Raw genomic sequence first — 54,662 nt, 5'->3', positions numbered from 1 at the left:
GCGCAACCCGGCCAACGCGCATGTGCCGGGCGCGCCCGATGCAATGCAGTCGGTGACCATCCTGCACTCCGGCCAGACCTGCGTTCCGCGCAGCCGCTTTCGCTGGTCGTGGTGGTCGCAGGCGCTGTCGGGCGAGGCGCTGGTGCGCTTCGTGCGCGACGAGGTCTTTCCCTTCTTCGCCGAGATCGGCGAGGCCTCCGCCCATGACTTCATGCGCGGCGCGCGCCTGGGCATCGACGAGCCGACGGTGCTGACGCAAGTCGTGCGCCTGGTCAGCGACCTGCGCCTGGACCAGGCCGATGCGGACACCAAGGGCGACTTGTTCGAGCACGTGCTGCGCCAGATGAAGCAGGCCGGCGAGCTGGGCCAGTTCCGCACGCCGCGCCACGTGATCCGCGCCATCGTCGAGATGATCGATCCGAAGGTGGGCGAGACCGTCTACGACCCGGCCGCGGGCACCGCCGGCTTCCTGGTGGCGGCCTACAACCACATGCGGCTGGCCAACTCTTCTCCAGACAGCATCGTGGAAGCCGAGCTCGAGGGCAAGACTCACCGTCGGGGCATGGGCGACCTGCTCTCGGATGCACAGCTTGCCACGCTGCAGCGCGGCAGCTTTTTCGGCAACGACGTCGACCCGAAGATGGTGCGGCTGGCGACCATGAACCTCACGCTGCGCGGCCTGGCCCATGTACGCATCCTGCAGCGCAATGTGCTGACGACACTGCTCGATGAAAAGGTCAAGACGCGGCTGGGCATGCCCGGCGAAGGCTTCCACGTCGTGCTCGCGAATCCGCCCTTCTCCGGCCGCATCGACAAGGACCGCATCGTCGACGAGGTGAAGCTCGGCAGCAGCAGCGCGACCGAGTTGCTGTTCCTCAAGTACATGCTCGACAGCCTGCGCCCCGACGGCCGGGCCGCGGTGGTGGTGCCCGAGGGCGTGCTCTTCGGTTCCACGATCGCGCACCGCGAGCTGCGCAGCCAATTGATCGAGCAGCATTGCGTCGAGGCGGTGATGAGCCTGCCGGGAGGCGTGTTCCAGCCCTATTCGGGCGTGAAGACCTCGGTGCTCTTCTTCCGCCGGGGCGGCCGCACGCAACGCGTGATGTTCCTGCATGCCGAGGACGACGGCTACCGGCTCGACGCCAACCACGACACGCCCATCGAGTCCGACGACCTGCCCGCGCTCGCGCAGGCCTTCATCGGACGCGAGGCGGCATGGGCGCGCTGGCAGGCGCGCGACCCCGCCGCCGAATGGCACGAGAAATGGTGGTTCGCCGATGCAGAGGCGCTGCGCGCGAACGACTTCGGCCTCTCGGCCAGCCGCTACCGGCCGATGAGCCCCTCGCAGATCGAACACCAGGACCCGCGCGAGCTCCTCGACGAACTCGCCGCCATCGAAGCCGAGATCGAGAAAGAGATCGAGATGCTGCGCGCGTTGCTCTCGGAGCTGGATCCGTGAAATGACAAGATCAGAAACAAGACCAGGGAAGTTATTCGATGAGCATTGCAGGGCTGGCCAAAGGCCAACGTGATTCGACCAGACCACCCGCCCGCCTCGCCACGCTGGGCGAGGTCTGCGAGATCAATCCCAGGCTGCCGAAGGACCACGGCCTGCAGGAGCACAGCGAGGTCGCTTTCGTGCCGATGGCCGCGGTGGACGAGTTCAGCGCCACCATCGCCCAGCGCTTGGTGCGGCCCTTCGGCGAGGTGAGGAGGGGCTATACCCCTTTTGCCGACGGCGACGTTCTCTTCGCGAAGATCACGCCGTGCATGGAAAACGGCAAGGTCGCCCTTGCTCGCGACCTGGCCGGTGGCCGCGGTTTCGGCTCGACCGAGTTTCACGTGCTGCGCGCCCGCGAGGCGGTGCTGCCCGAATGGATCTACTTCTTCCTGCGCCAGCAGCGCTTCCGCAACGCGGCGAGGCGCAGCCTCACCGGAACCGCCGGCCAGCAGCGCGTGCCGACCGCGTACATGGCAGCCGCTGCCATCCGGGTGCCCGAACTGGCCTGGCAGCGCCGCCTGGTCGACCTGCTCGGCTGCGCCGACAGCATGGTGCGCCTGCGGCGCCGGGCGCGCGCGCTGACCGAGCTGATGGTGCCGGCCCTCCTGGCCGACATGTTCGGCGACCCGCAGAGCAATCCGAAGGCATGGCCGCTGGTGAAGCTGGGCGAGCTGCTCGAGGGCATCGACAGCGGCAAGAGCCCGCGCTGCCATGATCGGCACAAGACCGGCAACGAATGGGGCGTGCTGCGGCTGAGCGCGCTGAAGAACGCGCTCTACGACGAGTCCGACCACAAGACGCTGCCCGAGACCGAGCAGCCGGACCCGCGCAACGAGGTGCGCACCGGCGACCTGCTGATCAGCCGCAAGAACACGCTGGACCTGGTGGGCACGCCGGCCTATGTGTGGGAGACCCGGGGCCGGATCCTGCTGCCTGATCTGATCTTCCGGCTGCGCCTGCGTCCGGACGCCGGCATGCATCCGCTCTATTTGTGGGCGCTGCTGCGGGCGCCGGCCATGCGAAGGGGGCTGAAGCTGCTGGCGAGCGGGACCGCCGCCTCGATGCCCAACATTTCCAAGGAGCGGCTGCGCACGCTGCGTGTGATGGTGCCGGCGGCGCACCTGCAGGAGGCCTTCGCACAGCGAATCGCGGCGCTGCATGCCATCGCGCTCCAGCAGGACGCCGCGCTGGCTCATGCGAAAAACACCTTCGCGGCGATTCTGGCGCGCGCCTTCGAGGACTAGCAGGCGGCTGAATGCCCTCGAGCGGGTGGGGCTCGAGCGCGCAGGAGTTCGGAGTCCGATGATTTGCCGGCCCGGGCTCAAGGCGGACTGGACGCAGGCCGCGTCCGCGAAGCCCCCCGACGCGTCGCGCCGGGCGCGGCGGGCAAGGCCCAGTCGGGTGGATCGCGCGACCACTCCTTGAGGAATTCCAGCAGATGCCGCACGCGCGTCGGCATGTTGCGCCGGGTCGAGAACACGACGTAGATGTCGAGTTCCTCGGGGACCGAGCCGGGCAGCAGCGCCTCGAGCGTGCCGGCGCGCAGTTCCTCGGACACCATGTAGTAGGGATGGAGCGAGATGCCGGTACCGAGCAGCGCGGCCTGCTTGATGGCATCGCCCAGGTTGGAGCGCACCGTACCGCGAACGCGCACCTCCTGCGGCGGGTCGCCGGCGAACTTCCAGACGCCGGCGCTTGACTTCACGATGTGCACCAGGCAGTTGTGGCGCGCCAGGTCAGCGGGCGTCGCGGGCCGGCCATGCCGCTTCAGATACGCCTGCGAGGCCACCACCACCTGCGGCGACTTCATGAGCGACTGGGCGACGTAGCTCGCGTCCTCGAGCGAGGGCGCGATCCGGATCGAGAGATCGAGCGCCTCGGTGACGAGGTCGGAGCGCCCGTCATCGTGGACCACCGTGACCTCGATGTCCGGATACCGATGCAGGTTCAAGTCGCTGGGCGCCGAACTGAAACACCTCGGCCCCGCCGAGTACCGGGAGTGGCTGGGGCAGGATCGCGCGCGCTGGGCGCAATTGATCCGCAGCGCCAACATCAAGGCCGAATAGACCGGGAGCGACGAATGAAGTGGGTCAATTTCTCTGTCCCTGGCGCGGACAGCGCCTATGGGATCCTCGAGTCCGACGACTGCATCCGCGCAGTCCGCGGAAATCCTTTCGGCGCCCACGAGCCGACCGGTGCGGTGCACGCGCTGGCCGATGTGAAGCTCGAAGTCCCGCTGATCCCGAGGACCTTCTATGCGGCCGGGCTCAACTACGTCAAGCACATCCGCGAGTACGCCGAGCAGACCGGCGAACGAATCGCGGAGCCCAAGCAGGCCGACATCGGCTACCGTGCAGTCAACGCGCTCGTCGCACATGGCGAGGCCGTCGTCATTCCGTCGGACGCGCAGCAGGTCGAGTACGAAGGCGAACTGGTCGTGGTCATCGGCAAGCAGGCCAGGCACCTGAGCGAAGCCGATGCACTCTCGTGCGTGCTGGGCTACACCATCGGCAACGACGTCAGCGAGCGGCTGTGGCAGGCATCGGACCGCACCTTCTGGCGCTCCAAGAACACGGACACCTTCAAGCCGATGGGGCCGTGGATCGAGACCGAGTTCGACCTCGATGCGGCCGAGACCACCGTACGGCTCAACGGCGAGGTACGGACCCATTTCCGGACGGCCGACATGCTGTTCGGCATCCGCGCCTTCATCAGCCGCATGTCGCGCTACCTCACGCTCTACCCGGGCGACGTGATCTGGATGGGCACCGACGGCAAGTCGCCCAAGTTGAAGGCCGGCGACGTGGTCGAGGTCGGGATCAGCGGTCTGGGTTGCCTGCGCAACCACTTCGTGGCAGCGCAGGACATGCCTCGATAGCTCACCAGCACCACAAGGCCTTGCCGTCGTGCGCGGAGGCGCCGCGCATGAGCCGCACGGCCGCTCCGAAGGCGAATAGCACCGAAGCCGAAGGCGAAGGTACTCCAGTGAGCCGCACGGCCGCTCCGAAGTCGAACAGCACCGAAGCCGAAGGCGAAGGTACTCCAGTGAGCCGCTAGGCGAGCCGGCTGTACGCGACGATCTCGGGCACGCCCGCGAGCAGCGGGCCCGCCGCGGCGAGCGCAGCGCCGACATGCAGCGTCTTCATGTGCGCCTCGGCATCGGCCCTGTCCTTCCATTGCTCGATGGTCTGGAACACGTGGGGCGCCTGGGTCTGCTGGAAAAGCTCGTAGGCCATGCAGCCCGCGTCCTGCCGCGACTTGGCGACTAGGTCGAGAAGGAGGCATTTCGCGAGCTCCGTGACCTCGGGTTTGACGGTAATGCGTGCGAGGACGTAGTGCATGGCGGCTCCACCCAAAAATTGTTCTTGGTGCGCATCTTGACCCGGCGGGATGACCTCGTGGCCCGGAGTTTCCCGGTACCGCCTCAGATGCGGCTTGTGTCTCGCGGCACGAGCGCATCAGGCGCGCGACGTCCCTCTCCGCTTCGCTCCAGCAGGCTGGCGTCGGAAAGCTGCGTGAGCTCCCGATAAGCGGTCGCACGGGAACGCCCGTGATTGCCCTGTACTTCTCGGTGCTCATGCCGCCCGCGAAACCCTCGGGCTGGGCATCGAAGATGCTTGTTCAGCACCTTGCGCTGACTGGGTGTCAGATCAGGATGAGCGACCTGGAGCCCAAGCCAGAAGGCGTTTTTGCCCGCTGCCGTTTCCATCTGGTCCAGAGTGGCGAGGCAGACGCGCGGCCGACGCGCGCACGGAGTTGATCTGCAGCATCTCGCCCTCGATCTGGGCTGTGGCGACGGCTTCCAATGCCCATCCCGTGAGTTGCAGTTCGCCAAGATCGACCAATTGCAGTCCACTTGCCATGCCCAGCATGCGCCCTTGGGCCACGCGCGCGGCGGTTAGTGCGGGCTGCAGTTCCCGCGCATCAAACTCAAGGTGAGGGCCAATCGGCGGCTTGCCAGATCCACATGAGGCGCCGGCCCAGCGCGGCTGCGTGATCCTGAAGGACGTGCTGGACCATTCGCTGGAAGAGATCGCGAGCGAGCTCGAGCTCAGCCTGCCGGCGGTGAAGGCGGCACTGCACCGAGGCCGCACGTTGCTGCGCCAGCTCTCCGAAACCAGCGCGCCGCCCGCGCCGGCACGCGCTGTTCAGCCGGCGCTGCTGCGCTATGCGCAGCTGTTCAATGCCCCTGACTGGGACGGCGTGCGCGCCATGCTGGCAGACGATGTGCGGCTGGACCTGGTCTCGCGGCGCAAGGCGGCCGGGCGGCGCGATGTGGCGCTCTACTTCACCAACTACGCAGGCATTGTGGGCTGGCACCTGGTGCCGGGCTGGCTCGATGGGCGCGAGGTGCTGGGGGTGTATCAGGCACCTGGGGCCGAGCAACCCGGCTACTTCGTCGAGCTGGTCTGGCGGGAGGATCGCGTGGTCGGAATCCGGGACTTCCGCTATGTGCCCTACATCGCGCAGGAAGCCCGGTTCACGCCGGCTTAGGCATCGCCGGGCGGCGCGTCTTCGCGGCTCGGCAGCGCGTTCTTCTTTCGCCCCCGTGCCTCCTTCTTCGCCTGCCGCTGCGCATCCAGCAACTGCCCCGCGGCCAGCCATTGCACGAACTCCCCGGGCGTCTCCAGCGTGATGCGCCCCAGGCTGCCGCTGCGAAACTCGTTCATCACGATCTCGGCCGCCTTCTGGAGGTTGACACGGCCACCGCCCAGCAGTGCGCCGCGCTGGCGGCCGATGGCCTCGAGCAGTTCGTCGTCGCCAAGCCCGGCGACCGCATCCAGCCTGAAGCGCGCCTCGAGCAGCCCGGCGTAGTGCCGTTTGAGGTAGCCCAGCAGCTCCAATGCCACCAGCTCCTCGTCGAAGGCATTGCGGCCGATCGCGCCGCTGGCGGCGAGGTTGTAGCCGCTCTGCGCCACGATGATGCGCGGCCACAGCATGCCGGGCGTGTCCCAGAGGTAGAAACCGTCGGCCAGCACGATGCGCTGCTCCAGCTTGGTGACACCGGCCTCGTCGCCGGTCTTGGCCTTGCGGGTGCCGACGAGCGTGTTGATCAGCGTGGACTTGCCCACGTTGGGAATGCCGCAGATCAGCACCCGCATCGGCTTGGCCATGCCGCCGCGCTGTGGCGCCAGTTCGCGGCAGGCGTCGACGAGACGGCGCGCGGGTGCCGTCTGGCTGGCATCGAGGCCGATGGCGCGCGTGGCCGGCTGCGCGTTGTAGTGGGCCAGCCATGATGCGGTGCGCTCGGGATCGGCCAGGTCCTGCTTGTTGAGCACCTTGAGACCCGGCTTGTGGCCGGTCAGCTCGGCAAGCATCGGGTTGGCGCTGGAACCGGGCAGTCGCGCATCGAGCAGTTCGATGACGACGTCGATCTCGGCAATGCGTTCGGCAATGGCCTTCCGGGTCAGGTGCATGTGGCCGGGGAACCACTGGATGGCCATCGGGACTTCTTTCTTGCTCGGGCGTCGGGGAAGGCAGGATTGTCACCGGTGCCTGGCCGTGCGGCTCAGGCGCGCAGCGCGTCGCGATACCGACGGCTGCAGGGGATGCGCGTGCCATCCTGCATCAGCAGGCGTGCATCGCCGCCTTCCAGCGGCTCGATCTCGGCCACGCGGTCCAGGTTGGCGGCGTAGCTGCGGTGCACGCGCGCATAGCGCGAGGGGTCGAGCTGGGCCAGGAAGTCGGTCAGCGTGGCGCGCAGCAGGTAGTCGTGCCCTTTGACGCGCAGGCCGACGTAGTTGCCCTGGGCCTGCAGCCAGTCGATGTCGCTGGCCGCGATCAGGAATTCGCGCCGCAGCTTGCGCACCAGGAAGCGCTCCGGCCGCGCCGCAGTCGGCTGCTCCGGCGCAGGCGGCGCCGTGCCGGCGGGTTCCTCCGGCGGATCGAGCACGCGCGCTTCGCCCTGCAGCCGCAGCATGAACAGGCGGTAGCTCAGGATCGCGATCAGGAACAGCGCGTAGACGCGCACGTCCTTCAGGTATTCGTACACCCACTGCTCGGCCCCGCCGAAGTCGTAACGCCCACCGGACGAGGCATAGGCGACCTTGCGCAAGGCCACCATGCCTGCCACGTGCAGCAGGCTGAAGACCACGCTGCCCGCCAGGTGCCACGGCAGATTGCGGGCGAAGCCGGCGAAGCCGAGCGGAAAGCGGCGCTCGAAGGCGACGACGGCCGGCACCAGCGCCAGCAGCACCAGGTGGCTGGACAACTCCCAGGTCACCGGCTGCCAGGTCGGAAGCGCCCGTCCGGCGCGATCGGCGTCGATCACCGCGACCACGCAGTTGAAGGCGGCTTGCAATGCCATCAACAGCACCCAGAAGGCGACTTCGGCTCGCCGGCGGTAGGGCTGGTAGCGCTCGAACAGGTTCTTCGGGGTCTGGCCGGGGATCTCGGGCATGGCGGCATTCTCCTGAATCCGGGCCGGATTCGTCCCTGCGGGCCGCCGTTCGTCCCAAGAGCCCGGCGGATCGTCACTTCGGCGCCCCATCAGGCACGAGCCGCGCCGAGCATGGCTCTCTTCGAACACCTGGAGCCGCCGTGACCCCCGAAACCCGCCGCCACGACATCGACGCGCTGCGCGCACTGGCCTTCGGCCTGCTGATCCTCTACCACGTGGGCATGTACTACGTCGCCGACTGGCCCTGGCACCTGAAGAGTCCGCACGCCGCGGCGTGGCTGCAGACGCCGATGCAGGTGGTCAACATCTGGCGCATGGACCTGGTGTTCCTGGTCTCCGGCGTGGCGCTGGGTTTCCTGCTCCGCGGCAGGGGCCCGCTGGCCCTGATCCGCCAACGTGCCTTGCGCCTCCTGCTGCCGCTGGTCTTCGGCATGACGGTGGTGGTCCCGTACCAGGCCTACGCCGAGGCGCTGGCGCGCGGCTTGGTCGCGCCGGGGTTCAGCGACTTCATGCTGCGATACCTGAAGATGGGGCCGTGGCCGAAGGGCGCCTTCGCGGGCTCGGATTTCGGCATGACCTGGAACCACCTGTGGTACCTGCCCTACCTCTTCGTCTACACCGCCGCGGTCGCGCTGCTGCAGCCGCTGCTGGACTCGGACGCCGGGCACCGGTTGCGCGCCGTCTTCACCGGGCTGCGGCGCTGGCGCCTGCTGGTGCTGCCCGCGCTGCCGCTGCTGCTCTACGCGCTGGTACTGGCGCCGCGCTTCCCGGCCACCCACGACCTGATCCACGACGGCTACCTGCACCCGCTCTACTTCACGGTCTTCCTGTACGGCTACTGGATGGGCATCGATGACGGCCTGTGGCGGGAACTCGAACGCCTGCGCGCTTGGGCGCTGGCGCTGGCGCTGGGCTTCGTCACTGCCTACCTGGCGCTCCGTGCAGCCGGCGGAGAGGCCTGGCTGCTGCGCGGGCTCCGGGCCTTCTACCTGTGGACCGCGATCGCCGCCATCCTGGGCTTCGCCCGCCGTCATCTCGACCGCCCCTGGCCCTGGCTGTACAGGGCCAACGAGTCGGTCTATCCCTGGTACATGCTGCACCAGACCTTGATCGTGGCGGGCGCCGTGCTGCTGGCGCCCTGGCGGCTGGGGCCGGTGCTCGAACCGCTGCTGCTGCTCGCTTTCACCATCGGAGGCTGCTGGCTCCTGACCGATGGCCTGATCCGCCGAATCAGCTGGCTGCGGCCCCTGTTCGGGAAAAGTCGATGGGCTGGCTGTAGGCCGGATCGCGATGCAAGTCCCAGTAGACGGCAAGCAGGCGCTGGGTAAGCGGCCCCGGCCGGCCCGTGCCGAGCACCCGGTCGTCCACGCGCGTGACCGGCAGCAGGCCGCCGCCCGAGCTCGTGAGAAAGGCCTCGTCGGCGCCGCGAAGTTCCTCGGCCGGCAAGGCGCGCAGTTCGAGCGGCAGATCGAGTCCGCGGGCAATCTCGATCACGGTGCGGCGCGAGATGCCTTCGAGCACACCTTCCTTCGGCGTGACGAGCGCCCCGTTCTTCACGCAGAAGATGTTGAAACCCGGCCCTTCGACCACGTTGCCCTGGGCATCGCTCAGCACCACCGTGTCGGCACCGGCGTCGAGCGCGCCGAGCAGGCCCATGGTGAGGTCGTTCCAGTGGTAGTTCTTGGCGGTCGGGTCGACTGAGCCGGCGGGGATGCGTTGGACTGCGCTCACCTTCAGATGCAGGCCGCGCTCGCGCTGCGCCTCGTTGGCGATCCAGACAAAGGGCACCGCGAAGGCATAGAAGCGGTTCACCGCCTGGCGCGGGTCGCGCGAGCCCCAGGGCGGCTGTCCGCGCGTGACGATCATTTCCACATAGGAATCGCCCAGGCCGCTGCGCCGCACGCACTCGGACAGCACTTCGGTGATCTGCGCCGGCGTGAGGCCCGGGTCGAGGCGAAAGCGCTCGCAACTGCGCATGAACCGCTCCAGGTGCGCGTCGAGACGGAAGAAGGCGCCATCCCACACGGTGACCACGTCGTAGGTGGCATCGGAGCGCAGGAAGCCCCAATCGGTGATGGGGATCGCGGCCTCGGCGATCGGGACATAGGCGCCGCGCACGAAGGCGACACCATCGGAGAGCGGATTGGGGGCGGCAGACACGGATGGGGGCTCCTTGGTTTTCCCCCGATTCAAGGGGTGAAGCACCCCCGAGGTCAAGCCCGTCTGCAGCGACCGGTGCCGCGGCGCTGCCGCTCAGTTCCGGTGGCTCAGCTTCTCGCAGTAGTCGAGCAGCAGTTCGATCTCGGCCGACTTGTCGAAGAAGGCATCGGCGCCGAGCGCCTTCGACCGGGCGCGCATGTCCGGCGTGGCGTAGTTGCTCAGCACCACCACTTTCTGGTGCGCGCCACGCCGGCGAACGGCATCGACCACGCCCAGCCCGTTGCCTTCCTGCAGGAACAGGTCGACGATGGCCATGTCCCAGCCGTCGCGATGGTGGTCCAGCCAGTCGACTGCCTCTCGTTCTCCCGCGGCATGGGCCACGACGGTGGCATCCGCGATGTCCTCCAGGAAGCCTACGAGGTTCTCCCGGATCACGGGGTTGTCTTCGACCAGGTAGGTTTTGAACGTCATGGTGGCTTCGGGAAACGAAACGGTTGTTGGGATCTTTGTCTTTGTCCATGATCGGGCGCGACAACGACAGCTTGGTGAGTCATCGGGTTCAACGCGGGTAGGTGAGCGCCTACCCCACTAATACTCAAGTTTCTTTCAAACATGGCAACCACACGCTTCGTCGACATCCACGCCTTGTCAGCCCTCGTCAGGGCGATGGGAGCGCCTCGCTTCCTCGCGACACTGGCGCAGACCCTGCGCGAGGATTTCCTGCGCTGGCCCGAGTTCGACAAGTCGGCCCGCCTCGCCAGCCATTCGGCGCTGGGCGTGATCGAGCTGATGCCGGTATCCGACGCGCGGCACTATGCCTTCAAGTACGTCAACGGCCATCCTGCCAATACGGGCCGTGGCCTGCCCACGGTGATGGCGTTCGGCGTACTTGCCGAGGTGGAGACCGGCTTTCCGCTGCTGCTCGCCGAGCTCACGCTCACCACCGCGCTGCGCACCGCGGCCATGTCGGCGCTCGCGGCGCAGGCGGTCGCCCGGCCGGGCGTACGCAGCATGGCGCTGATCGGCAACGGCGCCCAGGCCGAGTTCCAGGCCCTGGCCTTCCATGCGCTGCTCGGTGTAGACGAGGTGAGGGTCTACGACCTCGATCCGGCCGCGACCGACAAGCTGGTACGCAACCTGGCGGCGTATCCGGACCTGCGCGTGCAGCGCGCGGCCGGCATCGCCGAGGCGGTCCGCGGCGCGCACGTCGTGAGCACGCTGACGGCACGCAAGGCGCGCGCGACCCTCCTCACGGCCGGCATGATCGAGCCGGGCATGCACATCAACGCGGTCGGCGGCGACTGCCCCGGCAAGACCGAGTTGCACGTCGATGTGCTGAAGGCCGCGCGGGTCTTCGTCGAATACGCGCCGCAGACGCGCATCGAAGGCGAGATTCAGCAGTTGCCGGCCGACTTTCCGGTGGTCGAGCTCTGGCGGGTGCTCGCAGGCGCCGAGCCTGGACGGCAGCACGACGGGCAGGTGACGGTCTTCGACTCGGTAGGCTTCGCGCTGGAAGACTACTCCGCGCTGCGCCTGGTCCACCGGCTTGCGCTGGAGCATGGCGTGGGACAGGACATCGCCCTTGCGCCGCCGGACGGCGACCCCAAGGACCTGTTCCGCCTCATCGCCTCATAGCGCAGCCGGCTGGGTGACGATCTGGGGCGAGTCGATCCAGTGCTTCTTGAAGCCGAGGCGCGCGGGCGAGACGTACTGCTCGCGGTAGATCTCGAAGGGCATGGTGTCGGCCGCCTCGATCTGCTTCTGTGCCTCGATGGATTCCTGCGTCGCGCGCTCGAAGCGCGCCTGCTGCTCGGGGCTGAAAGGCAGTGCCAGCAGCGCGGCGCGCGTCTCTTCGGAACGGGCGCGCACGAAGTCGATGAAGGAATTGCCGTGCGAGCGCGCCATCGCCTCGAGCACGCGCGCCGAAGGCAGCAAGGCCGGCTCGGCCAGCGCCTTCTGGGCGGCGCGCACCGCCTCGGCATGGTGGCCGCCGCCATGGGCCGCGTCCAGCGCGGCGGCAATGGGGACGCAGCCCTCCAGCAGTTCGGCGCCCCAGTCGGTCAGCGCCACCTCGCGGCCCCCGCGCAGCAGCTGCAGCCCCGGCTCGCGTCCGCACGCGGCCGTGAGATGCTGGTTCTGCGCCAGTTCGGCGATCTCCTCGCGCGTATCGGGCGGGCTGTCGGCCAGGAGGCAGTGCAGCAGGAAGACGTCCAGGAAGCGCATGGTCGAGGCATTGATGCCCAGGGGCTCGAAGGGATCGAGGTCCATCAGCCGCACCTCGACGTATTCGACGCCGCGCTCGCGCAGCGCATGCAGCGGCCGCTCGCCGGGGAAGATCACGCGCTTGGGGCGGATCGTGCCGTAGAACTCGTTCTCGATCTGCAGCAGGCTGGTGGCGAGCTGGTTGTACTCGCCGCCCAGGTTCTGGATGCCGATCGCCTCGTAGGCCGGCCAGGGCCGGGTCAGCGCGTCCTGCAGCGAGGCGGCATAGCCATCGAGGCTGTTGTAGCTCACCGCCAGCGAAGCCTGGGCCTCGCTCTGGTAGCCGAGCCGCCCCATGCGCAGCGAAGTGCCGTAAGGCATGTGCACGGCGCCCTCGCCCAGCGGCTTCAGCTCGTGCGCGCGCCCTGCCACGAAGCTCGAGCACAGGGCCGGCGAGGCACCGAACAGGTACAGCAGCAGGAAGGCATGGCGGCGGAAGTTGCGGATCAGCGCGAAGTACTCCGCGCTCGAGACGTCGGGCATCGACCAGTTGTAGTGGATGCCGGAGATGGTCTGCATGCGCCGCCCGTAGCGGTGGCTCAGGCCCATGCGATAGACGCTCTTGGCGCGGCCCACGTTCGAGGACCCGTAGCGCCCGATCGGGATGGTCTCGTCCGGCGGCAGGCCGCAGGGCATGCTCGACACCCACAGCCGCTCGTCGCCGGCCTCCGCGAGCGCGCGATAGGTGAACTGGTGGACCTCCGCGAGTTCGGCCAGGCAGGTCTCGACGTCGGCGTGCACGCCAGTGATCAACTCCAGCTGCGACTCGCTGAAATCGGTCGTGATGTGCGGGTGGGTCAGCGCCGACCCGAGGGCGGCGGGATGTGGCGTCGCCGCCAGCTTGCCGTCGGGCTGCGCGCGCAGGCTCTCCTTCTCGATCCCTCGGCGGACTCCCTTCAGGCGCGCTGGTGCGAGCGCTCCCAGGCGCTCCGGTAGTTTGCTCATGTCGTCATGACCGGTGAATCGTTGTGGGCCGGAAGGTAGCACGGCCGCGGACAGCCTGCTGACACCCGTATTTAAAGCGCCAACGCCCTTTCTGCTATAGCGCCGATCCCGATGTCAGGTCGTGGCGAGGACGCGCAGCAAGAAGCGATTGAGGTCGGCAACCTCCTCCATGCACACCGAGTGCTCCATCGGGTACTCGTGCCATTCGACGGCATGGCCCAGCGCCGCGAGCGCATCGCGCGATGCGCGGGCACGCTCGATCTGCACCACGCCGTCGCGGGTGCCGTGGCCGAGGAAGATCGGTACGTCATGGTTGGCCGCGTGGCGCTCGGCAGCGGTGGTCGCGGCCAGCGGCAGGTAACCCGAGAGCCCGACGATGCCGGCCAGCCGCTCGGCATGCCGCAGTCCGGTCATCAGCGCCATCGCGCAGCCCTGGGAGAAGCCGGCGACCACGATGCGCCCGGCCGGGATCCCGCGCTGCTTCTCGTTGGCGATCAGCGCCTCGATCGCAGCCTGCGACCGGCGCAGGCCGGCCTCGTCCTCCCGCTTGACCAGGTCGGGCGCGGCGATGTCGTACCAGGCCGGCATGCGGTAGCCGCCGTTGATGGTGACCGGGATCACCGGCGCGTTGGGGAACACGAAACGCACCGGGCCGACAGCCGAGAGGTCGAGCTCGCTGGCGATGGGCACGAAATCATTGCCGTCGGCGCCCAGCCCATGCATCAGGAGCACGGTGGCATTCGGGTTGGGAGCGGTTTCGATCTCGATGGGGGCGAGGGACATGGGCGGAAGAGTTTGTTGCGTGGATGGCGGAAGTGTGCCGCATCGACAGCCTGGAGGCGGCTCGGCTTCGTGAATGTCAACAGTTGCCGATATCCTCGAGGTGTCGGCACCGCCGCCATCACAACAAGAGGAGCCCAGATGACCCAGCAACATTCGCCCACGAGCCTCACGGCCGCTCCGAAGGCTCATCGCACCGGAGCGACAGGCGAAGCGACGCCAATGAGCCGGCGCAAGACCATCGTCGCCACCACCATCGGCAACGGCCTCGAGTTCTTCGACTTCACCATCTACGGCTTCCTGGCCCTGGTAATCGGCAAGCTCTTCTTCCCCACCTTCAACAGCTACGGCCAGCTCCTGCTCACGGTGGGCAGCTTCGGTGTCGGCTTCATCATGAGGCCACTGGGCGGCATCGTGATCGGCGCCTACGCCGACCGCGCGGGCCGCAAGAAGGCCATGACGCTCACCATCTTCCTGATGGCACTGGGCTGCGCCATGATCGCCTTCGCACCCACCTATGCGCAGATCGGCGTCGCGGCGCCGATCCTGATCGTGCTGGCGCGGCTGCTCCAGGGGTTCTCCGCGGGCGGCGAGGTCGGCGCTTCCACCACGCTGCTGGTCGAGCATGCGACGCCCGCCAATCGCGGCTACATGGCAAGCTGGCAGTTCGCGAGCCAGGGACTGGGCATCCTGCTCGGCGCGGCAGTGGCCGGCGGCCTGACCGCGTCGCTGGGCCCTCAGGGGATGGAAGCGTGGGGCTGGCGCGTACCTTTCTTCATCGGGATGCTGATCGCACCGGTGGGCATGTACATCCGCCGCCATCTCGACGAATCGCTGGAGACCGCGGGAACGCCGGCCGCAACCGAACGGCGCAGCAGCATCGCCGAGGTGTGCAGCGAACACGGGCGCACCGTGCTGGCCGCCATCCTCAGCGTGCTCGGGGGCACTGCCGCGGCCTATGTGGTGACCTTCTACATGCCGACCTATGCGGTGCGCGAGCTGGGCCTGCCGCCCACGGTGGCGCTGCTCGGCGCGGTGCTCACGGGCCTGCTGTCCTTCGTGCTGGCGCCGCTGGTGGGCGTCGCTTCCGATCGCGTCGGGCGCAAGCCGCTGATCGTCTGGGGCCGCGTCGCCATGGCGCTCATGATCTACCCCGCTTTCTGGTGGCTCAATGCCTCGCCCACGCCGGCCGTGCTGTTCATCGTGGTCGGGCTGCTGAGCACCGCGCTGGTGGTGCAGACCGTGCCCACCATCACGATGCTCCCGGAGATGTTCCCCAAGCATGTGCGCGCCAGCGGCATGTCGCTGGTCTACAGCGTGGGCGTGGCACTCTTCGGCGGCTTCTCGCCCTTTGTCAGCACCTGGCTGGTGGGCGCGAGCGGCAACAAGCTGGCACCGGCGTGGTACCTGCTCGGCATGACGCTGGTGTCGCTGCTGGGCTTGCTGTGGCTCAAGGACTTCACGGGGCGCGACATCGACGACGCTGATGCCCACCGGCCCGATCCCGAAACCGCTTCGAGGACCGCACGCGCATAGCAGCGCCACCCAGCCACGTCTGCGCCTCCTGCACCGGACTGGCCTTCCAGGTGGACTGCGGAGCCTGATCAATTGTGACAACGAGGCCGCGTCGCCTCGATGGTTCCGCACCATTGCGGACTTTTGGTTGTCAAACAAATGGTTAATAGTGCTTGGACGCAACAGAAGGGCCTGGCGCGGCCCGGACAGCTTCGATCTCTGGCAATGCTGCTTGGCTTGACTGCCTGTCTGGGCCTCGGCACGGCGCACGCACAAACGCAGATTTCCGCGGGGCCGAAGGCGGGGCCCCCAACGCCTCCCGATGTCACGACAAGCACGACCCAAGTGGGCCTCGGCCAAGCCAGCTGCGCACAGCAGCTGGATGACCGGGCCATCCAGGTCCAGCGAACGGTCAATGATCTGAATGCAGGTCTGTTGGCCACCCAATCGGCGGCGGCGATCGCCGATATCGCCGGTCTGGCTGTGGAAGCCGCCGGGGCAATCATCATCGCTGCTGAAATCCCGGGCATCGTGGCCCAGGCCGCCGCGGCGGGCGCCAATCTCGCAGGCCTCGGCGTCGCCATCGCGGGCCAGGTCAGCAACAAGGAGCTGACCGATCTCGACGAAGAGGCCCGCGGGCTCCCCAACTGCGAACAGGCCTTCACGGGTACGTCACGGTCCAGGCGGGCGGCGCCAACGTGTCTGGCGACTCCATCTTCAACAACAACCTTGCCGTGGCCGGTCGGGTCGATGTGACGGGAGCCGCGTCAGTCAATTCGCTCGAGGCCTCGCAAGGCGTCTCGGCCATGGGCGGCGCGCTTCGCCTCGGCAACGCCGATGGGCAGACCTATGCGCCCGGCATCACGCTGGGCGGCGGCGCGGTCTCCGGCCTTGGCGACAGCAATGGCCGGGCGGCGCAGACGGCTGACCCGGACGCAATTGCCATCGGCAATGGCAGCATCGCCAGCACGGGGACTTCCACGGTCCTGGGGACCGATGCGCAGGCAACCGGAAGCGACACGACCGCGGTCGGAGCGGGAAGCCAGGCAACCGCTGCCCGCGCAACAGCCGTTGGCGCCGGCGCCAGCGCGACCCAGGCCGATGCCACCGCACTGGGCCAGGATGCGCAGGCCACAGGCACCCGCTCGACCACCGTAGGCCAAGGCAGCCGCGCGACCGCTGACGACACCACCGCCACGGGCCAGGACGCACGCGCCACGGCCACCGGTGCAACGGCCGTCGGCCAGGCCAGCCGCGCGACTGCGCAGGGCGCGACCGCTACGGGTCAGGGAGCCCAAGCCATCGCCACCGGCACCACCGCAATCGGCGGGGGCAGCCGTGCCGCCGGGGAGAACGCCACGGCCGGGGGCCAGGATGCACAAGCCACCGCGGTTCGTGCCACTGCCTTGGGCCAAGGCAGCCGCGCGACTGCGCAGGACGCCTCGGCCAGCGGACAGGGGGCCTCTGCAACGGGGACCGCTGCGACCGCCGCGGGCCAAGCCAGCCAGGCAACCGCGCAGAATTCAACCGCTGCCGGCCAGAACGCCCAGGCCACGGACACGAATGCAACCGCGACCGGTCAGGGCAGCCGGGCGAGCGCGCTGAACGCGACTGCCAGCGGCCAGGCGAGCGTTGCGTCGGACGTCAACACGACGGCCACCGGACAGAGTGCTTACGCCACGGCTGCCGGCGCAACCGCAACCGGCCAGAGCAGCCGCGCTACGGCGGTGGGCGCCACGGCCAACGGCCAAGGCGCCCGAGCCACAGGCACGAATGCGACCGCGACCGGCCAGTCGAGCCTGGCGGACGGCGACGACGCATCAGCTACCGGACAAGGCGCGCGTGCATCGGGCGACGGGGCCACTGCGTCGGGCCAGGGCAGCCTGGCCAGCATGACGCGGACAACCGCAACGGGCCGCAGTTCGCAGGCCATCGGCGCGCAAGCGAGCGCCTATGGCGCCGACGCGCTCGCGTCGGGCAACCAGGCGAGCGCCGTGGGCACGGGCTCGCAGGCTGTGCAGGACGACAGTACCGCAGCCGGCGCTTCCGCGTTGGCGACCGGCTTGCGCTCCACGGCCATGGGCGCGGCCAGCAACGCGGCAGCCACGGATTCCGCGGCCATGGGTCATGCCGCTTCCGCGCTCGGAGCGGGCAGCACCGCCATCGGTGCCGGCAGCCAGGCGCGTGCGCTCGACACGGTGATCGGCTATCAGGCGCGGGCCACGGCCGACGGCGCATTCGTAGGCGGCACCCGCGCGGAGGTTGCCTCGCCGGGCGCCGTGGCGGTCGGCTTCCACGCGGCCGTCGCCGAGTCGGCGCCGGCAGCCATCGCGATCGGCGCCCAGTCGCGCATCGCGTCCGGGGCCCCCGGCGCCATCGCCGTCGGCGCCAACGCGCAGGTCGCATCGCCGAATGCCGCCGCCTACGGCGCCAACGCTACGGCGCTGGCGCCCAACAGCGTCGCACTGGGCGATTCGTCGCTGGCGGCGCGTGCCAATACGGTCTCCGTCGGACGGTCGGGCGGAGAGCGACAAATCACCAATCTCGCACCGGGCACGGCCGGAACCGACGCGGTGAACATGGACCAGTTGCAATCGGTGTCCAACAATGCGAACCGGGACCTGCAGACGATGGTCGCCAACACCCAACGCGATCTACAGACGATGGCCGCCAACAACCAACGCGATCTGCAGGCAGTGGCCGCCAATGCACAGCGCGAACTGCAGGCGGTGGCCGCCAATGCCTACCGCGGTGTGGCCATGACCGCAGCCCTCGCAGAGGGCGTGCCCGACCTCAAGCCAGGCGAGACGGCGGGCTTTGCCGGCATCGGCGGCTATCGTGGCTATGGCGCCATCGCGCTCGGCGTGGTCCACGTGGCATCCGATGCACGTACGCGCTTCAGCGTGGGGGTGGGCACGACCGGCAACGATGCCGTGGTGCGTGCGGGATTTTCCTTCCGCTTCAACGACTGAACTGCAGCCCTGCGCCTCTCACTGCCCCGACGCGAGTTCGCGGCACTTGCGCAGGTTGGTGTCGAAGCGCGAAGCCAGCGCGGGTTCGCAGGCGTCGGCGGTGGTCATGATGCGGCACATGCCGACCACCAGGAAATCCGACACCGCCTCGGTGCACATCGGAAAGCGGCTCAGGGCCGGGTTGTCCTGCGACTTGAAGCCCCAGCTGCTGGAGAAATCCAGCATGCGGGACATCGCCTCCTCGAAATAGTCGCGGTCCCGCGCCGCGATGGCCGCCTCCATCGCCGGCAGCTCGCCGCCGAGGAAGCTCATGGCGGCGGCCGGGAAGCGCTCGACGGACTGCGGCGGCTGCTGGGCACCGGCCGTGGCGGCGGCGAGCCACAGGACGGCGGGAAGGCAATGGCGGAGAAGTCCCATGGTCTCGAGATCTGCGGTGGCTTGGGGGCGGCCCGCCGTCCGGCGGGTGCGAAAGCCCTTATTGGAACCGAAGACGAGCGGCTGGCACCGCCTACCAGCGCAGCTTCACGCCGACCGAGCCCTGCACCGGGGACTTGTTCCTGGCATCGCCGCCGACAGCGAAGACGCGCCCCAGCTCGCCGTAGAGACTGGCAGCGGGCGTCAGCGCCAGCGTGAAGCCACCCGCCAGCTCGGCCGCGCTGTAGCCGCTGGCCGTGGCGAAGCGGGTCGAGCCCGCCGGGCCGACGAATTCGGCGACGTCGGCGCCTGCGTTCGCGCGGTACAGGTTCAGCCGCGCATAGGGCTGGAGCCGGCCTGCGCCGGTGGCGAAATCGCCCTTGATGCGCACGCCCAGGCGCCCGATCCAGCCGGCATCGGCATCCTGGCGCACGATGGCGCCGGCGATGGGCACGGCGTCGAAGTGCGCCCGCTGGTAGATCAGTTGCGCCTGCGGCTCGAGGGTCCAGCGTTCCGTCAGCGCAAACGCTTTGCCGGTTTCGATCGAGGCCGTGAAGCTGTCGCCCTTGCCGGCCACACTGGCGTTGCCGTCGGGCCGCACGGTATAGCGATGGCTGCCGCCCTGGACCACGGCGTCGGCATAGAGCCCGCTGCCATCCATCCAGGTGGCGTAGGCGCCGAGATAGCGCGAGCGCAGGTCGTTGGAGCCGACCCGCCCGAAGGTCCCGCGCGCATTGCCGCTCACGTCGGCGCCGCCGTCCAGGAAGCCCGCATAGACGCCGGCACGCCAGTTGCCGGTAGCCAGCAGGTCGGTGCCTGCCTGCAGGCCGCTCACATGGCCCCGGCTTTGCGCCGCGGCGATCCCGTCCTGGCGAATGTTCAGATCGCCGTAGACCGCTCGCGCCCACGAGCGGCGCGGCGCGGGGTCGCTGCCCGCCGCGGCCGCATCCTCGTCGCCGATGCGGCGATGCAGGTTGCCGAGCATCGCGACATCGGCCTGGCGCAACTGCGCCGGCAGCGCGGCGAACAGCGGCACTTCGGCGCGGTAGGTCGGCACCTCCGCGAGAACCAATGGCAGTTTGACGGTGATGAGAGGGTCGGACGGGCCCGCGGGATTGGCAGGTTCCGCCCCGTCGGCAGGGGCCGCGGGGCCGGCGGACTCTGCAGGCGTGACGGGTGCGACGGGCGTCACTGGCGCGCTCGGTGTGCCCGGCGGCTGCACGCTTGTCGTGGAACGCAGGTACCAGTTCTCGCCCGCGCCCTGCGCATCGGCGGCGTGGAGCCGGTACTCGTAGGCACCGGCGTCCACATGGCCGTTGGCAAGGGTGAAGGCGTCCCGCGTCGTCTGGGCGGTGGTGGTGGCGCCGTTGCGCGCGCTCACCACCTCGATGCCGTTGCCCGTCGTCAGCGCGCCCAGGCCGCCGAGATTGGTAATGCGCAGCGTCGTGTGCCCGCTGGCGCTGGCGCCGGAGCCGCTGAGCACCAGGCGATCGCTCAGGCTGTTGCTGCCGCCGAGCACCATGCCCAGGTTCAGCGTGCCGCCCTGCCCCACGTAGGCGCCGGTGACAGTGAGCGTGCTGCCGGCGCTGGCGCTCAGCAGGCTCACCGTGCCGGCGTTGTGCAGCGCGGCCACGCGCTGGTCGAAGCCGCCGGTGTCGAGCGTGGCGCCTGCCGCCACGGTGTGCGCGGAGTCGGCGCTGAAGATGCCCGCAGCGCCGGCCTTCAGCGTCCCGGCCACCACCGTGGTCGCGCCGCTGTAGGCATTGGTGCCGGAGAGGACCAGCTGCCCCGCGCCCGTCTTCTCGATGCCGCCGCTGCCGGACACCAGGCCGGCGTAGGCGGCATCGGTCGGCTGGGCGAAGCGCACCACGCCGTTGTCGGTGATCGCAAGCGGCGCAAACTCGGCCGGTGTCTGCAGCGTGCCGCCTGCATCCACCGTCATGCTGCCGGTGTAGCTGCTGGCGTCGGCGCCCAGGATCAGCGTGCCCGCGGCCACGCGCGTGCTGGTGATGCCCGAACCCGGCAGCGCATTGCTGAAAGTCCAGGTGCCCGCGTCGCGCTTCACCAAGGTCTGGAAGTTCGAGAAAGCGTGCGCGAAGGTGTCGGTGCCCGTGCCATCGAGCGTCAGCAGGTTGTTGCCGCTGCCGCCATCGATGCCGCCGGTGATCGAGGAGCCGGTGTGCACATGCAGCGCATCGTCGCCGCCGGCGAAGTTCAGCGAGCCGATCAGCCGGCCCTGGTTCGTGAAATCGACGGCCATGCTGCCGGACACGCCGAGGATGTTGTCGCCCGCCGCGCCCTTGTACTCGATGACGCCGGTCGCGCCGTTGACCACCGTGTTCGAACCGCCCGAGGGCTCGAGCCAGATGGCCGCGCCGCCGGCCTGCGAGCGCACCTCGCCGTGATTGACGATGAGGTTGCCGCTGCCATGCGCGTTGATCGCTTCCGCATCATGTGCGGTGCCGTTGGAGAGCACCCTGGCGCCCTCCTCGATCGTGAGCGTGGTGCCGGCGCGGAATTCGATGGTGTTGGCGCCCGTGCCGTAATGGCCGGTCGCGCCGGGCGCGGCGTTGTTCTCGACCGTCGCGCCGCGTTGCACCCGGATGGTTCCGTTGTCGCCCATGCTGATGGCGGGCAGGTCGGTGGTGCTGATCACGGCGCCGGGCTGCACGTCCACCGTGCCGCCGGGCGTGGCGTCGTAGCCGCCGATCACGACGAAGGTCTGGGGTGTGCCGGCGGTGCAGGCGATGGCGCCGCCGCTGGGACCAGCGCAATCGGCGGCCGCAGTGCCGGCAATGCTCAGCAGTACCACCGCAACAGCCGATGCCTGCGTGGTGGATTTGCCCAGCCCTCGGGCCAGTTCGGAAGCCACCGACCACAGCCCCAGGTTCGGGTTCCAGACCACCTGGAAAACGCGATTCATAGAGTTCTTTCGTATTACATTGAATACTTAAGAATGTAGTTCTTAGGTTTACATTTTCTAAGGAACTAGTTCACGAAACCGAGGCGATGCCCCAATGGCGCGGTTCGGTCGGGTGTGCCAGCGGACGCTCGTAAACTCGGGCATGGCCTCCAGATCCTCCAGAGCGCCGCGCATGTTCGAGCGCGGCCTCATGTGCATCCTCATCGGCGCGGCCGTCCTGATCGCGCCCCATTTCCTGACATCGCCTCGATGGCACGACATGCTCGTCGGCGCCCAGTTGGTGGGCTGGTTCGCGCTGGTGCTCGGCATCGCGCTCGTGGTAGTGGACCTGGTCCAGCGCGCCAGGAGCAAGGCTCGCTGATGCGCGGACCCGCACCCGTGCGTGTAGACGATCGGGGTCGCTTCGACACGCTGATCGACGCGCGTTCACCGAGCGAGTACGCCATCGACCACATTCCCGGCGCCATCAACTGCCCGGTGCTCGACAACGAGGAACGCCGCATCGTCGGCACGCTCTACAAGCAACAGGGCGCCTTCGAGGCACGCCGCGTCGGAGGCGCGATGGTGGCGGCGAACCTCGCGCGCCACCTGAGGGAGCGCTTCTCGGACCGGCCGGCCGACTGGAAGCCCCTGGTCTATTGCTGGCGCGGCGGCCTGCGAAGCGGCTCGATGGTGACCTGGCTGCGCCTGGTGGGCTGGGACGCGCAACAGCTCGCCGGCGGCTACAAGAGCTGGCGGCGCCACGTGATCACCCAGTTGGACACGCTCTGCCCGCAGCTCGACCTGCGCGTGCTGTGCGGCGCCACCGGCAGCGCCAAGACGCGCGTGCTGCAGGCGATGGCGCGCCAGGGGCGGCAGGTGCTCGACCTCGAGGGCTTGGCCGCGCACAAGGGCTCGCTGCTGGGCGCCCTGCCCGGCACCCCGCAACCGTCGCAGACGGCTTTGGAAACCCGCATCGCCGAGCTGCTGGAACGGATCGATCCCGGGCAGCCGCTCTACTTGGAAGGTGAGAGCCGGCGCATCGGCCGCCTCGATGTTCCGCTCCCCTTGGTCAAGCACATGCGGGCGAGCCGCTGCATCGAGATCGTGGCCGCGCCCGAGGTCCGCCTGGCTTACCTGCTGCGCGACTACGCCTACCTCGGCGACGATCCCGAGGCGCTGTCACGCCAGCTCGGACTGCTGAAGGAACTGCACGGCAAGGCCGTGATCGGCCGCTGGCAGCAGTGGGCGGCCGCGGGCGAGCTCCCAGCGCTGTTCGCCGAGCTGACCACGCTGCACTACGACCCGGCCTACCGGCGCTCGCAGGCCAGCCATTTCGAGCGGTGGGCCGAGCGGCAGACCGTGACGGCCGACGATCTCTCCGACGCCGCCATCGAGGCGCTGGCGCGGCGGGTGGCGGAGCTGGGTTAGCTTGGCGGGTGGTCCGGCCTCGCACTAAGCGTTCTTGCCGACCGCCTTCTTGCCGAAAGCCTTCTTCGCAAGCTCGACCGCCGCCAGCACGATGGCACCGGCCACGATGCCGACGCCCGCGCTGACGCCCATCGAGCCCAGGCCACCCGCCACGGCGCCGGCGCCCACCGCCCAGGCCTCGACCGCGTGGCCGAGCGCCGGCACCCCGTGCACCAGGATGCCGCCGCCCACCAGGAACATGGCGGCAGTGCCGGCGACGGAAAGCGCCTTCATGAGCCAGGGCGCCGCCGCCAGGATGCCGCGGCCCAGCGCCTGCGAGGCGCCGCCTTCGCGGCGGCTCAGGTAGAGCCCCGCGTCGTCGAGCTTCACGATGCCGGCCACCAGGCCATAGACGCCGATGGTCATGATCAGCGCGATGCCGACCAGCACCGTCAGCTGCGTGGTGAAGGTCTGGCCCTGCACCGTACCCAGGGTGATGGCGATGATCTCTGCGGACAGGATGAAGTCGGTGCGCACCGCGCCCTTGATCTTGCCCTTCTCGATCGCGACGACGTCGACGGTCGGATCGGCCAGCGCCTGCTCATGGCGCAAGAGGTCGGCGTCGTGCTCGTCCTTGTGCAGGAACTTGTGCGCCAGTTTCTCGCACCCCTCGAAACACAGGAAGGCGCCGCCGATCATCAGCAGCGGCGTCACGAGCCAGGGCAGCCAGGTGCCGATGAGCAGCGCCGCGGGCACCAGGATCGCCTTGTTGACGAAGGAGCCCTTGCACACTGCCCATACCACCGGCAGCTCGCGATCGGCCTTCACGCCCGACACCTGCTGCGCGTTCAGCGCCAGGTCGTCGCCCAGCACGCCCGCGGTCTTCTTGGCGGCAACCTTGGTGAGAACGGAAACGTCGTCGAGAACGGTGGCAATGTCGTCGAGCAGGAGCAGAAGACTGGAGGCCATGAAGGAGATGTTCCCGGGGATCAGACGGTGAGATCAGACGACGTTTCGCTTGAGGCGGATCTCCTCGATCTTGGTGTCGCCCAAAGAAGTCGTCTTGGCAGTCTTCATCTCGCGCTTGAAGCCGGCCAGCTCGTAGAAGCGCAGCGCGCGGTCGTTGCGCAGCGGCACCCACACCGTGACCAGCGTGCAACCCTCTTCCTCGAGGCCGTCGCGCGCGGCATCCCAAAGGGCCACGCCCACGCCCTTGCCCCAGTGCTCGGGCTTGACGTAGAGCGCCCAGATCTCGCCGGTGCTCGAGGGTGTCTTGGGATCGCGCGAACGGTCGAAGCCGACGAAGCCTGCAACCTCGTCGCCCAGCACGGCCACGTGCACCTGCGGCTCGCTGAACTCGATGGCTTCGCGCCACTTGGCCTCGCGCGTGGAGGGTGCAAGGGCGCGCAACTGGTCTTCGGGCAGGATCCCGGCATAGGCGGCACGGGCGGAGGCAACGTGGACTTCGGCGATGGCTTTGGCATCGCGCAGCGTGGCGGGGCGGATTTCGTAGTCAGGCATGAATGAATGCGGGGAAACGATCGGTAGGGGCTTCTATTGTCGCCGCGTCGCTAAACTCGACCCCCAATCACTGGAGGAACACATGCCCAAGGGTCAGCAACGCAGCAACAAGGAAAGCAGGAAGCCGAAGAAGGACACGTCGCCGCCGAAGGCGCCGCCCGCCGGCTTCGAGCCGGTCCGCACGATCACGACGGCCGTGATTCCGCGCGGAAAGGTGAAGAACAAGGAATGAGCACGGGCGCGCCGCACGCCACGGCGCGGATCGAGCCCGGTGGCTTCAGCTTCGACACGGAAGCCGGTCGCACGCTGCTGCAATCCGCCGAGGCTGCCGGCATCGAGCTGCCCAGCTCCTGCCGCAATGGCACCTGCCGCACCTGCATCTGCAGGCTGCTCGACGGCGACGTGCGCTACCGCGTCGAATGGCCCGGCCTCAGCCGGGAAGAGAAGGCCGAGGGCTGGATCCTGCCCTGCGTGGCGGAGCCGTTGGGCGACGTGACCGTGGACGCTCCTCTGGCCTTCTCGCATTTCTAGTCCACGGGCTTCACCAGCCGGTCGCGCGACGCCAGTGACGGAAACAGCCGGAACCAGGCCACCGCCACCAGCACGGTGCCGACGCCGCCCAGCACCACCGAGCCCACCGGCCCCAGCAGTGCCGCCGTGGCACCAGATTCGAACTCGCCCAGCTGGTTGCTGGCGCCGATGAAGATCGAATTGACGGCGCTCACCCGACCGCGCATCGCATCCGGCGTCTCCAGCTGCACCAGCGTCTGCCGGATCACGACGTTGACCATGTCGGCTGCGCCCGACACGGCCAGCGCGAGCAGCGACACGAAGAAGCTGCGCGACAGCCCGAACACGATCATGCAGACGCCGAATGCGGCCACGGCGATCAACAGCGCGCGCCCTACGCGGCGCTCGATGGGCTGCCGCGTGAGCAGGATCGACGCCGCGAGCGCGCCCACCGCGGGCGCGCTGCGCAACAGCCCCAGTCCCCACGGCCCCGTGTGCAGGATGTCCTTGGCGAAGATCGGCAGCAGCGCCACCGCGCCGCCGAGCAGCACCGCGAACAGGTCGAGCGAGACTGCGCCGAGCACCGGCTTCCGGTGCCAGATGAAGTCCACGCCCGCCAGCACGGTCGAAAGCGACACCGGCTCGCGCGGCGGCGGCGCATGGTCGTAGCGCACCTGCATCACCAGCAGGCTGCCCACCGCGAAGAAGAGCAGGCCGGCACCATAGACCACGCCGGTGCCAGCTGCGAACAGCAGGCCGCCCAGAGCCGGGCCGCCGATGACCGCGCCCTGCATGCCCGCCGAGCTGAAGGCCATGGCCCGCGGCAGCATCAGCGGCGGCACGAGCAGCGGCGTCAAGGCCTGCTGCGCCGGCATCTGGAAGGCGCGTACCGCGCCCAGCACCAGCGACAGCCCGAGCAGCAGCGCACGCGAGTCGTGGCGGCCCTGAACGGCAAGCAGCAGCACGAGTGCCACCAACCCCTGCACCGCGAAGCACGCGGCGACGATGCGGCCTCGATGACGGCGGTCGACCACGTGCCCCGCCAGGAGCGCCAGCAGCAAGGCCGGCACGAACTGGTAGAGCCCCACCAGCCCGAGGTCCCAGGCGCTGCCGGTCAGCTCGTACATGTGCCAGCCGATCGCGACCAGCAGCATCTGGCTGCCCGCGGTGCCGAAGAGCCGCGCGGTCCACATCCGCATGAAGGGCCGCTCGCGCGTGAGATCGGTGAATGTCGGCACGACGGCAGCGGAAATGGACATCGCGTCGAGGATAGCCGAGGCCCAAAGGCTCATAGACTCGCCCGGCCATGTGCTCGCTCGCCGTGATCCACGAAGATGCCCACCTGCTGGTGCTCGACAAGCCCGCCGGTCTCCTGTGCGTGCCCGGCCGCGGCGACGACAAGCAGGACTGCCTCAGCGCCCGCGCACAGGCGCGCTGGCCCGACGCACTGGTGGTGCACCGCCTCGACATGGCCACGAGCGGGCTGGTGCTCATGGCGCGAAGTCCCGCGATGCAGCGCGCGCTCGGCGATGCCTTTGCCCGACGCCGTGTGCGCAAGCGCTACGAGGCGATTGTCGACGGGCCGATGCCGCTGTCGCAGGAGTGGTCGCTGATCGACGCGCCGCTCATGGCCGACTGGCCCAATCGCCCGATGCAGAAGATCGATGCACGGGACGGCAAGCCCAGCCTGACACGCTGGCGTGTGAAGCGCCTCCTGCCCGATCGCGATGCGAGCCACCTTTGGCTGGAGCCGCTGACCGGCCGCAGCCACCAGCTGCGCGTGCACCTGCTGTCGATCGGCCATCCGATCCTCGGCGACACCCTCTATGGCAGCGAGGACGTGCAGCGGCGCGCGGAGCGGCTGCTGCTGCATGCGAGTGAACTCGAATTTGCCCATCCGGCCGATGGCCGGGTGCTGCGCTTCGAGAGTCCGCCGCCTTTCGCGGGAATGGTCAGTTCGTAGGGATGGGGTCGCTCGCGCACTGCTGACCGGCGCCGTTCCTTGCGGCGATCAGGAACGAGGGCTCGATGCCTCCCCTCGCCAGAACCATGCCTTGCGTGCGCAAGGGAGCTCGGTGCTTGCGCTTGAGCGAGGGGAACGGCGCAGGTTCGTCTCAGGCGGCACTGCGAGGGATCCTGAGCTTGCGCACGACGCTCGACTGACTGATTCCCAACGCCTTGGCCACGCCGCGCGTGCTGCCATGCGCGCGCATCGCCTCTTCGAGCAGGCCGGATTCGAAACGCTCGAGCTGTTCACGCAGCGAGCCGCGGCCCGAGATGCCCTCGGCGTCCGCCGACAGCACGCCGTCGAGGTCCTGCAGCCCGATCAAGGGCTGCGGGCTTGTCACCACCAGGCGCTCGACGACATTCCGGAGTTCGCGCACATTGCCCGGCCATCGGTAGTCGTGAAGTCGGCGCAGCACCCGCTCGGAGATTCGGCGCTCCAAGGCGTACTGCCTGCAGAACTCGGCGGAGAAATGATGGATGAGTGGAAGGATGTCCTCGCGTCGTTCCGCCAGCGGCGGAACATGGATCGGCACCACATTGAGCCGGTAGTACAGGTCGCTGCGGAAGCTTCGCTGCGCCACCATCTCCTTGAGATCGCGGTTGGTCGCGGCAATCACCCGCACGTCGACCGGCAGCGCGCGCGTGCCGCCCACGCGAGTCACGACACGATCCTGCAGCACCGTGAGCAACTTGACCTGAAGGTCCGGGGCCATCTCGCCGATCTCGTCGAGGAACAGCGTTCCCTCCGCGGCCAGTTCGATCAGCCCGTGCTTGCCCTGACGCTGTGCGCCGGTGAACGCGCCCGGCTCGTAGCCGAACAGCTCCGTCTCCAGCAGCTCGCGCGGCAGCGCCCCGCAGTTGATCTTGATGAACGGGCCTTTCGCGCGCGGGCTCTCGGTGTGGATCAGGCGCGTCACGACCTCTTTGCCGACTCCCGACTCTCCCGTCAGCAGCACCGTGGAATTCACCTTGGCGACGCGCACCGCCAGTTCCGCCAGGCGTTGCATGGCGGGGCTCTGCAGCACCACGCCGTCGAACTTGAGTGCCTGATTCCGCAATGCGGCGATCTCGCTGTCGACCCGCTGCAGGTTCTCCTTGGCTTGAGCGAGGACCTGCTGGAGGTTGACAAGCTCGGTCATGTCCCGTGAATTGATGATGACGCGCCGCACCCGACCCTGCTCGTCCAGCAGCGGGATGCCGGTCACCATGATGGTCTTGCCCTCATGCGTCTGCTGCGTCGTGCTGATACGCCGCTTCGACTGCGCGACCTTGCCGGCGATCACCGGCCGTATCCAGCCTTTTCTTTCGAATTCGGAAACATGCTGGCCGATCAGCTGCGAGGCCTTCACGCCATAGTTTCGCTCGCACCCCTCGTTGACGAAGAGCGTCATGCCGTCGCCGTCTGCGACGAAGATCCCGTCGAAGGAGTTGCGCAGGATGTCCTCGAAGTCGCGACAGGTTTGCCGAACTTGCTGGAGCTCTTGCGCGATGTCGCGTTGCTGCTTGCTCATGCTGGATTCCCGTAGAGTTCTGCAAGCATAGGTGTGCCGAGTCGTTTCTGGATCGGGATCGGTACCGCCTGTGTCGTGAGGCGTGTCGCCGCTTCGCCCCAGCGTGAACCTGTGTCGACTCGGCCGATGCATTTCTGGTTCATCCATGCGGTAAGACGCCATTCGGTCTACTGCGCAAGCCCCCATCGGGGCCGTTTCTGCGTCTTTTGGAGCCTCGGCGGGCCCTTGGAGCGCAGCCGCTCGACGGGTAAACCCCTAGCGGGGCCGGCATGTCCATTGCATTTCCCGTCCGCCATTCAACGGACCTCAAGGAGACTTCATGGGCACCCCACTCACTGCACCGCTCTCGAGCCCCACGAGCACGCTCGCGCCAACCCCGCGCGCCCAAGACGAGCACCGGCGCTGGCGCGAGGCCATGGAGTCACGACCCTTCGCGCAGCTGCTGGCCTTGAAGCGCCGCTGCATCACGCCCTTGCTCGCCGTCAGCTTCACCTTCATCGTCGTGATGACCTTGTTGGCGGGATTCGCCAAGGACTTCATGGGGCAGAAGGTGACCGGTGCGTTCAATGTCGGCTATCTGCTGGTGCTGCTGACCTATCTGCTGTGCTGGGCGGTTGCGCTGATCTATGTGCACACCGCCAATCGCTGCTTCGACGCCCAGGCGCGCCTCGCCATCGCGGATTTCGAAGCCCGGAGGCCGAGATGAGATTGCTCACCCTGGGGATCTTCGTTGCGATCCTCGCGCTCACGCTCCTCATCACCTTCTGGGCCGCGAAGCGGACCCACACCACAAGCGAGTTCTACGCGGCCGGCGGAAACCTCACTGCACGGCAGAACGGCTTCGCGTTGGCGGGCGACTGGATGAGCGCGGCAGCCTTTCTGGGCTTTTCAGGGCTGGTCTCGCTCTACGGCATGGATGGATCGCTGTATGCGGTGGCGGCGCTCGCGGGCTTCCTGGTGATCCTCATGCTGGTCGCCGAGCCGATGCGCAACACCGGACGCTTCACCCTTGGCGACGTGATCGCGTATCGCATGCAGACGCCGCAGGCGCGACTGGCGGCCGTGGTCGGAACGATCGTCGTCAATCTCGCCTACATGGTGCCCCAGATGGCGGGCGCGGGCGCCTTGATGAAACTGATGCTCGGCCTCTCGTACGAGTCGGCCGTGGTCGTTGTCGGTATCGGCATGATGGTCTACGTTCTCTTCGGAGGCATGATCGCCACCACCTGGGTGCAGATCATCAAGGCAGTACTGCTCCTGTCGGCGGCCGCCGTGCTGGTGCTGATGCTGCTGGCGCGGGTCGGTTTCAACCCGCTCGTGCTGTTCTCGATGGTCGAGGCGAGCTACGGCAACCAGATGCTGCAGGCGGGTGGCTACCTCAAGCATCCGCTCGATCCGCTCTCGCTGGTGCTCTCGTTCATGCTGGGCGTGGCAGGCCTGCCGCACATCATGACGCGGTTCTTCACCGTGCCAGACGCGACATCGGCGCGCAAGTCGGTGATCTGGCTCATGTTCCTGGCCGGCAGCTTCTTTCTCGTGACCACGCTGATCGGGTTCGCGGCTGCAAGTTTCGTGGGTCAGGATGCAATACGCGCAGCGGACAAGGGCGGCAATCTTGCCCTGCCGCTGCTGGCGCAATACCTGGGGGGTGGGGCCGGATCCGTCGTCGGGCAGGTCTTCCTCGCGGTGGTGTGTGCCGTCGCCTTCGCCACCATCCTTGCGGTCGTCGCGGGACTCACACTGGCGACCTCGGGCGCGGTAGCGCACGACCTCTACGTGAATGTCATCCGGCGCGGCCAAGTGTCCGAGCGCGAGCAGGTACGCATTGCCAAGGCGTCCACCTTCGCTGTAGGAGCCTTGGCGGTGGGGCTCGGCCTGCTCGCACAAGGCTTCAATGTCGGGGTGCTCGTGATCCTGGCGATCGCCGTCGCCGCGTCAGCCAATTTCCCCATCATCGTGCTGTCGCTCTTCTGGCGGCGATTCAATACCGCAGGTGTGATCGGCGGCGTGGCGGCGGGCCTCACTTCTTCGCTGGTGCTGGCCTTCATAGGGCCGGCCTTCATGAAGGAGCATGCGCTGTTCCCCATCTTGAATCCCACGCTCGTCAGCGTTCCGATCGGCTTCTTCGGCGCCATCGTCTGTGCCTTGCTGGCGGGCCGCGACAGCGCCGGCGAATCGCACTTCGGCGAGGTCTTCTTCCGCGCCCAGACTGGATACGGCGTCGGCAACGATTGAGCTGCCAAGCATCCTCTCGCACTCTCAACACAAAGGAATTTCCCATGAAAGACATCCGTGCCATCGTCTTCGACCTGTACGGGACGCTTTTTGACGTGCACTCCGTCGCGACCCTGTGCGAAACCTTCTATCCGAAGCTTGGACGCGAGATCAGCGTGCTTTGGCGGCAGAAGCAGCTCGAGTACACGTGGCTGCGCAGCCTGATGGGCCAGTACGCCAACTTCGAAAAGGCCACCGAGGACAGCTTGGTCTACGCCTGCCGATGTCTCGGCCTCGAGCTCAACGGCGAGAGACGGTCGGCGCTGTGCGAGGCTTACCTCAGGCTCTCGCCGTTTCCGGAGGTGCCCACGGCACTGCGTGAGTTGCGTGCACGCGGGCTGCCACTGGCGATCCTTTCAAACGGGTCCATTCGTTCGATCGATTCGGTCGTGCGGCACTCGGGACTGCTGGACGAGTTCGCGCATCTGATCAGCGTCGAGGATGTTCAGATCTTCAAGCCCAGCCACCGGGTCTACGAGCTGGCGGAGCGCAAGCTCGATCTGCATCGCTCAGCCATTCTCTTCGTCTCGTCCAATGCCTGGGACGTCACCGGCGCTGCCTACTTCGGCTATCCCACGTGCTGGGTGAACCGCAGCTCGGGCACCTTCGAGGAGATGGGCCAGCAGCCGACACTCAGCGTCACCGGCGTTGACGCGCTCGCGCGCACGTTCCGGTTGGCGCAGCCCATCCAGGCATAGCCCGGACACCCGGGCTGAAAGCAATTGTGGTAACGAATCAGGCGGCGGGAATGGCCAGGATGGAGCTTTCCGAGCGGCCCGAGCCTGCAGCAGCGATAAACGACGTCGTCGTGCAGATCGCCGGCGCAGTCGGGTCGATGGTGGCGCAACTCGCACGATGGGCCGGCGCCCGCGTCATCGGCACCGGACGTGCCGCCGACCGTCAGAAAGTGCTCGACTTTGGCGCGCAGGAGCTTGTCGATCTCGACAGCGACAGGCTGGAAGACGTCGGCCGAGTCGATCTGGTGTTCGACGTCATCGGCGGCGACATCCAGAAGAGGTCCGCGCGCCTGATTCGACCCGGAGGAACGCTGGTATCCATCGTCGGGCCGGCTGAGGCGCGGCCCGTTGCTGGCCTGGCGATCGACTTCGTTGTCGAGTCCGATCGTGCCCAATTGAGTGAGATCGTCCAGCGGGTGCGGGACGGACGACTGCGGACGAACATCGGGACCGTGGCGCCCCTCGACAATGCCGTCGCCGCCTTCCACTCGACCGAGCGGCGCGCAGGGAAGACGGTCATTCGCGTTCGTCCGTGAGGACTCGGGCAATGCGAGCGCTTCTGATCGCCCCAATGGCTTGTCCCCATCTCCCTACCGGCCCGGATGAGGGCGGAATCCTGCGGTGTTGTCAGGATTTCGGCCAAGACAGCAGTGCGGCATGCACAACCCGGCGGGCAGTCTCCCGCGAGACGCCGGCTTTCGCCTGGACGGCCAGGCCCTGGATGAGCGAGATGATGAGCGAGGCCGCATCGTCGCTGGTCATGCCTGGTGGCAGCGGCGCCATTGCCGTCGTCTCTTCAAATCGGTCGCGTAGCCGTAGCCTGAAGCGCTCGCGGCCGCGTACGAGTTCCTGCCTGATTGCCTCGGCGTCCGTGGAACCGGCGAGCGCAGTGTTGAGTTCGAGGCAGCCCACGGGATTCACCCCGCTGCTGTGCAGCTCAGTGATTCCGTCGAGCAGCCGCTCGGCGATGCGACGCGGCGTTGGCTCTGCAAGTGCTTCATGCCGAAAATCCAGAAAGTCACGCTGGTACCTTTCAACGACGCGCCAGAAGAGCGCCTCCTTGCTGCCGAAGGCCTTGTACAGGCTTGATTTCGTCAGCCCAGTCGCCTCCATCAGGTCACTCAGCGAAGTGCCCTCGAAGCTCTTCTCCCAGAACAGCCGAAGGGCCGCTTGCAAAACCTCGTCTTCATCAAATTCGCGCGGACGTGCCATGGTGCTTAAGTGCTCGAGCAAAACTGGCCAGATAAGGACCGGTCGGTCTACAATGCGTCTTCCGATGGGTCGGCAGACTTCTCATACCGGAATAGATCAGCAAGGCTGTTATTTTTTCAAGTAGTTGTGTACCACTTAGTTCATAACTGTGCCACAAGAGATCTCTCCCAATGGCCATCACCAGAGGCCAGCGGAGAAAGCATCCTTGTACCTCGACTTATCCCCTTGCCGGTGGCCGATGTGCTGGATGGCTTGCGGAGGCGAGCCTCGCCTGCGAGCCGGGCCGGATCGATTGCATGGCAGACGAAAAGCCACATCCCGGCCTTTTCAACCGGGATGACCCGCGCCATCAGCGGCACCGCGATCGCATTGAAGCGAACCGGCCGGACTTCAGACCTGTGATGAACGCGAAGGTAAGGGCTTCATCCGCGCCCACTGATTTCAAGGTGGCTTTCCAACCCATCGTGAACGTGGCACGCCGGGAGATCTTTGCGCATGAGGCGCTGGTGCGTGGGATGAATGGCGAAGGAGCTGCGGAGGTGCTCGCGCGGGTTGATCCGCAAAGACGCTTCGATTTTGACCAGGCGTGTCGCGCCAGAGCGATCGAGCAGGCTGCGAAACTGGGAATGCAGTCGACGCTCAGTCTCAACGTGTCGCCGAGCGATGTCTGCAATGAGGAATGCTTGCGGAGCGCCATAGCGACGGCCCGTCGATGCAATTTTCCGTGTCATCGATTGATGTTTGAAATCACGGAAACCGAGCGTATCGAGGATCTTCCTCGTTTGGGATCGACTTTCCGGAGCTATGGCGAATATGGGCTCACCTCCGCCATCGACGACTTTGGCGCCGGGTTTGCCGGGCTCGAACTTTTAGCGGGCTTCCAACCTGACGTTGTCAAGATCGACATGCATCTGGTGCGCAACATTCACATCGACCGTGTCCGACGGACCATCGTGAAGGGGCTTGTCGCAACCTGCGGTGAGCTCGACATCAAGGTGATTGCCGAAGGCGTCGAGACGCCTGAGGAAGTCCATGTGCTGCGAGAACTTGGCATTGACTTGTTCCAAGGCTATTACTTCGCAAGGCCCACCATGGGAGCACTGCCGCTGGTCCAGTGGGAGAGGGATGAACAGAGGTGAAGCGCTCGGGACATCGAGAGAGCGAGATTCATGTGCATCCAAGGCAGTACCCCGATCGGAAGACTCATCTGGGGAAGCCACATCTTCAAACGAAAGGAACAACGCGTTGCAACGGCGAACAACGGACAGAGCCAGCACGGAGAGGGCCTTGCTTCAGGCGGCGCACGTAGCCGTCGAGAAGGCAAGAGCGTACATCGCCGCCGGGGGCGATGCGGTCCCATACTTCAGCCCAACTGATCTGGCGGCACTCTCGCCCGGCGGTCAGGAAGATGCACTGCACGCAGAGGAGAAGGTCTATGAGGCGCATCCCGAGCGTGCCGCCATCCACTTTTGCATGAGCTCGTCGACTCAACTGCTGGAACTCAGCCGTTCACTTCTTGACGAGCCACATCTCTGCTCACCGGCGGAGCGGATGAGCAGGCACAAGAAACTCGTGAACGACGCGAAGGCGGCGGGGCGCGGAGCCTACCGCGCGGCGCTCATCCTTTCCTCCGAGTCTGTCGACTCATGCACAAGACACAAGGGTCCCACCGACTAGCCCTTGACCACGAGCACCGGCACCTTGGCATCCTGCAGCACACGCTGAGTGACGCTGCCCAGCAGCAGCTTCTCGATGCCCGAGCGCCCGTGCGAGCCCATCACGATCAGGTCCGCCCCGATCGCCTCGGCGGTGTCGACGATGCCTTCGTGCACCACATGGCCGTCAATCACGCGCTGGTCGCTGTGCAGGCCTTCGGCGGCGAGCGCAGCCACGCCGCGCGCGAGCGCTGCGTTGGCGCTGCTCGTGGCGGCCGCAAGGTATTCGTTCTGGCCCAGTGCGTAGTCCGCACCGACGCCGATGAAGGGATAGTTGTCCACCACGTGGATGAGGGTGATGCGGCTGCCGAAGGCCAAAGCGAGGCCGCTGGCCTTGCTCACCGCGAGCATCGATGTTTCGGAGCCGTCGATCGGAACCAGGATGTGATTGAACATGGCAAACCTCGTTTGTTCACGTGATGGCTCTCAGCCGAACCGGGCCTCGAATGTACATCCAGGGAGGGGGCGGGGCTGTAGGACTTCTACGGCCGGGCGGGGTGATGCTCAATTGCCCTGGAACGAACCGGCGCGGCAGGTCACGACCAGCGTGTCGCGCCAGCCGGGCTGCGTCTCCACCACGGGCTGGATGGGCGTCGATTCATGGATCACGCGCGCATCGTCGATCACCATCAGGGTCCACGGCTCCGTCATGGTGAAGCGCTCGCCGCGACGGCCCGCAGCCTCGAACACGCGCGTCTCGCCGCCCTTGATGTTGTGGCGCCCGACCAGCGCCACGGCGACCAGGTCGACACCGTCGCGGTGCGCACCCTCGGGCGTGGGCCGGCCGATACCCTCGGCGGTGTCGATGCGGAACTGGTGCGCTTCGACGTACCAGCGCTGCGTGCCGCGCAGCCCGTTCGCCACCTCGGCCAGGCTCTTGATGAGCGCCTGCCAGGCGGGCTGCACCAGCGTGCCGGCCTCCATGGGCGCGAACCAGCGCTGCATGCCGCCATGCAGCGCGTTGTACTCGACCGGCTGCCAGTGTGCACGATGAGGCACCTGCTCGATCATCGCGTTCTCGACCATGAAGCAGGCGTGGCGACGGGTGCGGTAGCGGCCGCCGTCCTTCAGGTATTCGTCCAGCGGGAGATGGTTCCAGTCGGCGTGCAGCGGCTCGAGCTGGGCCAGCGGGCACCCCAGCCACTCGGCCACGCCTTGCGGGCTCAGCACGACGTAGCCGTCCTGTCGCAGCGCAGGGACGAGGCGGTCTACGGGAGTGAACGGCGGGTCGAACAACCCCGAGCTCACTCACTCACCTTCACGCCCTTCCAGAAGGCGACGCGGTCGCGCACCATCTCGGCCTCGGGCTTGGGGTCGGCGTAGTACCAGACGGCATCGGTGTTGAGCTCGCCGTTGACGAGCAGCGAGTAGTAGCTGGCCGTGCCCTTCCAGGGGCAGGTGCTCTTGTGATTGCTGAAGCTGACGTAGTCGCGATTGAGCGCGCTCGCGGGGAAATAGTGGTTGCCTTCGACGAGCACGGTGTCGTCGCTCTCGGCGATGGTGACGCCGTTCCAGGTTGCTTTCATCCAGATCTCCAAACCCCCGCCGAGGGCGGGACGGAGCTATTGTGCCGCGGGCGACTGCAGCCAGTGCACGCTGAAAAGCCGCTCGGGATCGGTCCACACCGCGGCCGGCCTGAGCCCGGCCTTTACCGCCAGCGCCTGCAGGCCATCGACGGTGAACTTGTACGAGTTCTCGGTGTGGATGGTCTCGCCCTCCTCGAAGTTGAAGCGCTGGCCATCGAGCGTGACCGCTTGCGCGCGGCGGCTCACCAGGTGCATCTCGATGCGGCGCAGCGGCGCGTTGTAGAAGGCCGCGTGCGAGAAGCCTTCGGGATCGAAGTCGGTGCCGAGCTCGCGGTTGGCGCGGCGCAGGAGGTTGAGGTTGAAGGCCGCCGTCACGCCTTGGGCGTCGTTGTACGCGGCGTGCAGCCGCGCCGGGTCCTTGACCAGGTCCACCCCCAGCAGCAGGCCGCCGCCGCGCAGCAGGCGCTGTGCGAGCTGCAGGAAGGCGAGCGCCTCCTCGGGACTGAAGTTGCCGAGCGTCGAGCCGGGAAAAAAGCCCACGCGCTGGCCCATGCCCTCGCCTCGTGCCGGCAGCACCAGCGGCATGGTGTAGTCGGCGACGACGGGCTGCACCCCGAGCTGCGGGTAGTCGGTGCGCAGGCGCTGGGCGGCTGCCTCGAGGTGCTCGCCCGAGATGTCGATCGGCACGTAGCGCCGCGGCGTGTGCAGCGCATCGAGGAGCAGGCGCACCTTGGTGAGCGAGCCCGCGCCGAACTCGATGACCTCGGCATGCGGCCCGATCTGGGCGGCGATCTCGGGCGCGCGTTCGGTGAGGATGCGCATCTCGGTGCGCGTCGGGTAGTACTCGGGCAGCTCGCAGATGCGGTCGAAGAGCTGCGAGCCCGCCGCGTCGTAGAAGAACTTGGGCGAGATGCCGCGCGGGCTGCGGCTCAGGCCCTCGAACAGCTCGCGGCCGAAGTCGGAGAGCGGCGCAGCACGCTGTGCGCTGCGGAATGCATGCAGGCTGATGGCAGGAATACTCATCGAAGATCCTTCGCGAGCCGTAGCCCCGAGAACTGCCAGCGGGCCGCCGGCGGAAAGAAGTTGCGGTAGCTGGGCCGCGAATGGCCCTCGGGCGTGGCGACGCTGCCCCCGCGCAGCACCAGTTGACCGACCATGAACTTGCCGTTGTATTCGGCCGCCACGCCCGACAGCGGGCGAAAGCCCGGGTAAGGGTCGTACGACGAGCGCGTCCATTGCCAGACATGGCCGCTCATCTGAGAAATGCCAGGGGCGTCGTGCGCGGCCTCCCACTCGAACTCGGTGGGCAGGCGCGCGCCGGCCCACTCGGCATAGGCCGCAGCCTCGTAGAAGCTCAGCTGGGAGACCGGCGCCTCGGGCTCCATCGGCCGCACGCCCTGCAGGCCGAAGACCTGCCACCCCGCGGTCGTGCCAGGGTGGGCCAGGCGCGGATCATCGGCAGCGAGCCAGTACGCTGGGTGGCGCCAGCCCTGCGCCTGCACCGCCGCCCAGCCGTCGGAGAGCCACAGCTCGGGCCGCTGGTAACCGCCATCGGCGATGAACTGCGCGTATTCGCCGCAGTTCACCAGCCGGTCCGCAATCGCATAGGGCTGCAGCAAGGCCGCGTGACGCGGGGTCTCGTTGTCGAAGCAGAAGCCACCGTCGGCATGGCCGACCTCGATCGTGCCGCCAGGCCGCGAGAGCCAGCGCATCGCCGGTGCCACCGAAGCCAGCCGCAGCGCCGGCACGGGCACCGCACGGTAGGCGGGCAGCAAAGGATTGCACGACAGTGCATGCAGGATGTCCGTCAGGATCAACTCCTGGTGCTGCTGCTCGTGATTCAGGCCCAACTCGATGATCGCCACGATCGCGTCCCAGTTGGGAGCGCCTTCGCTACGCAAGAGCAACGCGTGCACCCCCTCGTCCACATGGCGCCTATAGGCGTGCACCTGGTCGAGCGAAGGCCGCGTCAGCAGCCCGCGGTGGGGGCGCGGATGTCGCGGCCCCAGTGCCTCGTAATAGGAATTGAACAGATAGGCGAAGGCCACATCGAACACGCGATAGCCCTCGGCGTGCGGCTGCAGCAGCACGGTCTCGAAGAACCAGGTGGTGTGCGCCAGGTGCCACTTGGTCGGACTGGCGTCGGGCATCGACTGGATGCACTGGTCTTCGGCCGAGAGCGGGGCTGCCAGCGCAAGGCTGTGCGCACGCACCGCCTGGAACCGATCGCGCAGGTCGTCCGCCGCGGGCTTGGCCGGCCGGGTGAGGTTCATGGGGTCTCCATTGTTGGAGGAAGGTTTTAGCTCAACGATGCAGGGCGGCGCCGTAGGACAAGAACGCGCGGCGCGCGCCCCGCCCCGGCGCACGCCCCAGTCGCACCCGACACTCTGGCACAAGACGCCCGGGCCTGCACCGCGCCTGCGTATCATCCGGCGATGAGCACGCCCTCCTCCACCCGCCCCCGGATCGTGATCATCGGCTGCGGCTTCGGCGGGCTCGAGGCAGCGCGCAAGCTGCAACAGGCGGCCGTCGACATCACCATCGTCGACAAGACCAACCACCACCTCTTCCAGCCCCTGCTCTACCAGGTTGCAACCGCCGGCCTGGCCGCGCCCTCCATCGCTGCGCCGGTTCGGCTGCTGTTCCGCCACCAGCCCAACATCACCACCCTGCTCGGGGAGGCGACGCGCATCGATCCCGGCGAACGCGTGGTGCATCTGGCCGATGGCTCTCGCCTGCCCTATGACTACCTGATCGTGGCCGCTGGCGCGACGCACAGCTACTTCGGCCATGACGACTGGTCTCGCATGGCCCCCGGCCTCAAGACCCTCGCCGATGCCTTCGAGATCCGGCGCCGCATCCTGATGAGCTTCGAGGCGGCCGAAGTCGAAACCGACCCGGCGCGCCGGCGCGCGCTACTCACTTTCGCGGTGATCGGCGCCGGACCCACCGGCGTCGAGATGGCCGGCACGCTGGCCGAGATTGCGCGCCACACGCTCAGTGGCGAGTTCCGCCACATCGATCCGCGCACGGCCGAGGTGCTGCTGATCGAGGGCGGCCCGCGCGTGCTGCAGGCAATGCCCGAGGTCCTGAGCCAGCGCGCGCTCGAGCAGTTGCAGAAGCTCGGCGTGCAGGTGCGCCTCAATGCCCGCGTGACGGCTGTCTTGCGCGATGGACTGGAGGTGGAGTCGCCCTTCAGCGATGGCGGCGCGGGTACCGGCACCCATCGCATCGCCTGCCATTGCGTGATCTGGGCCGCCGGCGTGGCCGCCTCGCCGCTCGGCCGCCTGCTGGCCGAGGCCACGGGCGCCGAATGCGACCGCGCCGGCCGCGTGAAGGTGCTGCCCGACCTCAGCCTGCCCGGCCATCCCGAGATCAGCGTGGTGGGCGACCTGGCGGCCGCCATGAGCCACCGGCCCGGCAAGGAGCCCGTGCCGGTGCCCGGCGTCTCTCCCGGCGCCAAGCAGGCGGGGCGCGCCGCTGCGACGAACATCCTGCGCCGCATCGCCGGGAAGGAAACCGTCCCCTTCCGCTATCGCGACTACGGCAACCTCGCGACCATCGGGCGTAACTCGGCCGTGGTCGACCTGGGCACGCCGCTGGGCACGCTGCGCTTTTCGGGCCGCCTGGCGTGGCTGTTCTGGTTGTTCGCGCATGCGTATTTCCTGATCGGCTTTCGCAACCGCATCGTGGTGCTGATGGATTGGGCCAGCGCCTACTGGAGCTTCCAGCGCCATGCGCGGGTGGTGGCCGAGGTGCAGGGCAAGGGCGAGGCCTGAGACCGCGCCATGATCCACATCCGCGACATCGACCACATCGTTCTGCGCGTCGTCGACCTCGACGCCATGCTCCGCTTCTACTGCGACGTGCTCGGCTGCACGGTCGAGCGCCGGCAGGAGGCCATCGGCCTGATCCAGCTGCGCGCCGGGCGCTCGATCGTGGATCTCGTGCCCGTCGATGGCGAGTTGGGCCGTGCCGGTGGGGCGCCGCCCGGCCGGGAAGGCCGCAACCTCGATCACTTCTGCCTTCGCGTCGATCCCTTCGATGAAGCGTCGATACGCAGTCACCTCTCGGCGCATGGCGTGCAGGCCGGACCGACCGAAGACCGCTACGGCGCGGAAGGCAGCGGCCCTTCGATCTACCTCAAGGATCCGGAGGGCAACGTGGTCGAGCTCAAGGGTCCGCCTGGCGCCATCTGAACGGCTGCGCTTCCGCGCGGTCACCCCCGGCGACACCCGCACGCTTCCCGGCTCGCCCTTTCCGTGATAAGGATTCGCTGCCCCAAGATCAACCTCCTCGTGCGCTCGTCCAACGCCGAGGTCGTCGCCTTCTACCGCAGGCTCGGCTACACGCAGGACGATGTCATCAGCCTTGGACGCCGCCTCATCCAAGACACGTGACACAGACCGAACGCAAGCTCCAGTCGCTCGGCATCTTCGAAGCGCATGCCCGGCGCGCGCAAAGCCGCAGTGGCTGACGAGTGTCGCGCATTGTTCGCGCAAAGCGAGCTTGCGCGCCGAGACTGAATGAACAATCCCCTTTCGACTCGGAATCAACAGGGCTCGTTGCCTGGCGCGGAACCAAAGCGATGGGACAGTCACTGAAAAGTCATACAGAACTAACGCCACGATGACGGCTGAACGCGGGAGTCGGAATGCGTTCAGTCCGGCGCATTCCGGATCGCGTACCTTGAACGCGATGCGCCTGTCTCACATCTCATCTCGGCCGGGTAAGCAGGCGCTCGCACCATGCATCTCTATTCCGCAGTCAAGCATTCTCTTCACAAACTGACGAAAGGCGGCTCGACGCCACCATCCCAGGCCAAGCAGCCAGGACCTGGCTCACCAAAGCCAATTCGGCCACTGGAAATCAATCGGAATCAGGTCGGTGGAAGACGACGCCAACCTCAGACCCTGTGCATTCAAGAATGCGGTAGCGAATGGGATGAGATGCGCAGGCATCTGGAACTGCTCGAGGGCCTGGACTTTCTAGACAACGGCAACATTGTCGCGGTGTCGAGGCTGGGCGAGAAAGCGCTCAAGTCTGTGGCCGAGGCCCTCGCGATCCTGTTGGAAGCGGACCACCTCGAGGCGGCATCCACGTTGATACGCATGTGCAAGCCATCGGTGCGGCTCGACCTGCTGGAACTGTGCAAGCCGGATCACGTCAAGAAGCTGACGGCCAGCGATGATACGAAAGTCCGCGAAGCCATGGATGTGGCACTGCGTGCGGCGGCCCGCGCCGCGTTGACTCGCCAGCCCCAGGAACTTGCCCAGTTCTTCAGACTGCTGCCGCATTGCTCACCGTTGGCGAGAGAGCACTCGGTGGCACTGTTTCCACCGCTCACCACCAACATGCTCCGGGGCTTGGAAGACCTTGTCCTCGTCGACGCTGTCAACCTGACACTGGTGCAAATCCGAAAGCTGGACACGGATTCGTGCCTGACCGAACTCGTTTCTCTGCAGTCGATTGCCGACGATCTCGAGGTTAGCGATATGCCACGAGCAGCAGTGATGAAATCCATCCTCTGGCTCGCCCTGGACCCGAAGAGGGTTCCTGATCCAGCCCTCAGTAGCAAGCTGGAGGAGCTCCAATCCCGAGTTCGAATTCCAGCGTTGACCCCGGAACTGCTCAATAGCATTTCAGCTGTACTACGACGTGGCGTCGCGGGCGTTGCGGAGATGCAGAAGGAAGCTTTGCACAACCTCAACGAAAGCTTCGCTCCTCAACCGGGACTGCCGTCCCTGCTGGACGAGATTGACTTCAAGGCTGCCCTAAGAGCCGGGGATCTGAAGAAAGCCGCAAATTTGATTCACAACTCGCCAAACGAGCCCTTCTGTGCCGAGGCATCCGGGAAACTGTTCGTGGCCGTCAGCTTAGGTCTCAAGGAGGTTGGAATCCACGTTCGTGAACGGAAGGTCGAATTCAGGGACGCAGAAGCTGCGGAGCAACAGGCTTCAGTGGCGCGGGAGATGGCCGTCGTGCTCGCCATGACCGGCAAGCCGTCATCGACCCGAAAGGCCGAGGCCATACTTTCGCTGTTGGGTTCGGGGCCGGGCGCGCTCATTCGGGGAGTGCTTGAAGGGCTTGGGTTCCCCGACCGTGGTGATGCGCGAAGTCAAATATGCGATGCACTGCCGACGCTCTGTGATGCCGGTCATTCCGCTGAGCTGAATCTGATTCTGAGGACGAAACTCGGTGAATGTCTGGTCGCCCAAGCCGTGGACGACTACTTGTCGCAAAGCGAACTCCGCGATGACGCAGTCGTCTTGCTATTCAAGACACTTGCGCATCGTGTGGATCTTCGCACGACCCTTCTGTTTCAATCGATCGGTCCCGCCGCGGTAAAGGCCCGTCACCTGCGTATTCAGGCTGACCAACGATGGGCTAGCCTGTCCAAGAGATTGATGAGGCTTGAATTCCATGAAAAGCAAAGTTTACTGAATGAGTGCATCCAGGACCTGGGCGAGTGGAAACCTGGCTGGAGGGTGCTTCTGTTCCCATGCCTGGATCCGACTTTCAATGAATCGGACGGGATCTTTGCGGTGCTCTCGGTCAAAGCCGTCGATGCCGCCGCTGCGGACAAGCGAGGTGGAGTGGGAGATGGGATCGACTTGCCTGCACTGAATGGCAGGCTTCAGAGGACCCTGGCACGCATGCTGAATACCAGCGTGGCCGGCAAACCCTTGCTGTCCGACGGCGCACGCTTGAATGTCATGTCCACGATCGTGAGCAGCATGGACTTGGCGAACAGAATCGTTGCATGGGCAAAAGACCCAGATAGGCCAGTATCAACAGGCGACAAGGTGCAGTTGTACAAGGGGATGGCGGATGCGCTCATCAACCTTCAACATGATCTTTCTCCATCCAGGTTCGATGCGACATTGCCTGCCAACCATGCAGTAGCAGATGTGGCCGCCATGTTGTGGAGCGTGGTGCCTCCGTCGGACAGAGGATTCTTTGAAAACGAGCTGAAAACCGTAGAGGCAAAGATAGAGAAGAGAAGGATAGAAATCGGCACAAAGAAAGACGACAAGGTTGAGTTGGGGTTCCTCGTTGCCTCTCTCAAGGCCGATCAGAAAAGGAAAGGGGCATTGCACAAGAATCTGGAGATGGAAGACTTGAAGGATGACCTGCGGCGCATGGTTGCCAATCTGCTGGTCGATATCGAGAGGCACGAGCCCGGGAAAGTGAAGGCCCTGATGAGCGAGGAAGCGTGGGCGGAACTCGGCCGCCGGGTGAAGCCCCTGGGGATTTGATCCACAAGCATCGCGACACCTTCGTGGGCGAGCCGGTCTGGCCGAGCTGCCCTTCGGCATTCCGGTGGAGATCAAGGCAAAGGTCGAATTCCGCTCCTGGCGGGCGCAGAATACGAACTCCGACCCCAGCGATCGCGGAGTTTCAAATGAAGAAGCTGTCCTGCCTAGGCACCGCCCTGCTCCTGCTGCCCGGCATCGTCTTCGCCCAGGAGCCATGCAGGACCCGCAACACGGCCGAGATCAACCAGTGCGCACAACAGGCACTGGAGCGCAAGGACAGGGAGCTCAATACCGCCTACCAGGCGCTGCTGAAGTCGCTCGATCCCACCGACAAGGCCGACGCCATCGACTACGCCGGAGCCCGCAGGCTGCTGCAACAGGCGCAGAGGGCCTGGATCCAATTCCGCGACAACGATTGCAAAGCCAAGTACATGCTCAACGCCGGCGGCACGGTGCGCGACATTGCCGCGCTCAGCTGCCAGATCGAGCACACGGAGCAGCGCACCAAGCAGCTCAGGGATTGGCTCAAGGCTTGAGTCGCATCCCGGGGGACGGCTCAGCGGCTCAGCCCTTGTTCTCCGCCTCCTGCAGCAGCCGCCACATCACCTTCCCGCTCCCGCTCTTGGGCAGCACATCGACGAACTGGACGGTCCGCGGGATCTTGTAGACCGCCATGTTCTCGCGGCACCAGTCGATGATGTCCTGCTCGGTGGTGTTCTTGTGGCTGGCGCGCAGCACCACCACCGCCTTGACCGATTCGCCGCGGTAGGCGTCCCTGGTGGAGATCACGCAGGCCTCCTGGATGGCAGGGTGCCGGAACATCAGGAGCTCGACTTCCGCCGGCCACACCTTGAAGCCGCTGGCGTTGATCATGCGCTTGAGGCGGTCAGTGATGAAGAAGTAGCCGTCCTCGTCCATGCGGCCCATGTCGCCGGAACGGAAGAAGCGCTTGCCCTCGAACTCCACGAAGGCCGCTTCGGTGGCGTCGGGCCGCTTCCAGTAGCCCTGGAACACCTCGGGCCCGTGGATGATGATCTCGCCCGATTCGCCGATCGGCATCTCTTTCAGCGTGTCGGGGTCGACCACGCGCGCATCGGTGCTCATGAAGGGGATGCCCAGGCACTGCTGCTTGGGGTTGTCGAACGGATTGGTGTGCGAAGGCGCCGCGGTCTCGGTGAGTCCGTAGCCTTCCGCGTACCTGAGCCCATACTGCTCGTAGAGCCGCTGCGCCACCGCCTGTGGCATCGCTGCGCCGCCGCCGCCGATGTGGCTCAGGCTGCTGAGGTCGAAGCTCGCGAAGTTCGGGCTGCCCATCAGGTCGATGACCATCGTGGGGATGTTCGTCCAGCTCGTGACCTTGCGGCGGGAGATCAGCCGGCCAGCCACCTCGCGGTCCCAGCGAGGCATGACCACCAGCGTACCCGCGCTCATGACGACGGTGTGCAGCACGCTCACGGTGCCGGTGATGTGGAACATCGGCACCACCGCCAGCACCACCGTCTCGGATGAGCTCAGGCCCCACAGCTGGCAGGCGTAGGCGTTGTGCATCAGGCTGGAGTGGTGGTGGATGCAGCCCTTGGGCAGGCCGGTGGTGCCGCTGGTGTAGGGCAGCAGCGCCATGTCGTTGGCACCCACCACATGCGCGGGCGGCGCGTGGCCTGCCGCCAGCGCGTCGGTCCAGGCGATCACCTGGCCGCCGGCCAGCGAAGGCAACGGATGGCGGGTGAGCAGCCAGTCGCGCCAGCCCGGCGGCGGCGCCTCGTCGCCTTGCGCTTCCGGGTCGAAGGCATCGGTGAATTGCGTGACGATCAGGTGCGCCAGGCGCTCGCCCGGTGGGAGCGCATCACTGGCCTTGGCGAGTTCGGGCGCGAGGTCGCCGGTGGTGATGGCCACCTTGGCGTCCGGATCGGTGATGTAGTGCTTGAGCTCCTCGGCCCTGTTCATCGGGTTGACCGGCACCACCACCGCGTTGGCGCGCAGGATGGCGAAATGCGCGATCACCAGCTGCGGGCAGTTCTGCATGTCCAGGACCACGCGGTCGCCGCGCTTCACGCCCAGTGCATGCAGCGTGCCTGCCAGCCGCTCGACCTGGTCGGCGAGCTCGCGATACGAGGTCTCCCGGCCGAAAAAGACCAGCGCGGTCTTTCCCGGAAAGCGCTCGGCGGCGGTGGCGAGGTTGTGCCACAGCGAGGTGGCCGGAACGGTGATCGAGCGGGGCAGGCGCTGCGGCCAGAACTTGTAGTGCGGGCGATCCATACGGGCTCCATTGGGGAGGGGCAAGCCTACGACGCCAGGCCGGTCGGCCGCATCGGGGAAGCCCCCAGCGCGTCGCATCGGTGACTCTGCAACAGACAGATGCTTCGCTCATCCCGGCGGCCGACAGACATGCCGCGCGTTCAGGCGTACAAAGTCGGCTCCTTCACCCCACCACCACCGAGGAGCTCTCATGGCAGCAGACAAGCGCGCAAGTGTTCACTGGGAAGGCGCCGGCAAGACCGGCAAGGGCCAGATCAGCACGGAAACGGGCGCACTCAAGGACTATCCCTACGGCTTCAAGAGCCGCTTCGAGGACGATCGCACCGGCACCAATCCTGAAGAGATTCTCGGCGCCGCGCATGCCGGCTGTCTTACGATGGCCCTCGCCTTCGCGCTGGAGGGCGCGGGCTTCACCGCGACGCGCATCGACACCCAGGCCGCAGTGCGCCTGGCGAAGGATGGTCCCGGCTTCAAGATCGACCGCATCCAGCTCGAGCTGGAAGCCGTGATTCCTGGCATCGACGAGGCGAAGTTCCAGGAACTCGCTGCCGGTGCCAAGGCCGGCTGCCCGCTTTCGAAGGCGCTGGCGAGCGTGCCCGAGATCACATTGAAGGCAACGCTCAAGACCTGAACCCGCGCTGCTTATGATCGTCCTCCCAACGAGGAGACGAACATGAACGGCAACGTCAAGAAGACGCTGGTGGCGGCGTGGTGCCTCGCGGCCTCGGCCGCGGCGCTGGCCGCATTTCCCGAGAAGCCCATCAAGGTCGTGATCGGCTTTCCGGCCGGCGGCCCGCTGGACCAGCACGCCCGCCTGCTCAGCGACAAGCTGCAAGCTGTGCTCGGACAGCCGGTGTTGATCGACTACAAACCTGGAGCCGGCGGCTCCGTGGGCGCGGACGCGGTGGCCAAGAGTCCGGCGGACGGCTACACCCTGATGCTCGCGAACACCGGCGTGGCCGTGATCAACGGTGCGCTCTACAGCAAGCTGCCCTACAACACCCTGCGAGACTTCACGCCCATCGCGCGCACTGCGATGCAGCCGCTGGCGCTGCTGGTCACGCCCAAGCTGCCGGTGAACAATCTCCAGGAGTTCGTGCGCTATGCCAAGGCGCGGCCTGGCCAGATCAACTACGGCTCGGCCGGCAACGGCGGCATCAGCCACCTGGTACCGGAAATGTTCAAGACGGCCACGGGCCTCTACATGGTCCACATCCCCTATCGGGGCAGCGCGCCGGCGTTTACCGACCTGATGGGCGGCCAGGTGCAGTTCATGGCCGAATCCATCCCGCAGGCGGCCAACTATCACAAGCAAGGCAAAGTGCGGGCGCTCGCCGTGACCAGCGCCGCGCGCAACCCCGCCCTGCCCGACATTCCGACCGTGATCGAGAGCGGCATCAAGGGCTTCGAAGTGGTCGGCTTCTACGGCTTCCTGGCACCAGCCGGCACGCCGAAGGACGTAATCGCGAAGCTTTCTGACGCGTTCCGGCAGGTGCTGGGCAATCCGGAGGTCCGCGAGCGCATGACCAGCCAGGGCGCCGACCCTGCCTTCCTGGGCACCGAGGATTTCGCCCGCTTCCTCGCCGCGGAGACGCCGCGCTGGGAGAAGGCCGTCAAGGCCTCCGGCGCCAGGATGGATTGAAGGCCAGACGCAGACCATCGCCACCAACGCCGCAGTGGCCGGGCACATGATGCGCTGTTCGGCGATCCGCAGACGCCCGAGCTCAAGCAGTTCCTCTCGTCGCTTCACGACTGAACCATCGAGCTGTGGCAAGCTCCGAGCGGTATGCAGTACCGCTCTTTCCCGCCGCTTTCCCGCCGTGTTCTTGTGCGCGCCGTGCTTGGCGCAGTTGCAGCGCCCGCGCCCTTCGCAGCGCTGGCGGGCTTCAATTTCTTCACCAGCGAATACACCGCGAGCCGCGAAGAGCTGCAGGCGCAGATCGCCAAGCGCTTTCCGGTGCAGCAGCGCTATGCCGAGATCTTCACCGTCGAATTGCGTGACCCGCAGCTGGGCCTGGAGGCCGGGGCGAACCGTGCCGCGATCACCGCCTTGCTGAGCATCGCGAGCCCGCTGCTGCGGCCCTCCAAGGTCGAAGGCGTGGTGTCCGTCAGCAGCGCACTCAGGTACGACGCGGCGGCCCGCGCGCTGCGCCTCGACCAGCCCCGCGCGGAGCGGCTCGAGCTCCAGGGCGTGACCGGGCGGGACGCCGAGCGCCTGCAGCAGATCGGCGCGGTGGTCGCGCAGGAACTGCTGCGCGACCAACCGCTGCGCACCTTCACCGCCGAGGAGCTGACCGTCGGGCGCAAGACCTACGAGATCGGTGACATCACGGTGCTGCGAGATGGCATCAAGGTCGAATTGAAATGAGCTCTCCCCCAGGTTGGCTCACTTCGTGTAGCCGCCCACCCCCTCTCCGGGGGCAACTCCAGCGGCCCGGCAAAGCCGGTTCCGCATCGCTTCGATTGCCCGCGGCATGGCTGGCGGCGGCACTGTGGCTTGCAGGGTGCTCTGCGCCGAGCCCAGGCGCGATGCACGAGTTCGACCTCCAGGCCCATCGTGGCGGCCGGGCGCTCGCGCCGGAAAATACGCTGGCTGCCTTCGACAACGCGATGGACATGGGCGTCAGCACGCTCGAGCTCGACATCGGACTCACGGCCGACGGGGTGGTGGTGATCTCGCACGACACGGTGCTCAACCCCGACCACACGCGCGATGCGACTGGCGCCTTCCTCGCCGCCAAGGGTCCGGCGATCCGCGCGCTGACGTTCTCGCAGCTGCAGGCCTACGACGTCGGGCGCATCGACCCCGCGACGCCCTACGGCAAGCAGTTCGCGCTGCAGGTGCCGCGCGACGGCGAGCGCATCCCGGCCCTGGCCGCGCTCTTCGATCGGGTGCGCGCGCGCAACGCCACGCAGGTCCGCTTCAACATCGAAACCAAGCTCGACCCGGCACTCCCCCAAGAAACCGCGGCACCCGAACAAATGGTGCGCGCGCTGCTCGCCGAGATCGACAAGGCGGGCATGGGCCCGCGCGTGACCGTGCAGAGTTTCGACTGGCGCACGCTGGCGCTGGTCGGCCAGTGGGCGCCGCAGCTGCAGCGCGCCTATCTCACGACCGGGCGCACGCTCCGGGATCCGCGCTGGACCTCGGGCCTGCGGCTCGAAGACTTCGGCTCGGCCCCGCGCCTGGTCAAGGCCGCCGCTGGAACCAGCGAAGGCAAGGTGATCTGGTCGCCTGCCTTCAATGACCTAACGGCCGCGCAGGTCCAGGAGGCGAAGGCGCTGGGCTTCCAGGTCGTGCCCTGGACGGTGAACCGGCGCGCCGACATGGCAAAGCTGATGGATTGGCAGGTGGACGGCATCATCACCGACGATCCTGCGCTGCTGCGCGACCTGATGCGCGAGCGCGGGCTCGCGCTGCCGGCGCCCGCGAAGCCCTGAGCGTCCTGGAGGCGACCACGTGGGCCGTAACAGTCGATTCGGGAGTGAAGGCCGCGTCAACGGCGTGCAGGGCAAGGCGCAAAGCGCAGCAATAGCCGAAGCTATTGCGAGCATTTGCAACGCCGCCATGCGCGTCGTTGGCGTGGCAGGCACTCCTGAATTGGCTGTTACGGCCCACTAGACGTGCCGGGTGGCGCGCGTCCCCGGTGCCTCCCCTGCCGGCTGCGCATCGGCACGCGCGTGCAGCGCCTCGATGATGTGGCAGTGCGCATCGCTGCCGTCACAGCAGTCCCGCAACGCGATAAGGTCCTTCTCGAGCGAACGCAGCTCGCGCAGCCGCTCGCGCACATGGCCCAGGTGCGCATCGAGGGCCACGCTCGCCGCGGCGCAATCAGCCTTGCTGCGCAGGTCCAGCCCGAGCAGGGCTCGGACCTCGTCGAGCGACATGTCCATCGCGCGGCACAGGCGGATGAAGCGCAGCCGGTGCACGTCGGCATCGGTGTAGAGGCGGTAGCTGTTGTCACCGCGCGCCTGCGGCTCGACCAGGCCTTCCTTCTCGTAATAGCGGATGTTGGTGGCGCTCAGGCCGCTCCTCGCGGCGGCATCGCCGATGCGGTAACCCTGCTCCCCGGGCAGGTTTGCGACAGGCATGGCTTGACCTTCCAGTGACTTCAACCTTTCCAATGTTGCCATCACTGGAGAAACCATGTCTGCAAGCTGCTGCGAACACAATCACGACCATGAACACCTTTCGGCCGCCGACACCCCGCGCTACCGGCGCGTGCTGTGGGTGGCGCTCGCACTCAACGCCCTGATGTTCGCGGTCGAGATCGGCGCGGGTTTCCGTTCGGGCTCGGTCTCGCTTCTCGCCGATGCCATCGACTTCTTCGGCGACGCGGCAAACTACGGCGTGACCCTGGCCGTGCTTTCGATGGGCCTCGCCTGGCGCGCCCGGGCGGCCGTGCTCAAGGGCCTCAGCATGGTGGGCTTCGGCCTCTTCGTAGCCGGCAAGACGCTGTGGTCGGCAATGCAGGGTATCCCTCCAGAGGCACTCACCATGGGTCTCGTGGCCACGCTGGCCCTCGGCGTGAACGTGGTGGTCGCCGTGATGCTCTACGCCTTCCGCGAAGGCGATGCCAACATGCGCAGCGTATGGCTGTGCTCGCGTAACGATGCGATCGGCAATGTGGCTGTCATGCTGGCGGCTCTCGGCGTTTTCGGCACCGGCTCGGCCTGGCCCGACCTGGCTGTGGCCGCCGTCATGTCGGCACTGGCGCTCAGCGGTGGATGGTCCGTGCTGCGGCAGGCGCGCGGCGAGCTGGGCCGAACCGGCGCCGACCGCACGAAGCGCGCCTGAGTCGCTTCGGCGACGGTTCCATAATCGTCGGCGATGTCCCAGCTGTCCTCTTCCTTCCCTGTCCTTGCGCCCGACGCAGGCGCCATCACCGACGTCGCCGGCATCGAGGTCGGCCATTTCAGCGATCCGCGTCGGCCCACCGGCTGCACCGTGATCCTGGCACGCGAGGGTGCAGTGGCCGGTGTGGACGTGCGCGGCGCCGCCCCCGGCACGCGCGAGACCGATCTGCTCGCGCCCGGCAACCTTGTCCAGCAGGTACATGCCGTGATGCTCGCGGGCGGCAGCGCCTGGGGCCTGGCCGCGGCCGAGGGCGCGATGCGCTGGCTGGAGGAGCGCGGCATCGGCCTCGACGTGCGCTTCGGCACCTTGCCGATCGTCCCTGCCGCCGTGCTGTTCGATCTGCCCGTCGGCGATCCGCGCATCCGGCCCGATGCGGCGGCCGGCTATGCGGCGTGCGACGCCGCGACGACGGCGGCCCCGGCAGAAGGCAATGTCGGCGCCGGCAGCGGCGCGCTGGTGGGCAAGCTCTTCGGGCTGCACCGCGCGATGAAGGGCGGGATCGGCAGCGCCTCGGTCACGGTGAAGGGCGTGACAGTGGGCGCGCTGATCGCCTGCAACGCGCTCGGGGACGTGCTCGACCCCGACACGGCGCAGGTCGTGGCCGGCGCGCGCACCGACGGCGGAGGGGCCTTGCTCGACACGCGGCGCGCCCTGCTGCGCGGCGAGCTGCCGCAGCCGCTGCTGGCGGGCACCAACACCACGCTGGGCGTGATTGCAACCGACGCCCGGCTCACCAAGGTCCAGGCCAACCGGCTCGCCGCGGTGGCGCACGACGGGCTGGCGCGCGCGATCAACCCGGTGCACACCATGAGCGACGGAGACACCTTGTTCGCGCTCGCCACCGGGCGCGTGCCGATCGATGGCGACGCACCGGGAATGACGGTGCTCGGCACGATGGCGGCCGAGGTCGTGGCACGGGCGACGCTGCGTGCGGTGCGGGCAGCACGCACCGTGCGGGTCGGCGACAACGTTTTCCCGAGCGCCTCGGATCTTGGCTGATCGCCCTGGTCCTGTGTTGCTAGCGTGCAAATCGGATCTTCATTCCGACTGCGTCCCTGGGTGAAAGGCCTTAGCCTTGCGGGGTGCCGATTCGGGCACTCACTTACTTCATCCAAGGAGATCCAACATGAAGAAAATCCTTCTCGCCCTCGCGGCCTGCGCTGTGTCCGCCGCGGCCATGGCGCAACCCATGCATCCGACACCGCACTCGCGCATGGAACGCAAGCACGTGATGCCTCACCACCGCAAGCACAAGGTCTGGGTGCCTGCACATCGCGAGCATGGAAGGCGCGTTCCGGGGCATTACGTCTGGCGTTAGCCGCCGGGCCGCCGAAGGCCGGGCCGGCGTCTGTCCCTGCAATCGGCCCGCGTTCAGACGGGCGAGATACCGTGGCGGCGCTGCGAAGGCTCTCGCCCGGGCTTGCGTTGCGTGCACCGCTCCAAGGTGCCGAGAATGGCGGACCGCGTTTCTCGCGGATCGATCACGTCGTCGATGCCGAAATGTGCCGCCGCATGCAAGGGGCCGAGCTGGCTACGAAAGCGCTGAATCAGCGCCTCGCGACGGGCGGCGGGATCGGCAGCAGAAGACACCTGCCTGGCATAGGCAACGTCCACGGCACCCTCGATCGACATGGCACAGATCTCGGCGGTCGGCCATGCGACGCACAGATCAGCGTCGAAGCTCCGGCCCCCGCACATCGCGATGTACCCCAGGCCATAGCCTTTGCGCATGACGACGGAGATGCGCGGCACCGTGGCTTGGCCGAGCTCGAACAGCAGACGGGCGCTGCGCCGCGCCAGCCCTGAGTCCTCGGCTTCGCTGCCGACAAGGAACCCGGGGACGTCGATGAGGTAAACAAGCGGCAAGCCGAACGCGTCGCACACGGACACGAAGTGCGCGCCCTTTTCGCATGCGCGCGCGTCGAGCGTGCCGGCGAGGTGCAGGGGCTGGTTCGCCACGATCCCAACCGGTCTTCCACCCACTCTTGCAAAAGCCGTCACGAGATTGGGCGCGTAGGTCGGCTTGAGCTCGAAGATGCTTTCACTGTCGCAGATGCCCTGCAATACGTTCTTGACGTCATAGGCCTTCCTGACGTTGTCGGGCACCACGGTCGACAGCCGCTCCTCGTCGTCCCGAGCCGGCGGCCGCGCCTCCTGGCAGGCCGGAAGGCCGGCGGCGTTGGCAGGCAGGTAGCCCAGGTAGCTGCGCGCCAGGTGGAGCGCGTGCTCGTCGGAGTCCGCGACGAGATCGGCAAGGCCGTTGCGGTCGGCCTGCGTTTCCGGGCTTCCGAGTGACTCCTTGTCGGCCACTTCCCCCGTGGCAGCGGCCACCAGCGCCGGCCCGGCGATGCCCATGGTCGACGTGCCGCGCACCATCACGACGAAGTCGCAGAGGGCCGCAAAATTCGATGGGCCGGCGAACCCGGGGCCCATGACCAGCGCAACCGTGGGCACCCATCCCGACAGATGCGCCGCGATCTGGAAGTAGCGCGAACCTTCCGCGAAGTGCCTGCTGTCGAGCCCCTCTTGTATTCGATGCCCCCCGCCGTCCAGCAACAACACCAGTGCGCAGCCGTGCTCGAGGCAATGCGAGGCAATGCGCTCCACCTTGTGCTCGCCGATGCGCCCATTGGAGCCGCCCAGCACCGTGAAGTCGAATGCGCAGAGCCCGATGGCGCGACCGTCGACCTGCGCGTAGCCGGTGAGCACGCCATCCGCTGGCGCCTGCAGATTTTCGGTGCCGAAGGCATCGCGTTTCGGCTGGACGAGCGCTCCGACCTCATGGAAGCTGCCACGGTCCACCAGCGCGCCGATGCGTTCCCGGGCGGACATCTTGCCTAGACGGTGCTGCCGCTCGATGGCCGCTGCTCTCGCGCCGTCGCGCAGCGCCTCACGGGCCGCTGCAAGTTCTTCGAAGGGAGAAGGCGCGCGCTGCTGCTCGCTCATGCGGACCCTCCCGCGCGTCGTTTGCCGGTCTGGGGTGGCCTGTCATGGCAGCCCGGCGTGACCCCTCGTTCGCGCAGCGCCTGCTTGCGGATCTTGGCCGTCGGCGTCTTCGGCAGCTCGGGCAGGAAGTCCACGTATCGGGGAACCATGAAATAGGGCAAGCGGGCCTCCAGAAAATTCAGCAGCGCATCGGCTTGCAGTTGGGCGCCTGGGCGCAACACCACGCAGGCGAGGATGTCGTCCTCGGTAGCGGCACTGGGCACGCCGACCACGGCGGCCTCCAGAACCGCGGGGTGTTCCATGATCTCCTTCTCCACCTCGAAGCTGGACACGTTCTCGCCACGGCGCCGCATCGCGTCCTTCATCCGGTCCACGAAAACATACTGGCCGTCCGCATCGATGCGGAAGGCATCGCCGGTGTGCAGCCACTGGTTCCGCCACGCCGAGACAGTCGCCTCGGGCATGTCGTGATAGCCGTCCATCACACTCCAGGGCTCGTCGGGCCGGATCAGCAGCTCGCCGGTCTTTCCTTCGGGTACCTCGACGTCATGCGCGTCGACCAGGCGCACCTCGAAGTCCGGCCGAGGCACGCCGACAGCGCCGGGGCGTGCCCGCCCCTGCGGCGCGATCAAGGCCGTCGATCCCTCGGTCAGCCCGTACGCCGTGGCGACCGACTCGATGCCGAAGCGCTCCTGAAACTCCCTCAGCTGCGGGACGACGGGGACCATCAGCACCTGCCGCATGCCATGCGTCCGATCGTCCTCGCGCGGCGGCTGCTGGAAGAGAAAGTTGGCCATCGCCCCGAGCAGCAGCGTGTAGGTGCAGCCGTAGCGGCGCACGTCGTCCCAGTACGTCGTCGCCGAGAAGCGCGGCAGCACCACGCTGCTTCCCCCTGCAATCAGGTTGTTGTAGACGCCGGCCCACTGCCCCCCGATGTGGAACAGCGGCAAGGTCACCAGGCTGACATCTTCCGGCACCGCCCGGCCCAGCACCGCCGGCGCGGCATAGCCGTAGGCGTGCGCCTGAGTCACCCTCACGCCCTTGGAAGGCCCGGTGGTGCCCGACGTGT

The 54,662-nt window shown here is 67.2% G+C and carries 58 protein-coding genes (2 of these 58 only partly in view); 33 read left to right on the top strand and 25 right to left on the bottom strand.

All coding sequences use genetic code 11. The features are described 5' to 3' along the window. Both G3W89_RS11750 and G3W89_RS11745 read left to right on the top strand, forming a co-directional pair. Positions 1-1,459 carry the 3' portion of an HsdM family class I SAM-dependent methyltransferase gene (locus tag G3W89_RS11750; protein WP_162574252.1) on the top strand. Its footprint begins 209 nt before the window's first position, so only the last 1,459 of its 1,668 coding nucleotides appear in the window; the start codon falls outside the window, past its left edge; it ends in the stop codon at positions 1,457-1,459. A gap of 38 nt (positions 1,460-1,497) precedes the next feature. Continuing rightward, positions 1,498-2,745, top strand: coding sequence for a restriction endonuclease subunit S (locus G3W89_RS11745; RefSeq protein WP_162574251.1), 1,248 nt, complete (start codon positions 1,498-1,500; stop codon positions 2,743-2,745). A 77-nt stretch (positions 2,746-2,822) separates the two neighbouring features. On the opposite strand, the gene G3W89_RS11740 is transcribed toward G3W89_RS11745, so the two are convergent. Continuing rightward, entirely contained in the window at positions 2,823-3,452 is a 630-nt protein-coding gene (locus G3W89_RS11740) for a substrate binding domain-containing protein (protein WP_162574250.1), read from the bottom strand. A 129-nt stretch (positions 3,453-3,581) separates the two neighbouring features. Here G3W89_RS11740 and G3W89_RS11735 point away from each other — a divergent pair, with 129 nt between their 5' ends. Beyond that, positions 3,582-4,379, top strand: a complete 798-nt coding sequence (locus G3W89_RS11735) for a fumarylacetoacetate hydrolase family protein (RefSeq protein ID WP_162574249.1) — start codon at positions 3,582-3,584, stop codon at positions 4,377-4,379. A 47-nt stretch (positions 4,380-4,426) separates the two neighbouring features. After that, on the top strand, positions 4,427-4,558 hold the full coding sequence (locus G3W89_RS33495; RefSeq protein ID WP_269474959.1) for a hypothetical protein: 132 nt from the start codon (positions 4,427-4,429) through the stop codon (positions 4,556-4,558). On the opposite strand, the gene G3W89_RS11730 is transcribed toward G3W89_RS33495, so the two are convergent. Both G3W89_RS11730 and G3W89_RS33280 read right to left on the bottom strand, forming a co-directional pair. After that, complete coding sequence (locus tag G3W89_RS11730) at positions 4,555-4,842, bottom strand: putative quinol monooxygenase (RefSeq protein ID WP_162574248.1); 288 nt, start codon at positions 4,840-4,842, stop codon at positions 4,555-4,557. The two genes, G3W89_RS33495 and G3W89_RS11730, sit on opposite strands and share 4 nt — an antisense overlap. Before the next feature lie 309 nt (positions 4,843-5,151). Further along, complete coding sequence (locus G3W89_RS33280; protein ID WP_269475001.1) at positions 5,152-5,448, bottom strand: DUF4172 domain-containing protein; 297 nt, start codon at positions 5,446-5,448, stop codon at positions 5,152-5,154. 7 nt (positions 5,449-5,455) lie between these two features. Between G3W89_RS33280 and G3W89_RS11720 the strand changes: the two genes are divergently transcribed. After that, complete coding sequence (locus G3W89_RS11720; RefSeq protein ID WP_232076476.1) at positions 5,456-5,995, top strand: sigma factor-like helix-turn-helix DNA-binding protein; 540 nt, start codon at positions 5,456-5,458, stop codon at positions 5,993-5,995. Here G3W89_RS11720 and ylqF read toward each other — a convergent pair. Together ylqF and G3W89_RS11710 are read right to left on the bottom strand one after the other, a co-directional pair. Beyond that, positions 5,992-6,945, bottom strand: a complete 954-nt coding sequence (gene ylqF, locus G3W89_RS11715) for a ribosome biogenesis GTPase YlqF (RefSeq protein WP_162574245.1) — start codon at positions 6,943-6,945, stop codon at positions 5,992-5,994. The genes G3W89_RS11720 and ylqF overlap by 4 nt on opposite strands. A gap of 65 nt (positions 6,946-7,010) precedes the next feature. Next, complete coding sequence (locus tag G3W89_RS11710) at positions 7,011-7,901, bottom strand: LytTR family DNA-binding domain-containing protein (protein ID WP_162574244.1); 891 nt, start codon at positions 7,899-7,901, stop codon at positions 7,011-7,013. Positions 7,902-8,041: 140 nt separating this feature from the next. On the opposite strand from G3W89_RS11710, the gene G3W89_RS11705 reads away from it, so the two are divergent. Further along, complete coding sequence (locus G3W89_RS11705) at positions 8,042-9,229, top strand: acyltransferase family protein (protein WP_232076474.1); 1,188 nt, start codon at positions 8,042-8,044, stop codon at positions 9,227-9,229. Here G3W89_RS11705 and G3W89_RS11700 read toward each other — a convergent pair. Together G3W89_RS11700 and G3W89_RS11695 are read right to left on the bottom strand one after the other, a co-directional pair. Next, positions 9,132-10,061, bottom strand: coding sequence for an aminotransferase class IV (locus G3W89_RS11700; RefSeq protein WP_162574242.1), 930 nt, complete (start codon positions 10,059-10,061; stop codon positions 9,132-9,134). The genes G3W89_RS11705 and G3W89_RS11700 overlap by 98 nt on opposite strands. A 93-nt stretch (positions 10,062-10,154) precedes the next feature. Continuing rightward, positions 10,155-10,532, bottom strand: coding sequence for a response regulator (locus tag G3W89_RS11695; protein ID WP_162574241.1), 378 nt, complete (start codon positions 10,530-10,532; stop codon positions 10,155-10,157). Between the two features lie 141 nt (positions 10,533-10,673). Here G3W89_RS11695 and G3W89_RS11690 point away from each other — a divergent pair, with 141 nt between their 5' ends. Beyond that, a complete protein-coding gene (locus tag G3W89_RS11690; RefSeq protein WP_162574240.1) occupies positions 10,674-11,696 on the top strand; it encodes an ornithine cyclodeaminase in 1,023 nt (340 codons plus the stop codon). Here G3W89_RS11690 and gshA read toward each other — a convergent pair. Both gshA and G3W89_RS11680 read right to left on the bottom strand, forming a co-directional pair. Next, positions 11,691-13,268, bottom strand: coding sequence for a glutamate--cysteine ligase (gene gshA / locus G3W89_RS11685; protein WP_162574239.1), 1,578 nt, complete (start codon positions 13,266-13,268; stop codon positions 11,691-11,693). The genes G3W89_RS11690 and gshA overlap by 6 nt on opposite strands. 114 nt (positions 13,269-13,382) lie before the next feature. Further along, complete coding sequence (locus G3W89_RS11680; protein ID WP_162574238.1) at positions 13,383-14,051, bottom strand: alpha/beta hydrolase; 669 nt, start codon at positions 14,049-14,051, stop codon at positions 13,383-13,385. A 138-nt stretch (positions 14,052-14,189) separates the two neighbouring features. On the opposite strand from G3W89_RS11680, the gene G3W89_RS11675 reads away from it, so the two are divergent. The 3 genes from G3W89_RS11675 (at position 14,190) to G3W89_RS11665 (ending at position 18,535) form a co-directional block, all read left to right on the top strand. Then, positions 14,190-15,584, top strand: a complete 1,395-nt coding sequence (locus G3W89_RS11675; RefSeq protein WP_332107440.1) for an MFS transporter — start codon at positions 14,190-14,192, stop codon at positions 15,582-15,584. 204 nt (positions 15,585-15,788) lie between these two features. After that, positions 15,789-16,319: a hypothetical protein gene (locus G3W89_RS11670; protein WP_162574237.1), complete on the top strand. Its 531-nt coding sequence runs from the start codon at positions 15,789-15,791 to the stop codon at positions 16,317-16,319. Next, complete coding sequence (locus tag G3W89_RS11665) at positions 16,262-18,535, top strand: YadA family autotransporter adhesin (RefSeq protein ID WP_162574236.1); 2,274 nt, start codon at positions 16,262-16,264, stop codon at positions 18,533-18,535. Before G3W89_RS11670 ends, G3W89_RS11665 begins: the two co-directional genes overlap by 58 nt. 18 nt (positions 18,536-18,553) lie before the next feature. Here G3W89_RS11665 and G3W89_RS11660 read toward each other — a convergent pair whose 3' ends face one another. Beyond that, positions 18,554-18,952 (bottom strand): hypothetical protein, encoded by a 399-nt coding sequence (locus tag G3W89_RS11660; RefSeq protein ID WP_162574235.1) that lies wholly within the window; start codon positions 18,950-18,952, stop codon positions 18,554-18,556. A 91-nt stretch (positions 18,953-19,043) separates the two neighbouring features. Then, entirely contained in the window at positions 19,044-21,872 is a 2,829-nt protein-coding gene (locus tag G3W89_RS11655; protein WP_162574234.1) for an autotransporter family protein, read from the bottom strand. A 142-nt stretch (positions 21,873-22,014) separates the two neighbouring features. On the opposite strand from G3W89_RS11655, the gene G3W89_RS11650 reads away from it, so the two are divergent. Together G3W89_RS11650 and mnmH are read left to right on the top strand one after the other, a co-directional pair. Beyond that, the gene (locus G3W89_RS11650; protein WP_174258253.1) at positions 22,015-22,233 is read left to right on the top strand and encodes a hypothetical protein; all 219 of its coding nucleotides are present in this window, start codon (positions 22,015-22,017) and stop codon (positions 22,231-22,233) included. Next, positions 22,233-23,282, top strand: a complete 1,050-nt coding sequence (mnmH, locus tag G3W89_RS11645) for a tRNA 2-selenouridine(34) synthase MnmH (protein ID WP_162574233.1) — start codon at positions 22,233-22,235, stop codon at positions 23,280-23,282. Before G3W89_RS11650 ends, mnmH begins: the two co-directional genes overlap by 1 nt. Positions 23,283-23,306: 24 nt before the next feature. Here mnmH and G3W89_RS11640 read toward each other — a convergent pair whose 3' ends face one another. Further along, entirely contained in the window at positions 23,307-24,230 is a 924-nt protein-coding gene (locus tag G3W89_RS11640; protein ID WP_162574232.1) for a DUF808 domain-containing protein, read from the bottom strand. Positions 24,231-24,263: 33 nt separating this feature from the next. Next, the gene (locus tag G3W89_RS11635) at positions 24,264-24,782 is read right to left on the bottom strand and encodes a GNAT family N-acetyltransferase (RefSeq protein WP_162574231.1); all 519 of its coding nucleotides are present in this window, start codon (positions 24,780-24,782) and stop codon (positions 24,264-24,266) included. Between the two features lie 82 nt (positions 24,783-24,864). Here G3W89_RS11635 and G3W89_RS32960 point away from each other — a divergent pair, with 82 nt between their 5' ends. Continuing rightward, positions 24,865-25,014, top strand: coding sequence for a hypothetical protein (locus tag G3W89_RS32960; RefSeq protein WP_174258252.1), 150 nt, complete (start codon positions 24,865-24,867; stop codon positions 25,012-25,014). Next, entirely contained in the window at positions 25,011-25,313 is a 303-nt protein-coding gene (locus tag G3W89_RS11630) for a 2Fe-2S iron-sulfur cluster-binding protein (protein ID WP_162574230.1), read from the top strand. Before G3W89_RS32960 ends, G3W89_RS11630 begins: the two co-directional genes overlap by 4 nt. Here G3W89_RS11630 and G3W89_RS11625 read toward each other — a convergent pair. Beyond that, on the bottom strand, positions 25,310-26,491 hold the full coding sequence (locus G3W89_RS11625; protein ID WP_162577435.1) for an MFS transporter: 1,182 nt from the start codon (positions 26,489-26,491) through the stop codon (positions 25,310-25,312). The two genes, G3W89_RS11630 and G3W89_RS11625, sit on opposite strands and share 4 nt — an antisense overlap. Before the next feature lie 107 nt (positions 26,492-26,598). On the opposite strand from G3W89_RS11625, the gene G3W89_RS11620 reads away from it, so the two are divergent. Then, on the top strand, positions 26,599-27,255 hold the full coding sequence (locus tag G3W89_RS11620; protein ID WP_162574229.1) for an RluA family pseudouridine synthase: 657 nt from the start codon (positions 26,599-26,601) through the stop codon (positions 27,253-27,255). A gap of 151 nt (positions 27,256-27,406) precedes the next feature. On the opposite strand, the gene G3W89_RS11615 is transcribed toward G3W89_RS11620, so the two are convergent. Further along, positions 27,407-28,810 carry a sigma-54 interaction domain-containing protein gene (locus tag G3W89_RS11615; RefSeq protein WP_232076472.1) on the bottom strand — a complete coding sequence of 468 codons (1,404 nt, stop codon included), beginning with the start codon at positions 28,808-28,810 and terminating at the stop codon, positions 27,407-27,409. A 319-nt stretch (positions 28,811-29,129) separates the two neighbouring features. Between G3W89_RS11615 and G3W89_RS11610 the strand changes: the two genes are divergently transcribed. From G3W89_RS11610 to G3W89_RS11595, 4 genes are read left to right on the top strand one after another with little or no spacing between them, the layout of a single operon-like run. Continuing rightward, positions 29,130-29,516: a DUF485 domain-containing protein gene (locus tag G3W89_RS11610; RefSeq protein ID WP_232076470.1), complete on the top strand. Its 387-nt coding sequence runs from the start codon at positions 29,130-29,132 to the stop codon at positions 29,514-29,516. After that, positions 29,513-31,045 carry a solute symporter family protein gene (locus G3W89_RS11605; protein WP_162574227.1) on the top strand — a complete coding sequence of 511 codons (1,533 nt, stop codon included), beginning with the start codon at positions 29,513-29,515 and terminating at the stop codon, positions 31,043-31,045. Before G3W89_RS11610 ends, G3W89_RS11605 begins: the two co-directional genes overlap by 4 nt. 44 nt (positions 31,046-31,089) lie before the next feature. Then, positions 31,090-31,782, top strand: coding sequence for a haloacid dehalogenase type II (locus G3W89_RS11600; protein ID WP_162574226.1), 693 nt, complete (start codon positions 31,090-31,092; stop codon positions 31,780-31,782). 59 nt (positions 31,783-31,841) lie between these two features. Further along, positions 31,842-32,357 (top strand): zinc-binding dehydrogenase, encoded by a 516-nt coding sequence (locus tag G3W89_RS11595; RefSeq protein WP_443083168.1) that lies wholly within the window; start codon positions 31,842-31,844, stop codon positions 32,355-32,357. A gap of 91 nt (positions 32,358-32,448) precedes the next feature. On the opposite strand, the gene G3W89_RS11590 is transcribed toward G3W89_RS11595, so the two are convergent. After that, positions 32,449-33,033, bottom strand: a complete 585-nt coding sequence (locus G3W89_RS11590; protein ID WP_162574225.1) for a TetR/AcrR family transcriptional regulator — start codon at positions 33,031-33,033, stop codon at positions 32,449-32,451. A 296-nt stretch (positions 33,034-33,329) separates the two neighbouring features. Here G3W89_RS11590 and G3W89_RS11585 point away from each other — a divergent pair, with 296 nt between their 5' ends. Then, positions 33,330-34,172, top strand: coding sequence for an EAL domain-containing protein (locus tag G3W89_RS11585; RefSeq protein ID WP_232076468.1), 843 nt, complete (start codon positions 33,330-33,332; stop codon positions 34,170-34,172). A 148-nt stretch (positions 34,173-34,320) separates the two neighbouring features. After that, a complete protein-coding gene (locus G3W89_RS11580) occupies positions 34,321-34,710 on the top strand; it encodes a hypothetical protein (protein WP_162574224.1) in 390 nt (129 codons plus the stop codon). On the opposite strand, the gene G3W89_RS11575 is transcribed toward G3W89_RS11580, so the two are convergent. The 5 genes from G3W89_RS11575 to egtB form a co-directional block, all read right to left on the bottom strand. After that, entirely contained in the window at positions 34,707-35,144 is a 438-nt protein-coding gene (locus tag G3W89_RS11575) for a universal stress protein (protein ID WP_068683349.1), read from the bottom strand. The genes G3W89_RS11580 and G3W89_RS11575 overlap by 4 nt on opposite strands. 108 nt (positions 35,145-35,252) lie before the next feature. Then, positions 35,253-35,996, bottom strand: a complete 744-nt coding sequence (locus G3W89_RS11570) for a 2OG-Fe dioxygenase family protein (protein ID WP_162574223.1) — start codon at positions 35,994-35,996, stop codon at positions 35,253-35,255. Further along, on the bottom strand, positions 35,993-36,274 hold the full coding sequence (locus G3W89_RS11565; protein ID WP_106558686.1) for a DUF427 domain-containing protein: 282 nt from the start codon (positions 36,272-36,274) through the stop codon (positions 35,993-35,995). Before G3W89_RS11565 ends, G3W89_RS11570 begins: the two co-directional genes overlap by 4 nt. A gap of 36 nt (positions 36,275-36,310) precedes the next feature. Then, on the bottom strand, positions 36,311-37,297 hold the full coding sequence (egtD, locus tag G3W89_RS11560) for an L-histidine N(alpha)-methyltransferase (protein ID WP_162574222.1): 987 nt from the start codon (positions 37,295-37,297) through the stop codon (positions 36,311-36,313). Continuing rightward, a complete protein-coding gene (gene egtB / locus G3W89_RS11555; RefSeq protein WP_162574221.1) occupies positions 37,294-38,547 on the bottom strand; it encodes an ergothioneine biosynthesis protein EgtB in 1,254 nt (417 codons plus the stop codon). The genes egtD and egtB overlap by 4 nt, the downstream gene beginning before the upstream one ends. Positions 38,548-38,709: 162 nt before the next feature. On the opposite strand from egtB, the gene G3W89_RS11550 reads away from it, so the two are divergent. From G3W89_RS11550 to G3W89_RS11530, 5 genes are all read left to right on the top strand, one after another. Next, positions 38,710-40,053: an NAD(P)/FAD-dependent oxidoreductase gene (locus G3W89_RS11550; protein ID WP_162574220.1), complete on the top strand. Its 1,344-nt coding sequence runs from the start codon at positions 38,710-38,712 to the stop codon at positions 40,051-40,053. 9 nt (positions 40,054-40,062) lie between these two features. After that, positions 40,063-40,473: a VOC family protein gene (locus tag G3W89_RS11545; protein WP_162574219.1), complete on the top strand. Its 411-nt coding sequence runs from the start codon at positions 40,063-40,065 to the stop codon at positions 40,471-40,473. A 63-nt stretch (positions 40,474-40,536) separates the two neighbouring features. Further along, positions 40,537-40,674, top strand: coding sequence for a hypothetical protein (locus G3W89_RS11540; protein ID WP_197893547.1), 138 nt, complete (start codon positions 40,537-40,539; stop codon positions 40,672-40,674). Positions 40,675-41,022: 348 nt separating this feature from the next. After that, complete coding sequence (locus G3W89_RS11535) at positions 41,023-43,533, top strand: hypothetical protein (protein WP_162574218.1); 2,511 nt, start codon at positions 41,023-41,025, stop codon at positions 43,531-43,533. A gap of 146 nt (positions 43,534-43,679) precedes the next feature. After that, positions 43,680-44,069: a lysozyme inhibitor LprI family protein gene (locus G3W89_RS11530; protein WP_162574217.1), complete on the top strand. Its 390-nt coding sequence runs from the start codon at positions 43,680-43,682 to the stop codon at positions 44,067-44,069. Positions 44,070-44,097: 28 nt separating this feature from the next. On the opposite strand, the gene G3W89_RS11525 is transcribed toward G3W89_RS11530, so the two are convergent. Beyond that, positions 44,098-45,789 (bottom strand): long-chain fatty acid--CoA ligase, encoded by a 1,692-nt coding sequence (locus G3W89_RS11525; protein WP_162574216.1) that lies wholly within the window; start codon positions 45,787-45,789, stop codon positions 44,098-44,100. A gap of 190 nt (positions 45,790-45,979) precedes the next feature. Between G3W89_RS11525 and G3W89_RS11520 the strand changes: the two genes are divergently transcribed. The 4 genes from G3W89_RS11520 to G3W89_RS11505 all read left to right on the top strand — a co-directional run bounded on the left by G3W89_RS11520 (position 45,980) and on the right by G3W89_RS11505 (position 49,230). Next, positions 45,980-46,420: an OsmC family protein gene (locus G3W89_RS11520; protein WP_162574215.1), complete on the top strand. Its 441-nt coding sequence runs from the start codon at positions 45,980-45,982 to the stop codon at positions 46,418-46,420. A 42-nt stretch (positions 46,421-46,462) separates the two neighbouring features. Continuing rightward, positions 46,463-47,431 carry a Bug family tripartite tricarboxylate transporter substrate binding protein gene (locus G3W89_RS11515; protein ID WP_162574214.1) on the top strand — a complete coding sequence of 323 codons (969 nt, stop codon included), beginning with the start codon at positions 46,463-46,465 and terminating at the stop codon, positions 47,429-47,431. A 144-nt stretch (positions 47,432-47,575) separates the two neighbouring features. Then, entirely contained in the window at positions 47,576-48,157 is a 582-nt protein-coding gene (locus tag G3W89_RS11510) for a DUF1439 domain-containing protein (protein WP_162574213.1), read from the top strand. Positions 48,158-48,318: 161 nt separating this feature from the next. After that, entirely contained in the window at positions 48,319-49,230 is a 912-nt protein-coding gene (locus tag G3W89_RS11505; RefSeq protein ID WP_232076466.1) for a glycerophosphodiester phosphodiesterase, read from the top strand. Between the two features lie 177 nt (positions 49,231-49,407). On the opposite strand, the gene G3W89_RS11500 is transcribed toward G3W89_RS11505, so the two are convergent. Then, a complete protein-coding gene (locus G3W89_RS11500) occupies positions 49,408-49,881 on the bottom strand; it encodes a Cd(II)/Pb(II)-responsive transcriptional regulator (protein WP_162574211.1) in 474 nt (157 codons plus the stop codon). 55 nt (positions 49,882-49,936) lie between these two features. On the opposite strand from G3W89_RS11500, the gene G3W89_RS11495 reads away from it, so the two are divergent. The 3 genes from G3W89_RS11495 to G3W89_RS11485 all read left to right on the top strand — a co-directional run bounded on the left by G3W89_RS11495 (position 49,937) and on the right by G3W89_RS11485 (position 51,965). Further along, positions 49,937-50,587 (top strand): cation transporter, encoded by a 651-nt coding sequence (locus tag G3W89_RS11495; protein WP_162574210.1) that lies wholly within the window; start codon positions 49,937-49,939, stop codon positions 50,585-50,587. A 33-nt stretch (positions 50,588-50,620) separates the two neighbouring features. After that, entirely contained in the window at positions 50,621-51,646 is a 1,026-nt protein-coding gene (locus G3W89_RS11490) for a P1 family peptidase (RefSeq protein ID WP_162574209.1), read from the top strand. Positions 51,647-51,773: 127 nt separating this feature from the next. After that, on the top strand, positions 51,774-51,965 hold the full coding sequence (locus G3W89_RS11485) for a hypothetical protein (RefSeq protein WP_162574208.1): 192 nt from the start codon (positions 51,774-51,776) through the stop codon (positions 51,963-51,965). 53 nt (positions 51,966-52,018) lie between these two features. On the opposite strand, the gene G3W89_RS11480 is transcribed toward G3W89_RS11485, so the two are convergent. After that, the gene (locus G3W89_RS11480; RefSeq protein ID WP_162574207.1) at positions 52,019-53,593 is read right to left on the bottom strand and encodes an acyl-CoA carboxylase subunit beta; all 1,575 of its coding nucleotides are present in this window, start codon (positions 53,591-53,593) and stop codon (positions 52,019-52,021) included. Next, a protein-coding gene (locus G3W89_RS11475) for an AMP-binding protein (RefSeq protein ID WP_162574206.1) crosses the window boundary here: on the bottom strand, positions 53,590-54,662 show its 3' portion. It continues 535 nt past the right edge of the window; the window shows 1,073 of its 1,608 coding nt (coding positions 536-1,608); its start codon lies beyond the right edge, outside the window; its stop codon occupies positions 53,590-53,592. Before G3W89_RS11475 ends, G3W89_RS11480 begins: the two co-directional genes overlap by 4 nt.

Origin of the sequence: Variovorax sp. PBL-H6 (genome assembly GCF_901827155.1) — a bacterium.
Classification (GTDB): Bacteria; Pseudomonadota; Gammaproteobacteria; order Burkholderiales; family Burkholderiaceae_C; genus Variovorax.
Note: the sequence above shows the minus strand (reverse complement) of the source record. Positions and strands in the feature narration are given on the sequence as shown.

Excerpts from the sequence above, each read along its gene's own strand:
- G3W89_RS11745 (WP_162574251.1), top strand. The coding sequence starts at position 1,498 with ATGAGCATTGCAGGGCTGGCCAAAGGCCAACGTGATTCGACCAGACCA.
- G3W89_RS11735 (WP_162574249.1), top strand. The coding sequence starts at position 3,582 with ATGAAGTGGGTCAATTTCTCTGTCCCTGGCGCGGACAGCGCCTATGGG.
- G3W89_RS33495 (WP_269474959.1), top strand. The coding sequence starts at position 4,427 with ATGAGCCGCACGGCCGCTCCGAAGGCGAATAGCACCGAAGCCGAAGGC.
- G3W89_RS11730 (WP_162574248.1), bottom strand. The coding sequence starts at position 4,842 with ATGCACTACGTCCTCGCACGCATTACCGTCAAACCCGAGGTCACGGAG.
- ylqF (WP_162574245.1), bottom strand. The coding sequence starts at position 6,945 with ATGGCCATCCAGTGGTTCCCCGGCCACATGCACCTGACCCGGAAGGCC.
- G3W89_RS11710 (WP_162574244.1), bottom strand. The coding sequence starts at position 7,901 with ATGCCCGAGATCCCCGGCCAGACCCCGAAGAACCTGTTCGAGCGCTAC.
- G3W89_RS11695 (WP_162574241.1), bottom strand. The coding sequence starts at position 10,532 with ATGACGTTCAAAACCTACCTGGTCGAAGACAACCCCGTGATCCGGGAG.
- G3W89_RS11690 (WP_162574240.1), top strand. The coding sequence starts at position 10,674 with ATGGCAACCACACGCTTCGTCGACATCCACGCCTTGTCAGCCCTCGTC.
- gshA (WP_162574239.1), bottom strand. The coding sequence starts at position 13,268 with ATGAGCAAACTACCGGAGCGCCTGGGAGCGCTCGCACCAGCGCGCCTG.
- G3W89_RS11680 (WP_162574238.1), bottom strand. The coding sequence starts at position 14,051 with ATGTCCCTCGCCCCCATCGAGATCGAAACCGCTCCCAACCCGAATGCC.
- G3W89_RS11675 (WP_332107440.1), top strand. The coding sequence starts at position 14,190 with ATGACCCAGCAACATTCGCCCACGAGCCTCACGGCCGCTCCGAAGGCT.
- G3W89_RS11670 (WP_162574237.1), top strand. The coding sequence starts at position 15,789 with ATGCTGCTTGGCTTGACTGCCTGTCTGGGCCTCGGCACGGCGCACGCA.
- G3W89_RS11660 (WP_162574235.1), bottom strand. The coding sequence starts at position 18,952 with ATGGGACTTCTCCGCCATTGCCTTCCCGCCGTCCTGTGGCTCGCCGCC.
- G3W89_RS11655 (WP_162574234.1), bottom strand. The coding sequence starts at position 21,872 with ATGAATCGCGTTTTCCAGGTGGTCTGGAACCCGAACCTGGGGCTGTGG.
- G3W89_RS11650 (WP_174258253.1), top strand. The coding sequence starts at position 22,015 with ATGGCCTCCAGATCCTCCAGAGCGCCGCGCATGTTCGAGCGCGGCCTC.
- mnmH (WP_162574233.1), top strand. The coding sequence starts at position 22,233 with ATGCGCGGACCCGCACCCGTGCGTGTAGACGATCGGGGTCGCTTCGAC.
- G3W89_RS11640 (WP_162574232.1), bottom strand. The coding sequence starts at position 24,230 with ATGGCCTCCAGTCTTCTGCTCCTGCTCGACGACATTGCCACCGTTCTC.
- G3W89_RS11635 (WP_162574231.1), bottom strand. The coding sequence starts at position 24,782 with ATGCCTGACTACGAAATCCGCCCCGCCACGCTGCGCGATGCCAAAGCC.
- G3W89_RS32960 (WP_174258252.1), top strand. The coding sequence starts at position 24,865 with ATGCCCAAGGGTCAGCAACGCAGCAACAAGGAAAGCAGGAAGCCGAAG.
- G3W89_RS11630 (WP_162574230.1), top strand. The coding sequence starts at position 25,011 with ATGAGCACGGGCGCGCCGCACGCCACGGCGCGGATCGAGCCCGGTGGC.
- G3W89_RS11625 (WP_162577435.1), bottom strand. The coding sequence starts at position 26,491 with ATGCGGATGTGGACCGCGCGGCTCTTCGGCACCGCGGGCAGCCAGATG.
- G3W89_RS11620 (WP_162574229.1), top strand. The coding sequence starts at position 26,599 with ATGTGCTCGCTCGCCGTGATCCACGAAGATGCCCACCTGCTGGTGCTC.
- G3W89_RS11615 (WP_232076472.1), bottom strand. The coding sequence starts at position 28,810 with ATGAGCAAGCAGCAACGCGACATCGCGCAAGAGCTCCAGCAAGTTCGG.
- G3W89_RS11610 (WP_232076470.1), top strand. The coding sequence starts at position 29,130 with ATGGGCACCCCACTCACTGCACCGCTCTCGAGCCCCACGAGCACGCTC.
- G3W89_RS11605 (WP_162574227.1), top strand. The coding sequence starts at position 29,513 with ATGAGATTGCTCACCCTGGGGATCTTCGTTGCGATCCTCGCGCTCACG.
- G3W89_RS11600 (WP_162574226.1), top strand. The coding sequence starts at position 31,090 with ATGAAAGACATCCGTGCCATCGTCTTCGACCTGTACGGGACGCTTTTT.
- G3W89_RS11595 (WP_443083168.1), top strand. The coding sequence starts at position 31,842 with ATGGAGCTTTCCGAGCGGCCCGAGCCTGCAGCAGCGATAAACGACGTC.
- G3W89_RS11590 (WP_162574225.1), bottom strand. The coding sequence starts at position 33,033 with ATGGCACGTCCGCGCGAATTTGATGAAGACGAGGTTTTGCAAGCGGCC.
- G3W89_RS11585 (WP_232076468.1), top strand. The coding sequence starts at position 33,330 with ATGGCAGACGAAAAGCCACATCCCGGCCTTTTCAACCGGGATGACCCG.
- G3W89_RS11575 (WP_068683349.1), bottom strand. The coding sequence starts at position 35,144 with ATGTTCAATCACATCCTGGTTCCGATCGACGGCTCCGAAACATCGATG.
- G3W89_RS11565 (WP_106558686.1), bottom strand. The coding sequence starts at position 36,274 with ATGAAAGCAACCTGGAACGGCGTCACCATCGCCGAGAGCGACGACACC.
- egtD (WP_162574222.1), bottom strand. The coding sequence starts at position 37,297 with ATGAGTATTCCTGCCATCAGCCTGCATGCATTCCGCAGCGCACAGCGT.
- egtB (WP_162574221.1), bottom strand. The coding sequence starts at position 38,547 with ATGAACCTCACCCGGCCGGCCAAGCCCGCGGCGGACGACCTGCGCGAT.
- G3W89_RS11550 (WP_162574220.1), top strand. The coding sequence starts at position 38,710 with ATGAGCACGCCCTCCTCCACCCGCCCCCGGATCGTGATCATCGGCTGC.
- G3W89_RS11545 (WP_162574219.1), top strand. The coding sequence starts at position 40,063 with ATGATCCACATCCGCGACATCGACCACATCGTTCTGCGCGTCGTCGAC.
- G3W89_RS11535 (WP_162574218.1), top strand. The coding sequence starts at position 41,023 with ATGCATCTCTATTCCGCAGTCAAGCATTCTCTTCACAAACTGACGAAA.
- G3W89_RS11530 (WP_162574217.1), top strand. The coding sequence starts at position 43,680 with ATGAAGAAGCTGTCCTGCCTAGGCACCGCCCTGCTCCTGCTGCCCGGC.
- G3W89_RS11525 (WP_162574216.1), bottom strand. The coding sequence starts at position 45,789 with ATGGATCGCCCGCACTACAAGTTCTGGCCGCAGCGCCTGCCCCGCTCG.
- G3W89_RS11520 (WP_162574215.1), top strand. The coding sequence starts at position 45,980 with ATGGCAGCAGACAAGCGCGCAAGTGTTCACTGGGAAGGCGCCGGCAAG.
- G3W89_RS11515 (WP_162574214.1), top strand. The coding sequence starts at position 46,463 with ATGAACGGCAACGTCAAGAAGACGCTGGTGGCGGCGTGGTGCCTCGCG.
- G3W89_RS11510 (WP_162574213.1), top strand. The coding sequence starts at position 47,576 with ATGCAGTACCGCTCTTTCCCGCCGCTTTCCCGCCGTGTTCTTGTGCGC.
- G3W89_RS11505 (WP_232076466.1), top strand. The coding sequence starts at position 48,319 with ATGCACGAGTTCGACCTCCAGGCCCATCGTGGCGGCCGGGCGCTCGCG.
- G3W89_RS11500 (WP_162574211.1), bottom strand. The coding sequence starts at position 49,881 with ATGCCTGTCGCAAACCTGCCCGGGGAGCAGGGTTACCGCATCGGCGAT.
- G3W89_RS11495 (WP_162574210.1), top strand. The coding sequence starts at position 49,937 with ATGTCTGCAAGCTGCTGCGAACACAATCACGACCATGAACACCTTTCG.
- G3W89_RS11490 (WP_162574209.1), top strand. The coding sequence starts at position 50,621 with ATGTCCCAGCTGTCCTCTTCCTTCCCTGTCCTTGCGCCCGACGCAGGC.
- G3W89_RS11485 (WP_162574208.1), top strand. The coding sequence starts at position 51,774 with ATGAAGAAAATCCTTCTCGCCCTCGCGGCCTGCGCTGTGTCCGCCGCG.
- G3W89_RS11480 (WP_162574207.1), bottom strand. The coding sequence starts at position 53,593 with ATGAGCGAGCAGCAGCGCGCGCCTTCTCCCTTCGAAGAACTTGCAGCG.